This is a genomic window from Dactylosporangium sp. McL0621 (assembly GCF_049995355.1).
Taxonomy (GTDB): Bacteria; Actinomycetota; Actinomycetes; order Mycobacteriales; family Micromonosporaceae; genus Dactylosporangium.
The window spans coordinates 7,294,358-7,350,729 of record NZ_CP188259.1 but is presented as its reverse complement, the minus strand read 5'-3'; the positions used below and the strand labels follow the sequence as shown (position 1 = coordinate 7,350,729).

The 56,372-nt window shown below is 71.2% G+C and carries 53 protein-coding genes (1 of these 53 cut by a window edge); 32 read left to right on the top strand and 21 right to left on the bottom strand.

Features of this window, described 5'->3' with window-relative positions; genetic code table 11:
* Nucleotides 1-72: 72 nt before the first annotated feature.
* The gene (locus ACPPVO_RS34525) at nucleotides 73-1,272 is read right to left on the bottom strand and encodes a PucR family transcriptional regulator (RefSeq protein WP_426502732.1); all 1,200 of its coding nucleotides are present in this window, start codon (nucleotides 1,270-1,272) and stop codon (nucleotides 73-75) included.
* Between the two features lie 154 nt (nucleotides 1,273-1,426).
* Here ACPPVO_RS34525 and ACPPVO_RS34520 point away from each other — a divergent pair, with 154 nt between their 5' ends.
* The gene (locus ACPPVO_RS34520) at nucleotides 1,427-2,926 is read left to right on the top strand and encodes a long-chain-fatty-acid--CoA ligase (RefSeq protein ID WP_426502731.1); all 1,500 of its coding nucleotides are present in this window, start codon (nucleotides 1,427-1,429) and stop codon (nucleotides 2,924-2,926) included.
* On the opposite strand, the gene ACPPVO_RS34515 is transcribed toward ACPPVO_RS34520, so the two are convergent.
* Both ACPPVO_RS34515 and ACPPVO_RS34510 read right to left on the bottom strand, forming a co-directional pair.
* Nucleotides 2,892-5,057, bottom strand: a complete 2,166-nt coding sequence (locus ACPPVO_RS34515; RefSeq protein ID WP_426502730.1) for an alpha-galactosidase — start codon at nucleotides 5,055-5,057, stop codon at nucleotides 2,892-2,894. The genes ACPPVO_RS34520 and ACPPVO_RS34515 overlap by 35 nt on opposite strands.
* Nucleotides 5,054-6,082: a LacI family DNA-binding transcriptional regulator gene (locus ACPPVO_RS34510; RefSeq protein ID WP_426502729.1), complete on the bottom strand. Its 1,029-nt coding sequence runs from the start codon at nucleotides 6,080-6,082 to the stop codon at nucleotides 5,054-5,056. The genes ACPPVO_RS34515 and ACPPVO_RS34510 overlap by 4 nt, the downstream gene beginning before the upstream one ends.
* A gap of 201 nt (nucleotides 6,083-6,283) precedes the next feature.
* Here ACPPVO_RS34510 and ACPPVO_RS34505 point away from each other — a divergent pair, with 201 nt between their 5' ends.
* The 4 genes from ACPPVO_RS34505 (at nucleotide 6,284) to ACPPVO_RS34490 (ending at nucleotide 10,180) form a co-directional block, all read left to right on the top strand.
* Nucleotides 6,284-7,573: an extracellular solute-binding protein gene (locus ACPPVO_RS34505; protein WP_426502728.1), complete on the top strand. Its 1,290-nt coding sequence runs from the start codon at nucleotides 6,284-6,286 to the stop codon at nucleotides 7,571-7,573.
* Nucleotide 7,574: 1 nt separating this feature from the next.
* Complete coding sequence (locus ACPPVO_RS34500) at nucleotides 7,575-8,546, top strand: carbohydrate ABC transporter permease (RefSeq protein ID WP_426502727.1); 972 nt, start codon at nucleotides 7,575-7,577, stop codon at nucleotides 8,544-8,546.
* Nucleotides 8,543-9,370: a carbohydrate ABC transporter permease gene (locus ACPPVO_RS34495; RefSeq protein WP_426502726.1), complete on the top strand. Its 828-nt coding sequence runs from the start codon at nucleotides 8,543-8,545 to the stop codon at nucleotides 9,368-9,370. The genes ACPPVO_RS34500 and ACPPVO_RS34495 overlap by 4 nt, the downstream gene beginning before the upstream one ends.
* Nucleotides 9,371-9,475: 105 nt before the next feature.
* Nucleotides 9,476-10,180: a FadR/GntR family transcriptional regulator gene (locus tag ACPPVO_RS34490; RefSeq protein WP_426502725.1), complete on the top strand. Its 705-nt coding sequence runs from the start codon at nucleotides 9,476-9,478 to the stop codon at nucleotides 10,178-10,180.
* Nucleotides 10,181-10,231: 51 nt separating this feature from the next.
* On the opposite strand, the gene ACPPVO_RS34485 is transcribed toward ACPPVO_RS34490, so the two are convergent.
* Together ACPPVO_RS34485 and ACPPVO_RS34480 are read right to left on the bottom strand one after the other, a co-directional pair.
* Nucleotides 10,232-10,909, bottom strand: a complete 678-nt coding sequence (locus tag ACPPVO_RS34485) for a glycoside hydrolase family 75 protein (RefSeq protein ID WP_426502724.1) — start codon at nucleotides 10,907-10,909, stop codon at nucleotides 10,232-10,234.
* Nucleotides 10,910-11,056: 147 nt separating this feature from the next.
* Nucleotides 11,057-12,610, bottom strand: coding sequence for a glycoside hydrolase family 88 protein (locus ACPPVO_RS34480; RefSeq protein ID WP_426502723.1), 1,554 nt, complete (start codon nucleotides 12,608-12,610; stop codon nucleotides 11,057-11,059).
* 244 nt (nucleotides 12,611-12,854) lie between these two features.
* Between ACPPVO_RS34480 and ACPPVO_RS34475 the strand changes: the two genes are divergently transcribed.
* From ACPPVO_RS34475 to ACPPVO_RS34450, 6 genes are all read left to right on the top strand, one after another.
* The gene (locus tag ACPPVO_RS34475) at nucleotides 12,855-15,392 is read left to right on the top strand and encodes a discoidin domain-containing protein (RefSeq protein WP_426502722.1); all 2,538 of its coding nucleotides are present in this window, start codon (nucleotides 12,855-12,857) and stop codon (nucleotides 15,390-15,392) included.
* Between the two features lie 31 nt (nucleotides 15,393-15,423).
* Nucleotides 15,424-17,292 carry a glycosyl hydrolase family 28 protein gene (locus ACPPVO_RS34470; protein WP_426502721.1) on the top strand — a complete coding sequence of 623 codons (1,869 nt, stop codon included), beginning with the start codon at nucleotides 15,424-15,426 and terminating at the stop codon, nucleotides 17,290-17,292.
* Nucleotides 17,293-17,348: 56 nt separating this feature from the next.
* Nucleotides 17,349-18,521, top strand: coding sequence for a carbohydrate-binding protein (locus ACPPVO_RS34465; protein WP_426502720.1), 1,173 nt, complete (start codon nucleotides 17,349-17,351; stop codon nucleotides 18,519-18,521).
* A 22-nt stretch (nucleotides 18,522-18,543) separates the two neighbouring features.
* Nucleotides 18,544-20,508 carry a CBM35 domain-containing protein gene (locus ACPPVO_RS34460; RefSeq protein ID WP_426502719.1) on the top strand — a complete coding sequence of 655 codons (1,965 nt, stop codon included), beginning with the start codon at nucleotides 18,544-18,546 and terminating at the stop codon, nucleotides 20,506-20,508.
* Nucleotides 20,508-22,943 (top strand): PQQ-dependent sugar dehydrogenase, encoded by a 2,436-nt coding sequence (locus ACPPVO_RS34455; protein WP_426502718.1) that lies wholly within the window; start codon nucleotides 20,508-20,510, stop codon nucleotides 22,941-22,943. Before ACPPVO_RS34460 ends, ACPPVO_RS34455 begins: the two co-directional genes overlap by 1 nt.
* A gap of 81 nt (nucleotides 22,944-23,024) precedes the next feature.
* Entirely contained in the window at nucleotides 23,025-24,002 is a 978-nt protein-coding gene (locus ACPPVO_RS34450) for a LacI family DNA-binding transcriptional regulator (protein WP_426502717.1), read from the top strand.
* A gap of 97 nt (nucleotides 24,003-24,099) precedes the next feature.
* On the opposite strand, the gene ACPPVO_RS34445 is transcribed toward ACPPVO_RS34450, so the two are convergent.
* Nucleotides 24,100-25,848 (bottom strand): Hsp70 family protein, encoded by a 1,749-nt coding sequence (locus tag ACPPVO_RS34445; RefSeq protein ID WP_426502716.1) that lies wholly within the window; start codon nucleotides 25,846-25,848, stop codon nucleotides 24,100-24,102.
* Nucleotides 25,849-26,008: 160 nt separating this feature from the next.
* Here ACPPVO_RS34445 and ACPPVO_RS34440 point away from each other — a divergent pair, with 160 nt between their 5' ends.
* The 4 genes from ACPPVO_RS34440 (at nucleotide 26,009) to ACPPVO_RS34425 (ending at nucleotide 29,400) form a co-directional block, all read left to right on the top strand.
* Nucleotides 26,009-26,578 (top strand): RNA polymerase sigma factor, encoded by a 570-nt coding sequence (locus ACPPVO_RS34440; protein WP_426502715.1) that lies wholly within the window; start codon nucleotides 26,009-26,011, stop codon nucleotides 26,576-26,578.
* Complete coding sequence (locus tag ACPPVO_RS34435) at nucleotides 26,575-27,204, top strand: hypothetical protein (RefSeq protein WP_426514935.1); 630 nt, start codon at nucleotides 26,575-26,577, stop codon at nucleotides 27,202-27,204. Before ACPPVO_RS34440 ends, ACPPVO_RS34435 begins: the two co-directional genes overlap by 4 nt.
* A 197-nt stretch (nucleotides 27,205-27,401) precedes the next feature.
* Nucleotides 27,402-27,959: a hypothetical protein gene (locus ACPPVO_RS34430; protein WP_426502714.1), complete on the top strand. Its 558-nt coding sequence runs from the start codon at nucleotides 27,402-27,404 to the stop codon at nucleotides 27,957-27,959.
* A gap of 1 nt (nucleotide 27,960) precedes the next feature.
* On the top strand, nucleotides 27,961-29,400 hold the full coding sequence (locus ACPPVO_RS34425; RefSeq protein WP_426502713.1) for a dihydrolipoyl dehydrogenase family protein: 1,440 nt from the start codon (nucleotides 27,961-27,963) through the stop codon (nucleotides 29,398-29,400).
* Between the two features lie 85 nt (nucleotides 29,401-29,485).
* On the opposite strand, the gene ACPPVO_RS34420 is transcribed toward ACPPVO_RS34425, so the two are convergent.
* Nucleotides 29,486-30,079: a TetR/AcrR family transcriptional regulator gene (locus ACPPVO_RS34420; RefSeq protein WP_426502712.1), complete on the bottom strand. Its 594-nt coding sequence runs from the start codon at nucleotides 30,077-30,079 to the stop codon at nucleotides 29,486-29,488.
* Nucleotides 30,080-30,415: 336 nt separating this feature from the next.
* Here ACPPVO_RS34420 and ACPPVO_RS34415 point away from each other — a divergent pair, with 336 nt between their 5' ends.
* From ACPPVO_RS34415 to codA, 7 genes are all read left to right on the top strand, one after another.
* Complete coding sequence (locus tag ACPPVO_RS34415) at nucleotides 30,416-30,715, top strand: hypothetical protein (RefSeq protein ID WP_426502711.1); 300 nt, start codon at nucleotides 30,416-30,418, stop codon at nucleotides 30,713-30,715.
* Between the two features lie 249 nt (nucleotides 30,716-30,964).
* Nucleotides 30,965-31,888, top strand: a complete 924-nt coding sequence (locus ACPPVO_RS34410) for an ABC transporter ATP-binding protein (protein ID WP_426502710.1) — start codon at nucleotides 30,965-30,967, stop codon at nucleotides 31,886-31,888.
* Nucleotides 31,885-32,733 carry an ABC transporter permease subunit gene (locus ACPPVO_RS34405; RefSeq protein ID WP_426502709.1) on the top strand — a complete coding sequence of 283 codons (849 nt, stop codon included), beginning with the start codon at nucleotides 31,885-31,887 and terminating at the stop codon, nucleotides 32,731-32,733. Before ACPPVO_RS34410 ends, ACPPVO_RS34405 begins: the two co-directional genes overlap by 4 nt.
* Nucleotides 32,730-33,995, top strand: coding sequence for a sensor histidine kinase (locus tag ACPPVO_RS34400; protein WP_426502708.1), 1,266 nt, complete (start codon nucleotides 32,730-32,732; stop codon nucleotides 33,993-33,995). Before ACPPVO_RS34405 ends, ACPPVO_RS34400 begins: the two co-directional genes overlap by 4 nt.
* A complete protein-coding gene (locus ACPPVO_RS34395) occupies nucleotides 33,992-34,663 on the top strand; it encodes a response regulator (RefSeq protein WP_426502707.1) in 672 nt (223 codons plus the stop codon). The genes ACPPVO_RS34400 and ACPPVO_RS34395 overlap by 4 nt, the downstream gene beginning before the upstream one ends.
* Nucleotides 34,664-34,803: 140 nt before the next feature.
* Nucleotides 34,804-36,003 (top strand): Rieske 2Fe-2S domain-containing protein, encoded by a 1,200-nt coding sequence (locus tag ACPPVO_RS34390; protein WP_426502706.1) that lies wholly within the window; start codon nucleotides 34,804-34,806, stop codon nucleotides 36,001-36,003.
* Entirely contained in the window at nucleotides 36,000-37,268 is a 1,269-nt protein-coding gene (gene codA, locus ACPPVO_RS34385; protein ID WP_426502705.1) for a cytosine deaminase, read from the top strand. The genes ACPPVO_RS34390 and codA overlap by 4 nt, the downstream gene beginning before the upstream one ends.
* Here the strand turns inward: codA and ACPPVO_RS34380 are convergent.
* The 12 genes from ACPPVO_RS34380 to ACPPVO_RS34325 all read right to left on the bottom strand — a co-directional run bounded on the left by ACPPVO_RS34380 (nucleotide 37,243) and on the right by ACPPVO_RS34325 (nucleotide 49,397).
* Entirely contained in the window at nucleotides 37,243-38,682 is a 1,440-nt protein-coding gene (locus ACPPVO_RS34380; RefSeq protein WP_426502704.1) for a purine-cytosine permease family protein, read from the bottom strand. The genes codA and ACPPVO_RS34380 overlap by 26 nt on opposite strands.
* A 96-nt stretch (nucleotides 38,683-38,778) precedes the next feature.
* On the bottom strand, nucleotides 38,779-39,915 hold the full coding sequence (locus ACPPVO_RS34375) for an MSMEG_0565 family glycosyltransferase (protein WP_426502703.1): 1,137 nt from the start codon (nucleotides 39,913-39,915) through the stop codon (nucleotides 38,779-38,781).
* On the bottom strand, nucleotides 39,912-40,742 hold the full coding sequence (locus tag ACPPVO_RS34370) for a carbon-nitrogen hydrolase family protein (RefSeq protein ID WP_426502702.1): 831 nt from the start codon (nucleotides 40,740-40,742) through the stop codon (nucleotides 39,912-39,914). The genes ACPPVO_RS34375 and ACPPVO_RS34370 overlap by 4 nt, the downstream gene beginning before the upstream one ends.
* Before the next feature lie 2 nt (nucleotides 40,743-40,744).
* Nucleotides 40,745-41,584 carry a carbon-nitrogen hydrolase family protein gene (locus ACPPVO_RS34365; protein WP_426502701.1) on the bottom strand — a complete coding sequence of 280 codons (840 nt, stop codon included), beginning with the start codon at nucleotides 41,582-41,584 and terminating at the stop codon, nucleotides 40,745-40,747.
* On the bottom strand, nucleotides 41,581-42,957 hold the full coding sequence (locus ACPPVO_RS34360; RefSeq protein ID WP_426502700.1) for an MSMEG_0567/sll0787 family protein: 1,377 nt from the start codon (nucleotides 42,955-42,957) through the stop codon (nucleotides 41,581-41,583). The genes ACPPVO_RS34365 and ACPPVO_RS34360 overlap by 4 nt, the downstream gene beginning before the upstream one ends.
* Complete coding sequence (locus ACPPVO_RS34355) at nucleotides 42,954-43,961, bottom strand: MSMEG_0568 family radical SAM protein (RefSeq protein ID WP_426514747.1); 1,008 nt, start codon at nucleotides 43,959-43,961, stop codon at nucleotides 42,954-42,956. The genes ACPPVO_RS34360 and ACPPVO_RS34355 overlap by 4 nt, the downstream gene beginning before the upstream one ends.
* Nucleotides 43,962-44,015: 54 nt before the next feature.
* Nucleotides 44,016-44,528 (bottom strand): MSMEG_0572/Sll0783 family nitrogen starvation response protein, encoded by a 513-nt coding sequence (locus tag ACPPVO_RS34350; protein ID WP_426502699.1) that lies wholly within the window; start codon nucleotides 44,526-44,528, stop codon nucleotides 44,016-44,018.
* 10 nt (nucleotides 44,529-44,538) lie between these two features.
* Nucleotides 44,539-45,366: an amidohydrolase family protein gene (locus tag ACPPVO_RS34345; protein ID WP_426502698.1), complete on the bottom strand. Its 828-nt coding sequence runs from the start codon at nucleotides 45,364-45,366 to the stop codon at nucleotides 44,539-44,541.
* Complete coding sequence (locus ACPPVO_RS34340; RefSeq protein WP_426502697.1) at nucleotides 45,359-46,714, bottom strand: MSMEG_0569 family flavin-dependent oxidoreductase; 1,356 nt, start codon at nucleotides 46,712-46,714, stop codon at nucleotides 45,359-45,361. Before ACPPVO_RS34340 ends, ACPPVO_RS34345 begins: the two co-directional genes overlap by 8 nt.
* Entirely contained in the window at nucleotides 46,711-46,998 is a 288-nt protein-coding gene (locus tag ACPPVO_RS34335) for an MSMEG_0570 family nitrogen starvation response protein (protein WP_426502696.1), read from the bottom strand. The genes ACPPVO_RS34340 and ACPPVO_RS34335 overlap by 4 nt, the downstream gene beginning before the upstream one ends.
* 135 nt (nucleotides 46,999-47,133) lie before the next feature.
* A complete protein-coding gene (locus ACPPVO_RS34330; protein ID WP_426502695.1) occupies nucleotides 47,134-48,528 on the bottom strand; it encodes an MFS transporter in 1,395 nt (464 codons plus the stop codon).
* A gap of 212 nt (nucleotides 48,529-48,740) precedes the next feature.
* On the bottom strand, nucleotides 48,741-49,397 hold the full coding sequence (locus ACPPVO_RS34325) for a nuclear transport factor 2 family protein (RefSeq protein WP_426502694.1): 657 nt from the start codon (nucleotides 49,395-49,397) through the stop codon (nucleotides 48,741-48,743).
* A gap of 273 nt (nucleotides 49,398-49,670) precedes the next feature.
* Between ACPPVO_RS34325 and ACPPVO_RS34320 the strand changes: the two genes are divergently transcribed.
* From ACPPVO_RS34320 to ACPPVO_RS34305, 4 genes are all read left to right on the top strand, one after another.
* Nucleotides 49,671-50,105 (top strand): sigma factor, encoded by a 435-nt coding sequence (locus ACPPVO_RS34320; protein ID WP_426502693.1) that lies wholly within the window; start codon nucleotides 49,671-49,673, stop codon nucleotides 50,103-50,105.
* Nucleotides 50,106-50,107: 2 nt separating this feature from the next.
* Entirely contained in the window at nucleotides 50,108-50,572 is a 465-nt protein-coding gene (locus ACPPVO_RS34315) for a sialidase family protein (RefSeq protein WP_426502692.1), read from the top strand.
* A gap of 97 nt (nucleotides 50,573-50,669) precedes the next feature.
* Nucleotides 50,670-51,251, top strand: a complete 582-nt coding sequence (locus ACPPVO_RS34310; protein ID WP_426502691.1) for a GNAT family N-acetyltransferase — start codon at nucleotides 50,670-50,672, stop codon at nucleotides 51,249-51,251.
* Nucleotides 51,248-51,598 (top strand): hypothetical protein, encoded by a 351-nt coding sequence (locus ACPPVO_RS34305; protein WP_426502690.1) that lies wholly within the window; start codon nucleotides 51,248-51,250, stop codon nucleotides 51,596-51,598. The genes ACPPVO_RS34310 and ACPPVO_RS34305 overlap by 4 nt, the downstream gene beginning before the upstream one ends.
* Nucleotides 51,599-51,645: 47 nt before the next feature.
* Here the strand turns inward: ACPPVO_RS34305 and ACPPVO_RS34300 are convergent, their stop codons facing one another.
* Nucleotides 51,646-52,194, bottom strand: a complete 549-nt coding sequence (locus ACPPVO_RS34300) for a TetR/AcrR family transcriptional regulator (protein WP_426502689.1) — start codon at nucleotides 52,192-52,194, stop codon at nucleotides 51,646-51,648.
* A gap of 54 nt (nucleotides 52,195-52,248) precedes the next feature.
* On the opposite strand from ACPPVO_RS34300, the gene ACPPVO_RS34295 reads away from it, so the two are divergent.
* Nucleotides 52,249-52,728 (top strand): DUF1772 domain-containing protein, encoded by a 480-nt coding sequence (locus ACPPVO_RS34295; RefSeq protein WP_426502688.1) that lies wholly within the window; start codon nucleotides 52,249-52,251, stop codon nucleotides 52,726-52,728.
* A 605-nt stretch (nucleotides 52,729-53,333) separates the two neighbouring features.
* The gene (locus ACPPVO_RS34290; protein ID WP_426502687.1) at nucleotides 53,334-53,894 is read left to right on the top strand and encodes a polysaccharide deacetylase family protein; all 561 of its coding nucleotides are present in this window, start codon (nucleotides 53,334-53,336) and stop codon (nucleotides 53,892-53,894) included.
* A 124-nt stretch (nucleotides 53,895-54,018) separates the two neighbouring features.
* Here the strand turns inward: ACPPVO_RS34290 and ACPPVO_RS34285 are convergent, their stop codons facing one another.
* The gene (locus ACPPVO_RS34285) at nucleotides 54,019-54,630 is read right to left on the bottom strand and encodes an AraC family transcriptional regulator (protein WP_426502686.1); all 612 of its coding nucleotides are present in this window, start codon (nucleotides 54,628-54,630) and stop codon (nucleotides 54,019-54,021) included.
* Between ACPPVO_RS34285 and ACPPVO_RS34280 the strand changes: the two genes are divergently transcribed.
* The 4 genes from ACPPVO_RS34280 to ACPPVO_RS34265 all read left to right on the top strand — a co-directional run.
* Nucleotides 54,629-54,940, top strand: a complete 312-nt coding sequence (locus ACPPVO_RS34280; RefSeq protein ID WP_426502685.1) for a putative quinol monooxygenase — start codon at nucleotides 54,629-54,631, stop codon at nucleotides 54,938-54,940. The two genes, ACPPVO_RS34285 and ACPPVO_RS34280, sit on opposite strands and share 2 nt — an antisense overlap.
* On the top strand, nucleotides 54,874-55,563 hold the full coding sequence (locus ACPPVO_RS34275) for an alpha/beta hydrolase (protein ID WP_426502684.1): 690 nt from the start codon (nucleotides 54,874-54,876) through the stop codon (nucleotides 55,561-55,563). Before ACPPVO_RS34280 ends, ACPPVO_RS34275 begins: the two co-directional genes overlap by 67 nt.
* 34 nt (nucleotides 55,564-55,597) lie before the next feature.
* Nucleotides 55,598-55,813: an SDR family oxidoreductase gene (locus ACPPVO_RS34270; protein WP_426502683.1), complete on the top strand. Its 216-nt coding sequence runs from the start codon at nucleotides 55,598-55,600 to the stop codon at nucleotides 55,811-55,813.
* 172 nt (nucleotides 55,814-55,985) lie between these two features.
* Nucleotides 55,986-56,372, top strand: the start of a protein-coding gene (locus tag ACPPVO_RS34265; RefSeq protein ID WP_426502682.1) for a lytic polysaccharide monooxygenase auxiliary activity family 9 protein. Its footprint extends 516 nt past the window's final position; only the first 387 of its 903 coding nucleotides appear in the window; the start codon lies at nucleotides 55,986-55,988; its stop codon lies off the right edge, out of view.

Sequence of the window (56,372 nt, the reverse complement as noted above, 5' to 3'; positions counted from 1 at the left end):
TCCGGCACGGCCGAGGAGGACCGCCCGGGCGATCGTCGCGGCCGCGGGGGAGTGCCGGGACCCTGACCCGCCTCACGCCGGTAACTTGAGGATGCGGGCCGCCTCCAGCGCCAGGTGCAGCTCCGCGATGCCGGTCGGCCGGGTCAGGCTGCGCCCGGTGAGCTCCTCGACCCGCCGCAGCCGGTACCGCACCGTGTTGCGGTGCAGGTACAGCTTCGCGGCCGCCGCCGACGTGGCCCCGTCCGCGGCGAACCAGGCCCGCAGCGTCGCCACCAGCAGCTGGCACTCGTGCGCCGGCAGGGCCAGGACCGGCCCGAGGACCGCCTGGGCGACGCCGGCCGCCGCGTCCGGCGCGCTCGCCAGGAGTACCGCGACCGGCACCTGCTCGTAGCGAATCACTCCGCGCCCGGCCTGCGCGCCGGCGGCGTACGCGAGCCGGGCCTGTCGCAGCGCGGTCGGGGTCTGCTCCAGGCTGTGGTATTGCTCGCTCAGCCCCACCGGCCCGCCGGCCAGTTCGGCGAGGAGGGCGCACAGCCGGTCGATGGTGTTGCGAGCGCTCAGCACCACCACGCCCACGTGCGCGTCGATCTCCACCCGCCAGGCCGACTCGATGTCGCGGGCCCGCAGCGCCTCCTCGGCGCGGGGGATCGACTCCGCGCCGAGCCGCTCCGCGTGCGCGGCCGCGACGACGAACACCCCCTGGCGCGGCAGCCGCAGCCCGGCCGCGCTCTCCCACAGCCGGGACCCGTCGCCGGTGTCGCCGTGCAGCAGTACGTCGAGCATGGCGTTGCGGGTCTGCGCGTGGCTGCGGGTCAGCTCGACCACCGTTTCGCGGTAGGCGTCGGTGACCGAGCTGGACAGCTCATCCATGATCGACCACAGCTCGGACGCGGCCGGCAGCAGCGCCTCTGCGGTGCCGTCCAGGCGCAGCCCCTCCTCGACGATCGCCGACCAGATGTGCGTGCCGGCAACGCGGTACGAGTGCAGGATCGACGGCAGCGGTGCCCCCTGCTCGGCGCGGCGGCGGCCGGTCACTCGCGGCGGCCCGAGGTCGGGCGCGGCGCGGCCGGCCAGCCGGCTCAGGATGTACACCAGGTTGTTGTGGATCGAGCCGCGCAGGTCGGCGATCGGCACGACGTTCCCCGCGTCGTAGAACGGCTCCGCCGCCCGGATCGCCGCCGTCAGCTGATCCGCGAGTTCGTCGATCCGTTCGAGCAGCCGCTCACCGATCGCGGCGACGGTCGGCCCGGGAAAGGCGGGTAGGTGCGCCATCCCCGCAGCGTACGGGCTCGGGCGGACGCCCGGGAGGGCGCGGCGTTGTGCGCGGGCACAACGGACCGCCCCGGGCCGTGTTCCGTGGGACATGGCCCGGCCGGTCGGCCGCTGGTCAGAATCGTGGAACCTCAACCGCCGCCGGAGGTCCGCCATGAATCTCGCCGGAAACCTTGTGCGTAGTGCCCACGCCTTCCCCGATCGCCCCGCGATCCGGCTGCACGAGACCGTCCTCACCTACCGAGAGCTCGACTGGCGCGTCGCCGGTGTCGCCGGACTGCTCGCCGCCCGCGAGGTGCGGCCGGGTGACCGGGTCGCCGTGATGCTGCCCAACGTCCCCGAGTTCGCGGTCGTGTACTACGCGATCCTGCGCGTCGGCGCGGTCGTGGTACCGATGAATCCGCTGTTGAAGGAGCGTGAGGTCGCCTATTACCTGGGCGACTCGCAGGCCCGGATGATCTTCGCCGGCGAGACGTGTGCCGGTGCGGCGAACGCCGGTGCCGCGCGGGCCGGCATCGACTGCACCGTCGTGGAGGCCGGGTTCGGCGCCTCCCTGCCGGTGCTCCCATGGCTGGGTGTCCGCCACCGTGAGTCCTCCGACACCGCCGTCATCCTCTACACCTCGGGCACGACCGGCCAGCCCAAGGGCGCCGAACTGACGCACGCCAACCTGACCACCAACGTCGAGGTCTGCGCCCGGGACCTGTTCCGGCTCGAGCCCGACGACGTGATCTTCGGCGGGCTGCCGCTGTTCCACTCGTTCGGGCAGACCTGCGGCCTCAACGCCGCGATCAGCGCCGGCGCCAGCCTGACGCTGGTGCCGCGGTTCGTCCCCGACGACGTGCTCGACGTGCTCGCCCGGGACCGGGTGACGGTCTTCGAGGGCGTGCCGACCATGTACGTGGCGGTGCTCGGCGCCGCCGGTGCCGGCCGGCCGCGCTACGACGCGCTGCGGGTCTGCGTGTCCGGCGGGGCCGCGCTGCCGGTCGAGGTGCTGCACGGGTTCGAGAAGACGTTCGAGTGCGTCATCCTGGAGGGGTACGGCCTGTCCGAGACCTCCCCGGTCGCCTCGTTCAACCAGCCCGACCGCCCGCGCAAGCCCGGCTCCATCGGTACGGCGATCCGCGGCGTCGAGATCCGCCTGGTCGACGACAGCGGCGCGGACGTGCCGCCCGGCGGCGTCGGTGAGATCGCCATCCGTGGCCACAACGTGATGAAGGGCTACTGGCGCCGGCCGGACGCGACCGTCGAAGCGATCCCGGACGGCTGGTTCCGAAGCGGCGACCTGGCCCGGGCCGACGAGGACGGGTACCTCTTCATCGTCGACCGCAAGAAGGAGCTCATCATCCGCGGCGGGTACAACGTCTACCCCCGCGAGATCGAGGAGATCCTCTACGAGCACCCCGCCGTGCTGGAGGCGGCGGTCGTCGGCGTGCCCGATTCCGCGCTCGGCGAGGAGGTCGGCGCCGCGGTGGTGCTGCGACCGGGCGTCACCGAAACCGTCGAGAGCCTGCAGGCGTACGTCAAGAGCCAGGTCGCGGCGTACAAGTACCCCCGCCGGATCTGGCTTCTCGACGAGTTGCCGAAGGGCCCGACCGGGAAGATCCTCAAGCGCGAGATCAGCCCACCCGCGGCCGTGGAGCAGTCCGGTTGAGGCGGATCACCGCGCTGGCCCAGTCGCCGGCGGGCAGTCGCCCGCCGATCGGCAGGCCGGCAGACATCAGGCTCCGGCCCGAGGCGACGGTTCCGGTGTCCGGGTCGGTGTAGGCGGCGTCCGGGTCGAGGCCGGCGAGGCGCAGGAGGTCCGGGCCGGGCGCGACCTCTGCGCGCGGGCGGTAGACGAAGACGACGGTCTCGGCCCCGAGCACGTACTGGATCGCGGTGAGGCCGGCGCCGGGCGGATCGCCGACGCGGTACTGCGCGCCCCGCTGTACGATCGCGCGGATCTGCTTGTAGAGGGCAATGTTGCGGCGGGCCTGGTCGTGCCGGGCGTCGGTCCAGGCGTTGAGGTTGCCGCCGATGCCCAGGACGCCGGCCATGGCGACGTGGTAGGCGTACTGGTTGCGTTGTTCGTCGTGGCTGTACGGCTTGTCGGTGACCCAGGCCGACATGACGGCGGCCGGGTAGAGCTGGCTCAGCCCGTGCTGGATGGACTGGCGCTGGTAGGCGTCGGTGTTGTCCGACGGCCAGACCTGGTCGGTGCGGGCCAGCATGCCGTAGTCGAGGCGTCCGCCGCCGCCGGCGCAGGATTCGATGCGCAGGGCCGGGTGCCGGGCACGCAACTCGTCGATGACCTGATAGACGCCGCGGGTGTGGTCGATCCACAGCCAGTCCTGGGCGTCGCCGCGTTCGGGCCAGCCGGCCTGGCTGAAGCCGCGGTTCATGTCCCACTTGAGGTGGTCCAGGTCGTTGTCGGCGACGAGCCGGTCGAGCCAGTCGAGGGCCCAGGTCCGCACGTCGGCGCGGGCGAAGTTGAGCACGAGCTGGCGGCGCAGCTCGTCGCGGCGCCGGTGCGGGAAGTGCAGGACCCAGTCGGGGTGGGCGCGGTACAGCTCGCTGTCGGGGTTGACCATCTCCGGTTCGACCCAGACGCCGAACCGCATGCCGAGCCGGTGGACGCGCCCGGCGACGGCGGCCAGCCCGCCGGGGAAGCGGCCGGGGTTGGGCCACCAGTCGCCCAGGCCGGAACGGTCGCTGGTGCGGGTGCTGAACCAGCCGTCGTCGATGACGAACAGCTCCACGCCGAGGTCCGCGGCGCAGCGGGCGAGGTCCAGCTGCGCGGCCTCGTCGAAGTCGAACTCGACGGCTTCCCACGAGTTGTACAGCACGGGCCGGTCCTCGCCGGGGTGGGGCAGCACATGGGCGCGGGCGTGCTGGTGCCAGCCGCGGCTGGCCGCGCCGAAACCGCCGCCGGTGTACAGGCCGAGGACCGGCGGTGTGGTCAGTTCGGCGCCGGGGTCGAGGGGCCAGCTGAGGCCGTCGTGGCCGAACCCGGCGCTGACGGCGGCGCGGCCCTGGAAGTGGCGGTGGGCGGTGAGGCGCCAGGAGCCGCTCCACGCGAGCGCCACGCTCCACACCGAGCCGTGCGCCTCGGTGGCCGTGCCGTCGTCGATCATCATCCAGGGATTGGCGTGGTGCGCGGTGATGCCGGTGCGGCTGGTGAGCCGGTACTCCCCATCGGGCAGCCGTCCGCGCCGCAGCTGGCCCTCGGCCGAGTACCCGCCGCTGACGACGCTGTAGCGGTAGTCGCCGAGCTGGGGGATGAGCCAGTTGCCGGAGTCGGCGCGGATGATCCGCAGCGGTTCGCCGCTGTCCGCGGTGTGCCGGAGGGTGACCCAGCGTTCGATGACGTCGGAGTCGTCGCGCACGCGGTGGTGCAGGACGACCTGGAGCGGGAAACGCGTGTCGGCGAGCACCAGGTCGAGCCGGTGGGCGCCGGGCTCGGCCGCGACGGCGTCGCCGACGAGCTCCAGCTCGACGGAGCGCACGCCGCCGGGAAAGGCGATCTGCAGCGACGGCGGGCCCCAGCGCAGGCCACCGTCGACCGGCAGCGGTTCCTGGCTCTCCAGCGGCAGTTCGTACGGCGGCACGGCGGCGGCCTCGCCGAGGCGGGACGAGTCGACGTCGGTGAGCCGGGCCCCCCAGTGCAACTGCAGGAGGCGTCCGTCGGCGGCGACGGCGAGCACGTAGCTGCTGTTGGGGGTGGACAGGCACCACACACCCGTGGCGAGCTCGCCGGTGATGGGCCGGGACACGCTCGTCGCCGGGTGGGCCGGGGCGGTCATGCGCGCGGCGCCGCGGTCGAGCGGCGGACGACCACCTCGGTGGGCAGCAGGATCGGCGGCGGCGTCTCGCCGTCGATGACGTCGAGCAGCATGGTGACCGCGGTGGCGCCGATGGCGTCGGTGTCCTGCCGGACCGTGGTCAGCGGCGGCAGGGTGAACGCGGCCAGGTCGATGTCGTCGAAGCCGGTGACCGATACGTCGTCGGGCACCCGCAGGCCGTGCTCGTGCATCGCGCGGAGGATGCCGATGGCCATCATGTCGCTCTCGGCGATGACGGCGGTGAAGTCCCGGCGGGTTTCGAGCAGGTCGAGCGCGGCGCGGTAGGCGCCCTCGGTGGACCAGTCCGACCGGCGGGCGAGGCCCGGGTCCTCGGGGATGCCGGCCGCGCCGAGTGCCGCGCGAATACCGGCGAGCCGGTCGCGGCCGGACGGGTCGGTCTCGGTGCCGGTGATCCGGGCGATGCGGCGGTGCCCGAGCGCGAGAAGGTGTTCGGTGATCTGCCGGGCGCCGTCGGTGTTGTCCGAGGCCACGTAGGTGGCGTGCGGCCCGGCCCCGATCGCGTCGACGAAGACGGTCGGCAGCCGCGACTCGACCAGGGCCTGGATCCGCACGTCGTCCGGGGGGCAGGCGACCATGATCGTGCCGGCCACGCGCCGCGACCGCAGCAGCCGCACGTAGCTGTCGCTGGCCGTGCTGGTCGGGCGCGAGGGGACCAGCAGGTCGTAGCCGGCCTTGGCCGCCGCCGCCTCGATGTGGTGCAGCACGTCGAGATGGAAGTGGTACTGCGGCCGGGTCAGCTGCGACAGGGTCCAGACGTCGTTGGCGAAGAAGCCCAGCGCGATCGTCTTCGACGGGGCCCCGGACAGGCTCTGCGCGGCCACGTCGGGCTGGTAGCCCAGGCGGGCCGCGGCCGCCTCGACGCGCAGCCGGGTCGCGTCCCTGACCCTCGCCGTGCCGGACAGAACGCGCGAAACCGTCGCCCGGGACACCCCGGCCAGGCGCGCCACCTCTTCGCTCGTGGCCATCGCCCATCCTTTCGAGGCTGCTGAACGCGTGTACATCGAGCCGCCCGGCCAGTATCGGCTCCCCGGCCGAGGCCCGTCAACCGCCCGATTCTGACCCATTGACGGAGTCGACTGCGCGGCGTAGCGTCCCGCTCGCTGAGAAATGTACGCGCGTTCATCCGAGGTTCCGCCCCTCTTGCGCGTTCGGAAGGGACACCCCACATGCCATCTCTGACACGACGGCAGGCGCTCGGCACCGCGGTTGCCCTCCTCGCCGGTGCCGCGGTAGAAGGTTGCAGCGTCGGCAGCGCCGACAGCGGTTCCGGGACGAAGACCATCAGCTTCCTGACCTTCGAGACGCCGAACCTGACCCCGTCCTACTGGGACGCCGCCATCAAGCGGATCACTGACAAATACCCGGACATCAAGGTCAACAAGCTGGTCGCACCGACCGCCGACGGTCGCACCGACTACGCCAAACAGCTGCTGCAGTCCGGGCAGTTCCCCGACGTGATGATCGCCGTCTCGCCGGCCGGGTTCGCCGAGGCCGGCAACCTCTACGCCTGGTCGCCCGACGAGCTCAAGGACTTCGTCTTCCCGACCGCCAACCCCATCAAGGGCAAGTACTTCCAGCTCCCGGCCAACACCCAGACCATCCCGCCGATCTACTACAACAAGCGGATGTTCGCCGATGCCGGCATCACCGCCACGCCGAAGACCTGGACCGAACTGCTCGACGCGGCCGCGAAGCTCAAGGCCAAGGGCGTGACGCCGTTCGTCGTGGGTGGCGGCAAGGACACCTTCGCCTCGTCGATGATCCTGGCGGGCATCGTCAGCGTCGACGTGTACGGCACGACGCCGGACTGGCTGACCAAACGCCGGGCCGGCCAGGTGAAGTTCGCCGACCAGGACTTCACCGCGGCCCTGGCCAAGTTTGCGAACCTGGCACAGCAGGGCTACATCGCCAAGTCCGACGTGTCGCGGGACTACGCGGCCACTGAGCAGGCGTTCCTGGACGGCAAGGGCGCGATGTACCCGATGGGCAACTGGTTCGCCGCCAGCGGCGACAGCAAGCACCCGTTCGACATCGGCGTGTTCAACTTCCCCACCGCCGACGGCAGGCTGGTCGTGCCCGCCTACACCGGCGGCGGCATGATCGTCAGCGCCAAGGCGGCGAACCTCGACGCGGCCAAGAAGTTTGCGCTGGCGTTCCAGCTCGACAAGACCCAGCTCGACGCCTCGGTCAAGGCCGACGGGCTGTTCCCGGCCATCAAGGGCTACACCCCGCCGGCCGACACCGGCGCCGTGTACAAGGCCGGCTACGACCTCTACCAGCAGGCCGTCACCGCGAACGCGGTGGTGCACACCTTCCGCTGGGAGACCGCCGACGACGGGCTGCTGCCGGGCCTGGCCGCCAAGGTCGACGCCGCCGCCCAGGACCTGATCACGGGGCGGAAGACCGCCGCCGATGCGGCCGCGTACCTCGACGCCGAGTGGGCCAAGGCGAGCTGAGATGCCGCTGCGCACCGCAACACCGTCGGGGCGGGCCGCCGTCCGGGGGCCGGCGGCGCACGAGCCTGGACCGCGCCGCATTCGGCGCCGGCGCGGTCCAGGCCGGGCGGACCTCGCCCACTTCGCGGGCTTCGGAGCGCCCGGGGTGGTGGTGTACGCCTGCTTCGTGCTCGCCCCGATCGCGGTGAGCTTCGGTTACAGCCTGACCAACGCCAACCCGTTCAACCCGCCCACCCGCTACGTCGGCGCGCACAACTACTGGATGCTGCTGCACGACGAGCAGTTCCTCACCGCGCTGCGCGTCACCACGATCCTGACCCTGATCGTCGTCATCGTGCCCAATGCGCTCGGGCTGCTCGTCGCGCTGCTGCTGGACCGTTCCGGCAAGTTCTACAACGCGATGCGCAGCGTGTTCTTCACGCCGATGATCGTCAGCTCGGTGGTCGTCAGCGTCATCTGGACCCGGCTGCTGGACACCGGCGGCCCGCTCAACCAGGCCCTGCGGGCCGTCGGCGTCCACCACCCGCCCGACTGGCTGTCCGACCCCGATCTCGCCTTGTACTCCGTGGCGTCGATCATCTCGTGGCAGATGCTGGGCTTCTGTGTCGTGGTCTACCTGGCCGGCCTGCAGGGCATCCCGGTGGAGCTGCAGGAGGCCTCCGCCATCGACGGCGCCGGCGCGTTCCACCGGTTCCGGGCCGTCACCTGGCCGCTGCTGGCCCCGGCGCTGACCATCAACACGGTCGTGCTGCTGATCTCGGCGTTCAAGACGTACGACTACATCAAGGTGATCACCAATGGTGGCCCCGGCGCCGGCACCACCGCCACCATCGCGTTCAACGTGCTGCAGACCGGCTTCGACGCCAACCATGTCGGCTACGCCTCGGCGATGGCCGTCGCCATGCTCGTGATCGTGTGCGTCGTCACCGCGGTCGCCCTGCGAATCCTGCGACGCCGGGAGATCGACCTGTGAACGACCGCATACCCTGGCTGCGCCCGGTCACCGCGCTCGCCGTCACCGCCGTGTTCTTCGTTCCGCTCTACCTGGTGCTGACCAACGCGTTCAAGCCCAGCGACCAGATCTCCGCCGCCCCGGCGTCGCTGCCCCGGCCGCCGACGCTGGACAACATCGTCGCCGTGCTGACCCGGCCGGACGGCCTGTTCTGGGTCAGCCTCACCAACAGCGTCATCGTCACCACGGTCTCCGTGATCGTGCTCGTCGTGCTCTCGGCGATGCTCGGCCACTACGTCGCCCGCACCCGCAGCCGCTGGGCCAGGGCGCTGACCCTGGTCCTGCTCGCCGGGCTCATGATCCCGCCGCAGGTGATCCTCATCCCGATCACCGACGTGCTGCGCGCCGGGCACCTGATGGCCACCGTCCAGGGCCTGATCCTGTTCAACGTCGGCTACTACCTGCCGTTCGGCATGTTCGTCTTCGCCGGCTTCGTCCGGACCATCCCGGTCGAGCTCGAGGAGGCCGCCACCATCGACGGCGCCGGCCGCGCCCAGGTGTTCTGGCGCGTCGTGTTCCCGCTGCTGCGTCCGGCCAGCGCCAGCGTGATGATCTTCCTCGGCGTGTGGATCTGGAACGACTTCATCGACCCGCTCATCATCCTCGGTCCCGGCCGCGGCACCACCGTCACCACCGGCGTGTACCGCGCGATCGGGCAGTACCAGTCGGACTTCGGCTCCGTGTTCGCGCTGATGTTCCTGGCCACGCTGCCGGTCCTGGGGTTCTACCTCGCCCTGCAACGACATTTCGTCAAGGGGCTCACGGGCGGTGCCACCAAGGGCTGACCCGGCTCTGAACGGAGGAGGACATTGACTGACGCAGTGGCGCCGGGCGCTTCCACGCATCCGGCCGGACAAAGCATAAGATGTCCGGCCGGGGGGAGGTGCGCCATGGCGCTGAGCGACGACACCGTCGGGGCGATCAGGACGATGATCCTCGACGGCCGTCTCCGGGCCGGCGACAAGCTGCCGATCGAGCGGGAGCTGGCCGCCGAGCTCGGCGTGTCCCGCGGTACCCTGCGCGAGGCGGTGCGGTCGCTGACGATGATCGGCGTGCTGGACACCCGGCAGGGCGACGGGACCTACGTCACCAGCCTGGAGCCGCACCTGCTGCTCGGCTCCCTGGCGATCACCATGGACCTGCACCAGGACAGCTCGGAGCTGTTCCTGCTGGAGACCCGGCGGGCCCTGGAGTCGTACGCGACGAGCCAGGCGGCGGTCCGCATCGGCGAGGCGGGGCTGGCCCGGCTCGCCGAGATCCTCGACGACGCCGCGCTGCTGGTCGACGCCGGCCGGGTCGACGCGCTGCTCGAACACGACCGCGCCTTCCACCGGCTCATCGTGGAGGCGTCGGGCAACCCGGTGCTGGCGTCGCTGACCGAGCTGCTGTCCGGGCAGACCATGCGGGCGCGGCGGTGGCGGGAGCTGGCCGAGGACGGCGCGGCGCGGCAGGCGCTCGACGAGCACCGAGCCATCCTGGCCGCGCTGCGGGCGCGGGACCCGGAGCTGGCCCGGCTGCGGGCCGCGGTGCACGTGGCCGGCATGGAGCAGTTCGTGCGGACCCAGATCGACGGCCGCAGCCCACCCGCCGAATGACGGCGGCGTCCCGTGGCCGCGCGGCCACGGGACGCCTCCCGGCCGGTTGCGTCAGCCGTTGACGAACGCGTTCGCCGCGGCGATGCCCTTGCTGTCGATCGCGCTGTTGGACTCGATCGGGCTGGGCACCTTGCCCGGGAACACGATGAACGTCACGCCCGAGTCGACGCCGCCGTTCTCCGGATCCGCGTTGATGCCCAGCGCCTTCGCGGTCGCGTAGGACGCCTCGCCGATGATGTTGTTCGGGCCCTCGTCGGCGAACACGGCGTAGACGACCTTGTTGTTGTAGATGACCGCGGCGACGCTGCCCGGCTTGATGCCGTTGGCCGTGTAGTCGAACCGGGAGCTGGGCAGCGGGATCACGAAGTAGTGCGTGCTGTCGGCCTGGAACGGACGGCCCTTCGAGGTCTCGAACGACGTCTGGTCCTGGTACCACGGGTCGGTGTCCTCGTTGCACTTGGACGTGCGCACGCCGTCGCAGTCGATGTCCATGTCGGACTTCCAGAAGAACGCCGAGCCGGACCGGCAGATGTTCACGGTCGAGGACTCGCCGTCGTCGGTGGCGTACTTGCCGTGCGAGGCGACGGTGCAGTTCTTGACCTTGGCCAGGAGCGCGCTCGCACTCGGGCCGCTCGCGGCGTGCGCCGCCGGTGCCATCAGGAGCGTCACCGCGACCGCGCTCGACGTCGTGACGAGCGCGACGAGGGCGGTCCTGAGCTTTCGTCCCACAGTTCTCCTCCATGAGAGGTAGGGCTTGGCAGATCCGGGGGCCGTGGCGGCGGCGCTCCGCACGAACTGTTAGGAAGTCTGCCTATCAATTGATAGAAGACGGTAGCGACCGGGCGTGTGCCGCGCAAGACATCGGAGGGTATCTCTTCAATGGAACGATTCCTCGGCGAAGAACAGGAAGGCGCCCAGGCCGTGGAAGTCGTTCGTGGCCTGCGTGCGGTCGACGTAGAAGGCGTAGTCGCCGACGTTGGTGCCGATCGAGATGGTCGTCAGGTAGGTCAGGCCGTCACTGTGCAGGGAGATCCGGTTGAGTTCGCCGGTCCGCCCGGCGTCCACTGTGGACTGGTACGACGCCGGGACGTAGCCACGCTTGACGGCGGCGTCGACGGTGTAGGTGTACATCGCCGAGCACGACGTCTCCGTCCAGTTGTCGCTGCGGCCGCCTTTGTCGACCACCTGGAACCAACGGCCGCTGGCCGGGTCCTGGTAGGTGGCCATGCCGCGCACCAGGTTCTGCAGGATCGAGATGAGGCGGGCGCGCCGCGGGTGGTCGGGCGGGATGAGGTCGAGCACCTGGATGGAGGCGACGCCGAACCAGCCGACGGCGCGGCACCAGTACTCGGGGGCCAGTCCGGTCGACGTGTCCGCCCAGGACGCCGCCTTGGACTCGTCGTAGGCGTGCCTGAGCAGGCCGTTGGGCTGCTGCAGGTGACTGGCGTAGACGACCAGCTGGTTCGCGGCGACGTCGTAGGACTGGGCGCTGTCGCCGACGTAGTGGCCGTACTGCGCCATGAACGGATCGGCCATGAACGTGCCGTCGGCCCACAGCTGGTGGGCCCGGCTGGAGCTGGTGGCGTGCCAGAACCCGCCGTCGCTCGTGGTCGGGTACCCGCCGCCGGGCGTGAGCCGGTCGTGGATCTGCTTGGCGGCCAGGCGGTACTTGGCGAGTCCGGTCTCGCGGTACATCGCGATCATGACCTGGCCCGGCATCATGCTGTCGAGGCTGGTGAAGCTGTTGGAGATGTGACCGGAGCTGTCGACGAAGCGGTCCGCCCACGCGCGGATGTAGGCGATGAGCGCCGCCCGGCGGGCCGGGTCGGTCGTGCGCAGCGCCACCTGGTACTGCCCCATCAGGTACAGCGCGACGGGGTAGCTCCAGCCGCCGATGCTCGACGGGGTGAACCGCCGCATGGTCGAGTCGACGAGGGCGTCGGACCAGTCCGTGCCGCCGCCGGTCGTGCCGTCGGAGACCGTGAGCGAGTCCAGGTTGGGCAGGCCCCCGGCGGTGGTGCTGGTCACCCGCACGAGGTTCGTGCCGGCGGCCAGGGTCACGGGCACCGTCGTGGCGGCCCACGTGTCCCAGTTCGCCGTTCTGGTGAACGCGGGCGTCGCGGCGACCGCCCCGTTGAGGCCGACCGTGCCGGGACGGTCGGCGGTGGTGCCGTTGGCGTAGCGGAGGATCAGGCCGGCGCTGCCGGCGGCGGTGGCGTGCACCGCGAACTCCACGTAGGCGCCGGTCTCGTTCGTGCTGTTGACGAAGCCGGTGCCGGTGTAGCCGGTGTGGTCGGCGTCCACCGTGCCGTGGAACACGGTGGCCTGCTCGGCCTCGTAGACCGTCGACGCCGCGGACGCCGGGCCGGCGACGGCGACGCCGCCCCCGGTCAGCGCCGCAACGAGTGCGGCCGCAAGGTACTTACGCACGCGGGAACTCCTCTCCCGACCCCGTGGACGGGTGATACGTCTGTGCACGCCTGTCGCCTCCTTGGCCGGCGCGCCGGCCAACATACCGATCGGGATCGATGGAGGTCAAGGGTCGACCTCAGGATTCATCGGATTAATTCAGCTGGGCGTCAGGACTTCCGTCACGGTATGCCCGGTGGCTAGACTCCGCGAAACAGCAAGGAAACCTAATTGATCCGACCTATTGCCCGTGGAGGGGGTAGAGGTGAGACGAAGGATCAGCGCCTGGCTCGGTGTGCTCGTCGTCGCCGCGTCCGTGTTCGTCCTGAACGCGCACGCAGCGCAGGCCGACCTGCAGAACCCGCGCCAGCAGTTCCTGCGCGACTCGGTCGGCGGGCTCTTCCTGCACTGGGGCGAGCGCACGTCGCCGCAGCACACCAGCTGCAGCCAGTGGGAGGCCGACGTCACCAACGGCGGCTGGAGCGCCGACTACTGGGTCAACGAGGCCAAGAAGCTGCACCTGCAGTACCTGGTTCTCGCGACGTTCCACAGCCGGCTCGGCTACGCCCGGCCCTGGCCGTCGGCGATCCCGGGCAGCTGCAGGACCAACCGCGACTTCCTCGGCGAGACCATCGCCGCGGCAAAGGCCGCCAACATGCGAACCATCCTCTACATGACCGACGATCCACAGTGGTGGAACGAGGGCCTGTCGTCCGGGCAGAGCTGGCTCGACTCCCGCGCGTTCTCGTCGTACGCCGGCCACGACGTGGACCTGACCAGCCGCGACGGCTTCGGGGAGTACAGCTACGACCTGTTCTTCGAGGTGATGAACCGCTACCCCGACCTCGGCGGGTTCTGGATCGACAACGACAACCAGTACTGGCTGGACCACAACCTCTACCAGCAGATCTACCAGCAGCGTCCCAACTACACGATCAGCAACAACAACGAAGACACGCCCGTCATGGACATGATCAGCAACGAGCAGAAGACCGGCATGACGCCGTCCTACGACTACCCGCAGGCGGTGTACACGGCGGCGCCGCGGTTGATCGAGGCGGACTACAAGCTGCCGTCCAGCGGCGCCTGGTGGTACGACGGCAGCAACTCGGCGGTGGACAACAAGTTGACGCTGGGTCGCATGATCACCAACGCCGGCTCGTCGGTGAAGTCGCTGATGGCCGAGACCGCGATGGTCAACGGGAAGTTCCCGTCCAACCAGACGACCTTCAACAACTTCGCCAACGGCTACCTCGATCCGATCTGGCCGTCGCTGCACGGCACCGAGGGCGGCGGCTACATGTACGGCGGCCTGAAGCCGGGGGCATGGAACAACGGCGCCTACGGCGTCACCACGATCAGCAAGACCGACCCCAACCTGCAGTACATCCACGTCACCGACCGCCCGACCGGCAGCACGCTGTCCGTGCGCGACAACGGTTACCGGGTTTCGTCGGTGACCAACCTGCGCACAGGGACCGCGGTCGCCTTCGGCCAGAGCGGCGGCACCCTGACGCTGACCGGCGTCTCGAGCTGGGACACCTACGACACCGTCTTCAAGGTCGTCACCAATGGCCGCGAGGGCATCATCCCGCCGTCGACCTACACGATGAGTGCGAGCGCCTCCGCCGGCGGGCACGCCGCCTCCGCGGCCGCCGACGGCAACTACCTGACCTACTGGGACGCCGGTACGACCCAGCCCGTCTCGCTGCAGTTCGATCTCGGTTCCGCCAAGCCGATCCAGTACCTGGCCGTCAACCAACGCGAGGACTCGACGGTGTACCCCGCGACCGGCTCGGCCCGCATCCGCGACTACCGGGTCTACACCTCCAACGACGGCAGCACCTGGACGCAGGTCAAGTCCGGCACGCTGCCCAACGCGCGCGGCGTGCAGATCATCGACCTGCCCCGCACCACCGCCCGGCACGTCCGCCTGGAGAAGGTGAACAGCCAGGGCAACAACCGGCTGCGCATCGACGAGGCGTGGGTCGGTTCGGACTACGCGGGAGCCGCGGTACCGCCGCCGCCCGGCCGGCTCGAGGCCGAGAACGCCACGATCTCGCAGGGCGTGCTGGAGGCCACGCACACCGGCTACTCCGGCACCGGCTACGTCAACGGCGACAACGTCGCCGGCTCGTACCTGGAGTTCAACCTCAACACCGCCGCCGCCGGTACCGCGAACCTGAGCATCGGCTACGCCAACGGCACCGCCGCCGACCGGCCGGCCGACATCAGCGTCAACGGCACCGTGCTCGCGGCCGGCGCCGCGTTCCCGCCGACCGCGAACTGGGACACCTGGGCGGTCAAGACGCTCAGCGCACCGGTACACGCCGGCGCCAACACGGTCCGCATCACCGCCGCCACCGCCGGCGGCAACCCGAACATCGACTACCTCGACAGCACCGTGACCGGCGGCCCGTCCACCGTGGACTATCAGGCCGAGGACGCCACGATCTCGCAGGGCACGGTCGGCACCAACCACACCGGCTACACCGGGTCCGGGTTCGTCGACTACACCAACGTCACCGGGTCCTATGTGGAGTTCGCGGTCAACGCGGCATCGGCGCGCACCGCGCCGGTCACCATCCGGTTCGCCAACGGCACCACGACGAACCGGCCGATGGACCTCGCCGTCAACGGCACCACCGTCGTGGCCGGGCAGGCGTTCAACGCCACCGCCGACTGGAACACGTGGAGCACGGTCACGTTCCAGGCGCCGCTGACCGCCGGCGCGAACACCATCCGCCTGACCGCCACCACGGCCAACGGCGGACCGAACCTGGACAAGATCACCGTCGGCTGAGCCGGCGTCCAACTGGGAGGCGAGGAACGACATGCGCAGACTCGCTCGGGTCGCGGCGGTGCTCGCCGTCGTCGCGGCCATGCTCGCAGTGCCGGCCGCGGCGTACGCGGCGACGTACAACGTCCGCAGCTACGGCGCGACCGGTGACGGCTCCACGGATGACACTCCGGCGATCAACGCCGCGATCACCGCGGCCAACAGCGCCGGCGGTGGCACCGTGCAGTTCCCGTCGGGCAACTACAAGTCGAAGCACACCATTCACCTCAAGAGCAACGTCACGCTCCAGCTCGACGCCGGATCGACCATCCAAGGCTCCAGCGCCGACACCTACGACGCGGCCGAGTCCAACCCGAACGACAGCTACCAGGACTACGGCCACAGCCACTTCCACGATGCGATGATCTACGGTGACCGCCTCACCAACATCGGCATCACCGGCGCCGGCACGATCGACGGGGCCGGCAATCTCATCACCGGCAACCCCGGCTCCGGCGAGGCCGACAAGATCCTGTCGCTGACCCGCTGCGACGGGCTGCGGCTGGATGGTGTGACGTTCCGCCGTGGCGGGCACTTCGCCATCCTCACCAACAACTGCAACAACATCACCTCCGACCACCTGCACGTCGACACCGCCAGCGACCGTGACGGCTGGAACGTCATCAGCGCCTCCAACGTCACCGTCACCAACGCGGACATCGCCGCCAACGACGACGCGCTCGTGTTCAAGAGCGACTTCGCCCTCGGCGCGAAGCTGCCCAACGGGCACGTCACCGTCACCGACTCGCACCTGTCCGCGCAGTGCTGCAACGCGCTGATGTTCGGCTCCGAGACGTGCGGCGACTTCACCGACTACAACTTCCAGCGGATCAACATCACCGGCGCGGACAAGTCCGGCCTCGGCATGGTGTCCATGGACGGCGCGAACATCAGCGACGTGCACTACCGCGACATCACGATGACGGGCGTGCGGTCGCCGATCATGCAGAAGATCGGTACCCGGAAACGCTGCGGCAACAGTCCGGGCGTCGGCCACATCAGCAACATCACCTACGACAACATCACCGCCACCGGCGCCAGCCCGTCGTTCAGCCCCACGATCTGGGGCGAGTCCGGCGGTAACCGGATCTCCGACGTGCACTTCACCAACGTGCACATCACCGTGCCCGGCGGCAACGGCACCATGGGCACCGGCGTGCCCAGCAACGACCCGAACAACTACAACCCGAACAGCATCGGCACCCGCCCGGCCTACGGCTGGTACGTCCACAACGCACACGACATCACCTGGACGAACAGCTCGGTCGACTTCGCCTCCGGCGACGGCCGGCCGGCGGTCATCGCCAACGGCGCCGCGAACCTCACCTTCGACGGTTTCACCGCCGAACGGACCGCCAGCGGCCCGTATGACATGGGCTTCCAGTCCGTCTCCGGCTACTGCGTGAAGAACAGCCAGAACACCGCGGGCGCCGCCCTGCGCGTCAACGCGGACTCCGCGTCCAGCCAGAACTGCTCGACCTCCACGGGCGTGGACTACCAGGCCGAGAGCTGCAGCATCTTCCACGGCACGGTCGACGCCGACCACAGCGGCTTCACCGGCACCGGCTTCGTCAACGGCACCAACGAGGTCGGTTCGTATGTGGAGTGTGCGGTGACGGCGGCGGCCGCCGGCCCCGTGCCGGTCACGGTCCGCTACGCCAACGGTACGACCACGGCCCGGCCGATGAGCATCACCGTCAACGGCACGGCGGCCGCCTCGCCGACGTTCGCCGGCACCGGCAACTGGGACACCTGGGCGACGACCACGTTCACCGCCAACCTCAACGCCGGCACCAACCTGATCCGGCTCACCGCCACCACCGCGGGCGGCGGCCCGAACCTCGATCGGATCACCGTCGGCTGAACCGCGTGGATGCGGTGCCCGAGCGCCGCGGGCGCCGCATCCGGAAGGGGCATCCCATGCAACGCAGAACACTGATCGCCGTCACGGGCGCGGCGCTCGCCGGCTCCATGTTCGGCCGGATCACGGCGGCGTCGGCCGCCACCGGCTGGCAGCAGCGCTGGGCGCCCGAGGCGAGCGTGGACGGCCTGGGCGCCTTCGAGGGGGTCGAGGACGACCGCGCCAACTCCCACCCGGCCGGGCAGCCGCACATTTTCGTCCAGGACGACAACTTCCGGTTCAACATGCACATGGTCGACCGCGACTCGATGACCGACCGGCAACGCCAGGAGGTCAAGGGCATGCACGCCAAGGGCGCCGACCTCGTCGTCGCCAACGGCGAGACCTGGCGCTGGACCTACGCGATGTACATCCCGGGCAGCCTCAAGGCGACCACCACCTTCACCCACATCATGCAGATGAAGATGCCCGGCGACGGCTCCCTGCCGATCGTCACCACGTCGCTGCAGCGCGTCGACAACATGCCGAAGATCCAGCTGCACGCCTTCAACAACGACGTCATCGTCGGCCGGGCCGACCTCGCGCCGCTGCAGAACAAATGGATCGACGTCGAGTTCGAGATGACCGTCGGCGACGGCGCCAAGGGCGCGGTGCGCTGGGCGCTGCACGACGGCGCGACGGCGGTGATCGACGTCAGCCGGTCGGGCCTGGACACCTTCCTCGGCGACCGGGTACGGCCCAAGTGGGGGATCTACCGCTCGCTCGGCGACACGTCCGGCTCCCTGCAGGACACCTACATGCTGCTGACCCGCATGCGCGCGTACAAGGCCACGACCGTCGCGCCGGTGCGCTACGAGGCGGAGAGCGCGGCCCGCTCCGGCGGCACCGTCGACAGCAACCACGCCGGCTTCACCGGCACCGGCTTCGTCAACACCGAGAACGCCGCCGGCGCCTGGGTGCAGTGGACGGTCAACGCCCCCGCCGGGCCGGCGACGCTGACCTTCCGCCACGCCAACGGTACGACCGCCAATCGCCCCATGTCGCTGACGGTCAACGGCACCGTGGTGGCCTCCGCCCTGGCCTTCGATCCGACCGGCGACTGGACCGCCTGGGCCGACGTGCCGTACACCACAAATCTCAACGCCGGCAGCAACACCGTTCGGCTCACGGCCACGACCGCCAACGGCGGCCCGAACCTGGACCGCCTCGACGTCGTCGCCACCGCCGCCTGACGCCCGGAATCGAGGAGACAGCATGCGAAAACTGCTGACGGCGCTGCCCGTGCTGGCGGTGCTGGCCGCCGTCGTGCTGGCCCGCCCGCAGCCCGCCGCCGCGCTGGAGAACGGGCTCGCCCGCACGCCGCCGATGGGCTTCAACAACTGGAACACCACCGGCTGCACGGCCACGTTCAACGAGGCGTTCGTCCTGGGCATCGCCGACAAGTTCGTGTCCGCCGGCCTCAAGGACGCCGGCTACACCTACGTCAACCTCGACGACTGCTGGGCGCTGCCGTCCCGCGACGGCAACGGCAACCTGGTGCCCGACCCGGCCCGGTTCCCGCACGGCATCAAGTACCTGGCTGACTACGTCCACGGCAAGGGCCTGAAGTTCGGCATCTACTCCAGCGCCGGCACGAAGACATGCAACACCAACGGATTCCCGGGTGGCCTCGGACACGAGCAGCAGGACGCCAACCTGTGGGCGTCGTGGGGCGTGGACTACCTGAAGTACGACAACTGCAACAACCAGAACGTCGACGCCCGGACCCGCTACTCGGCGATGCGCGACGCGCTGGCCAAGACCGGGCGGCCGATCGTGTACAGCATCTGCGAGTGGGGCCGCACCGGTCCGCCGAAGGTCTGGGAGTGGGGCGCCGACGTCGGCAATCTCTGGCGCACCACCGGCGACATCAGCGACAACTGGTCCAGCATGATCTCGCGCGTGCACACCAACGACGACCTGGCGCAGTTCGCCGGCCCCGGGCACTGGAACGACCCCGACATGCTCGAGGTCGGCAACGGGGGCATGACCGACGCCGAGTACCGCGCCCACTTCAGCCTCTGGGCGGAGATGGCGGCGCCGCTGCTGATCGGCAGCGACATCCGCTCGGCGTCCAGCACCACGCTGGCCATGCTGAAGAACACCGACGTGATCGCCGTGGACCAGGACGCGCTCGGCCGGCAGGGCACGATCGTCTCCGCCAGTGGTGGCCTCGTGGTGTACAACAAGGTGCTCGCGAACGGCGACCGCGCCGTGGTGCTGCTCAACGAGAACACCACCACGGCGACGGTGAGCACCACCGTCGCCGCGATCGGCCTGGCCGGGTCGCCGAGCTACCGCCTGAAGGACCTGTGGTCGAAGGCAACGCGCACCACCACCGGCCCGATCGGCGCCTCGGTGCCGGGCCACGGCGTGGTCATGTACCGCGTGTCGCGCGGCGACGCCGACCCGAATCGCCACGAGGCCGAGGCCGCCGCGATCGGCCAGGGCGTGGTCGAGTCCAACCACACCGGCTTCTCCGGCACCGGGTTCGTCAACGGCGACAACGTCGCCGGGTCCTATGTGGAGTTCACGTTCGACGCGACCGCCGCCGGTACCGCGAACCTGAGCATCGGCTACGCCAACGGCACCGCGGCCGACCGGCCGGCCGACATCAGCGTCAACGGCACCGTGCTCGCGGCCGGCGCCGCGTTCCCGCCGACCGCGAACTGGGACACCTGGGCGGTCAAGGCGCTCAGCGCACCGGTACACGCCGGCGCCAACACCGTGCGCATCACCGCCGCCACCGCCGGCGGCAACCCCAACCTGGACTACCTCGACGCGGTGGCGGGCTCGGCGCCGGTCGACTACCAGGCCGAGGACTGCACCGTGTCGCAGGGCGCAGTGGAGTCCAACCACGCGGGCTACACCGGGACCGGATTCGTCAACGGCGACAACGTCGCCGGCGCCTACGTCGAGTGCACGGCGACGGTGGCTGTAGCGGGCCAGCGGACCGTGATCGTCCGCTACGCCAACGGCACCACCTCCGCCCGCCCGATGGCGGTATCCGTCAACGGTGCGGCGCCGGTCACCGTGTCGTTCCCGCCGACCGCGAACTGGGACACGTGGGCCCCTGCCGAGCTCACCGCGCCGTTCGCCGCCGGTGCCAACACCGTCCGCCTGACCGCTACGACCGCCAACGGCGGTCCCAACCTCGACCGCCTGTCAGTGGAGGACTGATGAGAAAGCCCATTCTGGCCGCCGCGACCGGGCTGCTGCTGATACTGCCGATGGTGATCGCGACGGCCGCCGGCGCCGAGTCGGCCCGGTACGAGGCCGAGAACTGCACCATGCCGGCCGGCACCGTGGACACCAACCACGCCAACTACAGCGGCACCGGCTTCGTCAACGGCGACAACGCCGTCGGCAACTACCTCGAATGCACCGTCACCGCCGCCAACGCCGGCCCGGGCACGTTCGTCATCCGCTACTCCAACGGCGCCACCGCGAACCGGCCCGCCGACATCAGCGTCAACGGCACCGTCGTGGCCGCGGCCGCCGCGTTCGACCCGACCACCAACTGGGACACCTGGGCCGACAAAACCATCACCGCCAACGTCAACGCCGGAACCAACAAGATCCGGATCACCGCCACCACCGCGCTGGGCAACCCGAACCTCGACTACGTCGACTTCAACGTCGCCGCAGCATTCACCGACTACCAGGCCGAGACCGCCACCGTCTCGCAAGGCACCGTGGCCACGAACCACACCGGCTACACCGGCACCGGCTTCGTGGACTACACCAACGTGGCCGGGTCCTACGTGGAGTTCCAGGTCAGCGCGGCGGCGACCGGTACCGCGCAACTGACGTTCCGGTACGCCAACGGCACCACGGTCAACCGGCCGCTGGACATCACCGTCAACGGCAACTCCGCCGTCCTGGACCTGGCCTTCGGCGCCACCACCAACTGGGACACCTGGGACGAGAAGACCATCACGGTGTCGCTCAAGGCCGGCACCAACAGTGTCCGTGCGACCGCCACGACGGCCAACGGCGGCCCGAACCTGGACCGGCTGCGGGTCACCGGGCAGAGCGACTCGACCGCGCCCAGCACGCCGGGGCAGCCCAGCTGCGCGAACATCACCGAGAACAGCATCGACCTGTCCTGGGGCGCCTCCACCGACAATGTCGGCGTCGCCGGCTACGACATCTACCAGGACGGCAACCTCCTCGCGCAGTCGGCCGGCACCGGCACCGCCAAGACCCTGACCGGGCTCGCCCCGAACACCGAATACCGGCTGTCGGTCTTCGCCCGCGACGCCGCCGGCAACGTGTCGCTGTCCAGCGCCCAGGCCGTCTGCACCACGCGGCAGAGCAGCGACACCCAGGCGCCGACCGCGCCCACCAACCTCACGTTCTCGAACGTGACCGCCGGCAGCGTCGCGCTGTCGTGGGGCCCCTCGAGCGACAACGTGGGCGTCGTCGCCTACGACGTCCGGGTCGGCACCACCGTGGTGACGTCGGTCGAGGGCCACCCGCCGGCGACGTCGACCACGGTCACGACCCTGGCCTGCAACACGCCGTACACGCTCGACGTGGTGGCCCGCGACCTCGCCGGTCACGTGTCGCCGCCGAGCAACACGGTCAGCTTCACCACCAGCTCGTGCAGCGGCGGCGTGCCGTCGGCCATCTCGACCTACTCGACGGGCTGGACCATCCCCTGGGGGACCTACTTCGCGCCGGACGGGCAGTCGGCGCTGGTCACCGAGCGCGACGACAAGGTCGCCGCCGGTCAGTTCCGGGTGTACAAACTCAACACCACCGGCGGCGCGAAGACCCTCGTCGGCACGGTCCCCAACGTCGTGACCACCAACGGTGAGGGCGGACTGCTCGGCGTCGCATTCGACCCCAACTGGGCCACCAACCATTTCGTGTACTTCATGCACACCGCCGCGGAGGGCAACCGGATCGTCCGGATGACCTACAACGGCACGTCGCTGACCGGCTACACCACCCTGGTGACCGGCATCGCGAAGAACCGCTACCACAACGGCGGCCGGCTCGCGTTCGGCCCGGACGGCTACCTCTACGCCACCACCGGTGACGCGCAGACGGGTAGCAACGCGCAGAACAAGAACTCCCTCAACGGCAAGATCCTGCGGATGAAGACCGACGGCACGCCGGCCCCCGGCAACCCGTTCGGCACCCTGGTGTACAGCTACGGCCACCGCAACCCCCAAGGCATCGCCTGGGACTCCCAGGGCCGCCTGTGGGAGGCCGAGTTCGGCAACTCCATGTTCGACGAGCTCAACCTCATCAAGCCCGGCCTCAACTACGGCTGGCCCACCTGCGAAGGCACCTGCAGCGTCGCCGGCATGGAAAACCCCAAACGCCAATGGTCCGTCGACCAGGCATCCCCCAGCGGCATTGCCATCGTGCGTGACGTCGTGTACATGGGCGCCCTGCGCGGCGAACGCCTCTGGCGCATCCCCATCCTCGGTGGCGAGAGCACCGGCTCGCCCAGCGCCTACTATGTCGGCACCTACGGCCGGCTGCGCACCGTCACGAAGGTCCCCGGCGCCGACGCCTTCTGGCTCAGCACCACCAACTGCGACAACAACGGCGGCGCCGGCAACGGCTCCGACCGGATCCTCAGGGTCACCGTCGCCTGATCGTCCGGGCGGGCGGCCGCAGGTCGGCGCCCCGCGGCCGCCCGCCCGGACCCCTCTTCGGACACCTCCAGGAGTACGGCCATGGCGGTAACGATCAAGGACATCGCCCAGGCGGCCGGCGTCTCGACGTCGACGGTGAGCCGGGCGTTGGCGGGCTCCGGCCTGCTGCCGCCCAGCACCCGCCGGCGCATCGAGCGGGCGGCCGACGAGCTCGGGTACCGCCCCAACCGGGTGGCCCGTGCGCTGAGCACCGGGCGCACCGGCAACGTCGGGCTGCTCGTGCCCGACCTGCTCAACCCGTACTTCGCCGCCGTCGTCAAGGGGGTGCAGGCCCGTGCCCGGGAATCCGGCCACTGGGTCTTCCTCACCGACACCGATGAGGACCCGGCCGTCGAGGCGGACCGCGTCCGCGCTCTCGTCAAGCAGGTCGACGGCGTCGTGCTGTGCTCCCCGCGCACGAGCGAGCCGCAGCTGCGGCTCCTGGCCCTCGAGACGCCGATGGTGATGCTCAACCGGCGGGTCGCCGGGCTCCCGTCGGTGACGACCGACAACGGCGAGGGCATCAAACAGCTGGTCGCGCACCTCGTCGCGCTCGGGCATGAGCGGGTGGCGTACGTCGCCGGCCCCCGTGCGTCCTGGTCCAACCGCAGCCGGCTGCGCCTGCTGCGCACCGCCACGGCCGCCGCGGGCGTCGGCCTCGTCGAGACCGGCAACGTCGAGCCGCGCTTTGCCGGCGGCATCGCCGCGGCCGACCAAGTCCTCGGGGCCGGCGTGACGGCGGTCGTCGCCTACAACGACCTGATGGCGCTGGGCCTGCTCAACGCCTTCGGCGCCCGCGGGGTCGAGGTGCCCGGCCGGATGAGCGTCGCGGGCTTCGACGACATCTTGCCGGCGGCACTGGCCAGCCCGGCGCTGACCACCGTCGGCCAGCCCAGCGAGGGGGCCGGCCGGGCCGGCATGGACCTGCTGCTGCGGCTGATGGCGGACCGGCAGTCGCGCCCGGCGCCCGAGCCGGTCGCCCGGCTGGTGGTGCGCAACTCCACCGGTCCTGCGCATTGACGGGGCAGGGCCGCCGCGGCGGCCGCATCGCGCCCGCCGCCGAAACGGGACCGTTCGGAGCGCGGCGAGGATCGGCAACGCGACCGGTTCTACCGGGTCAGTGAGCGCCCTGGGAATGCGCGGCGAGCGCGGCGCGGAGCTCCCCGGCGGTGACGCCGACGTCCGTCAGGCTGCACAGCGCGAATCCGGAGACGTCCTGGCGGTACCGCCGTCCGGTCAGCGCGGCGCCGTCGCGCGGACCGACCCGGGTCCGCACGACGAGGCTCGGCGCCAGGCTGACGTCCGCCACGAACGCCTCGCTGATCTGCGCCCAGGGCAGCGAAAGGCGCTGCAACCCGCGCCCGAACCGGACCCGCTGCAGATAGATGCCGTTGCGGTTGACGACCAGCTGATCCGGATTTGTGATCTTGACGATGTCCCCCATCAGGATCGCGAACATGGCGAAGAGCAGCGCCACGCCGATGGCCGCCTCGACGGTCGAAAGCCGTCCGAGCAGGGCGGTGTGCGCCGTGGCCCACCAGATCGCGCCCGCCAGTGCCGCGGCCCAGACCCCGGCACCGAGCGCCGCTCGGCGCCGCGAGCCGTGCGAGCGCAGCATCGCCGACGGACCCGGGCCACCGTTCGGGTCGCCCGTTGCGGCCGCCGGGGCCGGGATCTGTGGTTCGGGCGCGGTCACCGTCGGCGGTGACGCGGCCGGTGGCGGCACCGTCCCGGAAGGCGGCGCGGCGGGCGGCGCCGATGCCGTGGCCGGCGGGACCGTCGATGCCGCCGCCGCCGGCACGGCCGCGACGCGGAGCGCGCCCTCCGCCACGACCAGCTCGGGCTGGTCCAGCACGGTCGGCGCCACGCCGGTGGCGCGGTGCAGCAGCGTGCCGACCAGCGGTGTACGGGTCGCGCCGCCGACCAGGAAGATTCCGTCCAGCGTGCCGGCGTGCAGGGCGCCCCGGCGCAGTACCCCGGCGGTCTGATCGATCGTGAGGCCCAGCGTCGGTGCCGCCGCCCGCTCGAACTGCTCGCGGGTGACGTGCGCCTCGCGGTCGAGCAGCGGCACCGCCACGGTCGCGCTCGGGTACCGTGACAGTCTCTCCTTGGCCATCCGGGCGGCGTCCCACAGGGCGCGGAAGTGCCGGCGCTCGACCACCGTGGACGGCGCCCGCAGCCGCGCCCAGGCCGCGGGATCGGCGGCCTCGACCGCCTCGCCGATCAGCCCGACGACGATCGCGTCGAGGTCGACGCCGCCCACGTCGGCCAGGCCGTCACTGGCGAGGACCTCGAACTCTGCGGCGGTACGGCGGACCACCGAGATGTCGAACGTCCCGCCGCCCAGGTCGTAGATGGCCACGGTCGTGCCCGCCGACGGCGCCGGGCCGGCCATGTCGAGGAAGTACCGGGCCGCCGCGACGGGCTCGGCCACCATGGTCACCGCGGCGAATCCGGCGGCCTGGGCGGCGGTCCGCAGCGTCGCCCGGCGGGTCGGCCCCCAGCCGGCGGGGTGGGTGAGCACCACGTCGACGTCCGCGCCGCCGGTCGCCCGGGCCGCCTCGTCGGCGACCCGGCGCAGGGTCGCCGCGATGAGGTCGGTGACCGGCACCTGCCGGTCACCGAGCAGGACCTCGCCCGCGTCGATCTGGCGCTTCGGGTTGGGCTCGAACCGCGCCGGGTCGAGCCGCGCGGCCGCGATGGCATCCGGACCGGTCAGCAGCACCCCGCCCGGCTCGGCGTAGACCGCCGAGGACAGCAGCGGCGACGCGTCGAAGGTCAGCGTCCGGACGCTGCCGTCCGGCCGGGCCAGGGCCGTCACCGTGTGTGACGAGCCGTAGTCGATGCCGAGCCGCCATCCATCCACAAGATGCCATGGTAGAGATCGACGGTGCCGCACACCGACCGCGGCCCCCGGCCCGGCACATGTGCACGCCGCACGGCGTGGACGACCGGGGCTTCCCCGACAAGCGTGGGCTTACAGTTCACACCGGTAACCAGATGGCTTCAGGCGGACATTCCCAGGTATGGAACCAGACGACGCGGCCGCCCGAAGGCGCTTCGAGGAGCTGTTCGAGGCCCACTATGCGGAGTTGACGCGTTTCGCGACACGTCGGGTAGGCGCCGACGCGGCGGGCGACATCGTCGCCGGCACGTTCCTCACCGCCTGGCGCCGGTTCGGCGAACTGCCGGCCGACCATGCCCGAGCCTGGCTCTACGCCACGGCCCGGCAGGTCATTGCCAACGAACTGCGAGGGCGTACGCGGCTGGAACGACTGACCGCCAAGGCGGCTGCCGGCGGCGACATCCACGTGGCGGACCATTCCGCGCGGGTCGACGATCAGATCCGCGTACGTGCCGTGCTCGCCGAGCTCTCCCCGGCCGACCAGGAGGTCCTGCGGCTGATCGAATGGGAAGGGCTGGACGTGGCGGAGGCGGCACTCGTCCTGCGCTGTACTCGCACCGCCCTCAAGGTGCGCCTGCACCGGGCCCGGCGGCGATTCGCCCAGCGGTTGCTGGCTACGGACGAACAGTACAACTCGGCGGCCCGGCGCACCCGGCCATCCGTCATTCCCGAAGGGAGCCCCAGCCCGTGAATCACACCCTGGACCGCCTCCGCGCGGCCGACCCCGCCCTCATGACGACCGACGCCGATCCGCGCGACCGGCAAGCGCGGGCCCTGCTCGAACGGGTCCTCGCCGCGTCGCCGGCGCCACCCGGGCGGCATGGACGTCGCCGGCTCGTCGTCGCCGTGGCCGGTGCAACCGTGGCCGCCGCCGCCACCGCGTTCTTCGCCGCCGAACCGGCCGAGGCGTACACGGTGGACAGACATGCCGACGGGTCGATCGCCGTGTCGTTCCGCGCCGACCGCCTGAAGGACACGGACAAGCTCAACGCCGAGCTCGCCCGGGCCGGTGCGCGTACCGTCGTCATACGGATGATCCCGGCCGATCGGTGCACGACGCCGCTCGACATGGATCCGCTGTTCCCATTCCTCGCCACGGCAACGCCCGAGGAACTGGACCGCTATCCGGTGTCCTACCAAGCCGAGGACACAGGCGTGCTCATCACCATCCGGCCCGGCAAGATCCCGGCGGCCGACACCCTGGCCTTCGGGTACGTCAGGCGCAAGGACCGCGACGGCTACACCACGATCGCAGTCGCCGCGGTCGTACGCACCCTGCCATCCTGCATGGCGATTCCGAACCGGGCCCAACGGTGACATGAGCGAGGCGGGCACCGTTCGCGGTGCCCGCCCTCGCCTGCGGTCATCATGACGGATAGAACGTTCGGTCTTGACAGTTCGAGCTGGCAGTGCCATCGTTCGTAGGGACAGAACGTTCGTTCTGCGGCAGTGGTGTTTCCCGAACGCGGCACCCGCAGGTCGCAGTTTCCGTCAGTACGACCGAAAGGACCACCATGACCACCGTTGCCGCACCCGGCTTCTCGACGACGGCATCTGCCTTGCGGCGGCTGTACTTCGTCCGGTTCGCGTTCGCGATCGTCTGGGCCCTCGTCATGATCCCGCTCGCCAAACACCTCAATCCGGTCACCGGCACGCTGCTCGTGGTCTACCCGCTGGTCGACGTGGCCGCCGCCATCATCGACGCCCGCGCGTCACGGGCCATCGGCACGCCCTCCCTGCTGTACGTGAACGTCGCGATCAGCCTGCTCGCCGCGGTCGGCCTGGCCGTCGCCAGCACGTCGGGCATCCCGGCGGTCCTGCGCGTGTGGGGTCTCTGGGCGATCGTGGCCGGGCTGCTGCAGCTGATCGTGGGTGTCACTCGCCGCAAGATGGGCGGTCAGTGGCCGATGATCATCAGCGGTGGCATCTCCGTACTCGCCGGTGGGTCGTTCATCGCCGGCGCCTCCGCGGACAACCCGGTGCTGACCAACGCGATCGGCTACGCCATCCCCGGCGCCATCTTCTTCCTCATCGCGGCCATCCGTCTCGGCCGCGCGGCGAAGGGAAACTGACATGGCGAACACTACCTACGACGTCGTCATCATCGGCGCGGGGCCGGTCGGGGAGAACATCGCCGATCGGGTCGTGCAGGGCGGCCTGACCGCCGCCATCGTGGAGCGGGAACTGGTCGGTGGTGAGTGCTCGTACTGGGCCTGCATGCCGACCAAGGCGCTGCTGCGCAGCGCGACCGCGCTCCGAGCGGCCCGCCGGCTACCAGGCGCTCGCGAGGCGGTGGCCGGCGACCTGGACGCGGCAGCCGTGCTGCGCCGTCGCGACTCCTTCGCCTCGCACTGGACGGACGAGGGGCAGGTGTCCTGGCTCGACTCGGCCGGGATCGCTCTGTATCGGGGCCAGGGACGGATCGGCCCCGACCGGGTCGTCGAGGTGACCGGCGAGGACGGCGGCCCGACGTCGCTCACCGCCCGGCATGCGGTCGTCGTCGCGACCGGAAGCAGCGCCCTGCTCCCGGACGTCACCGGCCTGCGCGAGGCGGCCCCGTGGACCAGCCGGGAGGCGGCTGCGGCGAGCAAGGTTCCCGGTCGGATCGCCGTTATCGGTGGTGGCGTCGTGGCCTCGGAGATGGCGACCGCGTACGCGAGTCTCGGCTCCGTGGTGACGGTGCTCGCTCGTGACGGTGTGCTGCCGCTGACGGAGCCGTTCGTCGGCGAGCGGGTTACGAACTCGTTGCGGGAGGCGGGCGTGTCGGTGCGCATCGGTGCCGAGGCCGCTTCGGTGAACCGGGACGGCGACGGCACGGTGCACGTCACGCTCACCGACGGCGAGCAGATCGAAGCCGACGAACTTCTGGTCGCGATCGGCCGTACGCCGAACACGCAGGACATCGGCCTCGACAAGATCGGCCTGAAGCCTGGTGCCTGGCTCACGGTCGACGACACGTTGCGGGTCATCGGCGAGGACGGGACGCCGGTCGGCGGCGGTTGGCTGTACGCCGCCGGTGACGTCAACCGGCGCGCGCTGCTGACCCACCAGGGCAAGTACCAGGCTCGCGCCGTGGGTGATGTCATCGTGGCCCGCGCCAAGGGCGAGGCGGTCGAGGACCGCCGGTGGGGCCGGCACGTCGCCACTGCCGACGGGCGTGCCGTGCCGCAGGTGGTCTTCACCGACCCGGAGGTCGCGTCGGTGGGGCTGACCGCGGCCGCCGCCGAGGCTACCGGGCTGCGGATCCGGGTCGTCGACTACGACCTGGCCGCCGTCGCGGGATCTGCCCTGCACGCCGAGGGATACCAGGGACACGCCCGGATGGTCGTCGATGAGGACCGGCTGGTGATCGTCGGCTTCACGCTCGTTGGCCCGGACGTCGCGGAACTGCTGCACGCGGCGACGATCGCGGTCGTCGGCGAGGTTCCGCTGGATCGGTTGTGGCACGCCGTTCCCGCCTTCCCGACCGTCAGCGAGGTTTGGCTGCGCCTGCTGGAGGCGTACGGCCGCTGACGGCGCGCCGAGCACCACCTCGTCCCGTCACGATCCGTGGCGGGACGAGATGCGTTGCGGGCGCCCATCACCGCTCGGCTTACAATCAGGATGGCTGGCGTGTGGCATGGATCTGGACGAGTCCGTCGACGCCGCGGAGGAACGTCTCACAGATCATTGCCGGGTCGAAGAGGCAGCCGGCCGCCATGGCGCCGTCGCGGAGCATGACGAAGTGCTGCGCGGCCGGCTCGGCCTTGTTTTCCTCGATGCGCGTCATCAGGGTGGTGACCGTCTCCAGGAACCATTGCCGATGGGCGAGGACGGCTTGGCGTACCGGTTGGCCGGGATCGGGGTACTCGGCTGCGGCGTTCAGGAAGGCGCATCCGCGAAAGCCGGGGGACTGGATGCCCTGGGCGATCGACGCTGCAACCGCCCGGACGGCGTCACTCGCCGGTAGGTCGGCGATGGCCGTGTCCACCTGGCTGCGGATGGCTTGGTCGGTCCCCTGCAGATAGGCAAGGATGAGATCTTCCTTGCCGGGGAAGTGCCGGTAGAAGGTGGCCCGGGTCACTTTCGCCTCGGCGATGATCCGATCGACGCCGACCGAGTGGATGCCCTCCGCGTAGAAGATCCTTGTCGCCGTGGTCAGTAGCCGGAGTCGTGCCTCCGAAGGCCGGGTGTCGGTTTCGCTACGCACCATGGACTTATCATAGCGACAGAACGTTCGGTCTTGATGCCCCGGCCCGGGATGGATGGCGGCTCGCCGAACATTCTGGCCATGCCGGCGGCACCCGGCCGGCCGATCGCGCCGTCCTGCACGTGGCGGAAGAGAGGTAGAACGTTCGGTCTTGACGGCAAGGATTCAAGCCGATACCGTTATCGAGACAGAACGTTCGTTACGCTATGAGGGTTTGGCCGCCGTCCCGACTGCGGAGAAGCTGGAACGGGTGTCCGCTTCCCCCGTGCCGGGCGAACGACCGGACGCAGCGCGGTTCCCGTTCGCGTCATCACCCTGAAATCATGCAAGGAGAGCACCGTGTCTACCAAGATCACATTGATCATCGGCAATCCCGCGAACCCCGACGAGTTCGAGAAGGCCTACACCGAAGCGCGGCGGGCCGCGGAAACACTCCCGAAGCTGCGGCGGCTCGAATCGGCCAAGGTGTGGCCGAAGGAGGACGGCACCGCCACCCCCGCGTACCGGACGCTCGACCTGTACTTCGACAGCTACGAGGACGCCTCCGCCGCAGTCGCGACGCCCGTTGCCGGTGCCGTCTTCGGCGGGCTCGCGGCGACGCAGGTGACGATCACGGGGCTGTTCTCGGACATCGAGTAGCCTTTGCTGCCGCGCGCCGGCACCACCCCCGGCCGTTGCGGCCGCCACTCGCGTAGGTGCGGGCCCTGCCGTTGCCTCGGAGGCACGGGCCCGCGCCGAGAAGCTCGCCGCGTCCGATAGGCGGGGTGGTACCGCGGTACTACGCGCCGGTCAGTAGATCATCCCGCGGTACCGCTGCCGAGGGCTCTTCGTTCTTTAGCGTTGCGGTCAGGGCGCCGGGATGCGGCGACTGACGGCGAGGAGTGCTCGATGATCGAGGCACGGCAGTTGACGAAGCGCTACGGGGAGAAGACCGCGGTCGACCGCCTCGATTTTCTGGTCAAACCTGGTGCGGTGACGGGCTTCCTGGGGCCGAACGGGGCGGGCAAGTCGACCACGATGCGGCTGATCATCGGGCTCGATGCGCCGACGAGCGGGGATGTGAGCGTCAACGGCAAGCAGTACGCGCGGCATGCGGCGCCGCTGCAGGAGGTCGGGGCGCTGCTGGAGGCGCGGTCGATTCATCCGGGGCGCAGCGCGTCCGACCATCTGATGGCCCTCGCCTACACGCACGGGATTCCGCGGCGGCGGGTCGACGAGCTCATCGAGCTGACCGGACTGACGTCCGTGGCCCGCAAGCGCGCCGGGTCGTTCTCGCTGGGCATGGGGCAGCGGCTCGGCATCGCCGCGGCGCTGCTCGGTGACCCCGCCACCGTGATGCTCGACGAACCGGTCAACGGCCTGGATCCCGAGGGTGTGCTGTGGATTCGCAATCTGCTCTCCGGCCTGGCGGCGGAGGGCCGGACGGTGTTCGTGTCGTCGCACCTGATGAGCGAGGTGGCCCTCGTGGCCGACCATCTCATCGTGGTCGGCCGGGGTCGGCTGCTGGCCGACACCAGCGTGCGGGAACTGGTCCGGCAGGCCGGCGGCGACGCCGTTGACGTAGCCACCGCCGATCCGGTACGCCTGCGCAGTGTGTTGGCGGGGCCGGGCGTCGGGATCACCGGGGCCGGCGCGGAGGAACTGCGGGTCACCGGCCTGACCGCCCGTCAGATCGGGTTGACCGCCGCCGAGCACGGCATCGCGCTGTTCGAGCTGACCCCGAGGCAGGTATCGCTGGAGGAGGCGTTCATGGACCTGACCAAGGACGCCGTGGAGTACCACGGCGGCGTCACGAGCGGAGTGGCCGCATGAGCACCATCACGCAGGAGCGCAACCCGGGCGGCGCGGCCGTAACGGCGCCGCGGCCGCAGTACCGGGTCACCGGGCGGCGGGTGCTGCGCTCGGAGTGGTCGAAGCTGTGGACGCTGCGCTCGTCCTGGATCACGCTTGGCCTCGGCCTGCTCGCGCTGCTGGCGTTCGGCACCATCGCGGCGTTGCGCTACAAATCGTTGACGAGCGCCGGCGGACGCATGGACCCGGACTTCGCCGACGCGACCTCGGTCAGCCTGACGCTGTTCGGCGTCCGGTTCGGCCAGCTGGCGCTCGGCGTGCTCGGCGTGCTGTTCGCGGCCGGTGAGTACTCCACCGGCATGATCCGCTCGACCCTCGCCGCGGTGCCACGCCGGCTGCCGGTGCTGTGGTCCAAGGCCGCCGTGTACGGCGTGGTCGCAGTCATCGTCGGCCTCGCCGGCGCGTTCGGCGGGTTCCTGATCGCCGACGCGGTCGTGTCCGGCACCCCGGCCCACCTGGGCCTGTCCGGCGACGACGTCCTGCGGGCCCTGTTCGGCGCCGGGCTCTACCTGGCCCTCGTCGGGGTGATCGGGATCGCGCTCGGCATGCTGCTGAGGTCGGTCGCCGGAGGCATCTCCGTCCTCGTCGCCACGCTGCTGCTCGTCCCCGGCCTCGTGTCGCTGCTGCCGAACTCCTGGCGGGCCGACGTCGCCCAGTACCTGCCGAGCAACGCCGGCGAGTCGCTGTACTCGCTGCACCCGCAGACCGGCATGCTGTCAGCGGGCGCCGGTGCCCTGGTCCTGATCGGCTGGACGGTTCTGGCGCTCGCCGGCGCCGCCTACCGACTGCTGCGTAAGGACGCATGAGCACCGACCACCTCGCCGCCCATCCGCTGGTCGACCGGCTCGCCGGCCTCGGCCAGTGGATGCGCCGGCTGGACGCCCGCCGGCCGTGGCGCTTCGATGCGGCGGTGGTGGTGGCGGTACTGCTGGTGTTCGGCGTCCCCGACCTCGCCCACCACGACCGCGACGCCGAGCGGCCCGACCTGCAGCTGCTGCTGGCCCATCCGCCGGTGGCGGCCACGATCGCCCTGCAGCTCGGCCTCGTCCTGCCGCTGTTCTGGCGCCGCCGGGCCCCGACCGCCACGTTCTACGCGGTCGCCGCCGTGTTCGTCGCGCAGTGGTCCGTCGGCGTGCTGCTGCGCGCCGACGTCGCGCTGCTCATCGCCGTCTACAGCATCGTGCTGCGCGTCCACCCGGCCCGGCTGCCCTGGGCCGGGCTGACGGTCGCCGCGGCGCTGGGCCTGGTCGCCTGGCGCGTCTCCGGCGCGGTGTCGCCGTGGGACGCGCTGTTCTTCCTGTACGCCGCCGCAACGGCCGCCGCGGCGCTCGGCGTCGCCATCCGCATCCGGCGGGCCCAGCTCGCCGCGCTGCGCGACCGGGCGCTGCGCCTGGAGGTCGAGCGCGACCAGCGCAGCCGTCTCGCCACGGCCACCGAGCGGACCCGCGTCGCCCGCGAGATGCACGACATCGTCGGCCACAGCCTGTCGGTGATCATCTCCCTGGCCGACGGCGGCGCGTACGCGGTCGAGGGCAACCCGCCTCGCGGGCGCGAGGCCCTCGAGCGCATCGGTGAAACCGGCCGGCTGGCGCTCGCCGAGCTCCGCCGGGTCCTTGGCGTGCTGCGCGAGGAGCGCGAGGGCGTCGAGCTGCACCCGCAGCCCGGCATCGCCGAGATCGGCGCCCTGTGCGAGCGCATCCGGGCGGCCGGGCCGCACGTCGTCTACCGCACCGTCGGCGACGTGGACGCCCTGGACCGCGGGGTGCAGCTCGCGGCGTACCGCATCGTGCAAGAGGCGCTGACCAACGCCCTGCGCTACGCCGGGCCGGGCACCCGGCTCGACGTCGCCGTCGCCCGGGACGGCCCGCGGGTGGACATCACCGTCCACGACACCGGCCCGCAGCCGCCCGGCGGGGCGCCGTCGCGGCCAGGGCCGACCGGACACGGGCTCGCCGGCATGCGCGAGCGTGCGGCCCTCTACGGCGGCACCGTCGAGGCCGGTCCCCGCCCGGGCGGAGGATGGACCGTGCGGGCCACCCTGTTCCCGAGCGTCGAGGGCAAGCCATGATCACCGTACTCATCGTCGACGACCAGCCCCTGCAGCGGCTCGGCTTCCGCATGCTCCTGGAGAGCAACGAGGACACCGACGTGCTCGGAGAAGCCGGCAACGGTACCGAGGCCGTGCGCCGCGCGGCGCAGCTGCACCCGGACGTCATCCTGATGGACGTGCGCATGCCGGGTATGGACGGGATCGAGGCCACCCGCCGCATCGTGGCCGCCGGCGACCGGTCCCGGGTGCTCGTGCTGACGACGTTCGATCTGGACGAGTACGCCCACGCGGCGCTGCGCGCCGGGGCCAGCGGCTTCCTGCTCAAGGACGCCCGCCCCGAGGAGCTGCTGGCCGGCATCCGCGCCGTCGCCGACGGCGACGCCGTGATCGCGCCCGCACTGACCCGGCGCCTGCTGGATCGGTTCGCCGGCCACCTGGCGCCCGCCGCCGACCCGGCCGGCAGCGACCCGCGCCTGGCCGGCCTCACCGAGCGCGAGCGCGAGATCCTGGTCGCGATCGGCACCGGCTGGACGAACCGCGAGATCGCCGAGCGCCTGGTCCTGTCCGAGTCCACCGTGAAGACCCACGTCGGCAAGGTGCTCGCCAAGATCGGCGCCCGGGACCGAGTCCAGGCCGTCATCTTCGCCTACGACCAACGCCTGACCCGTCCCAGCACCGGCGGCTGACGGTCGTCCGGCCGAGCTGTGCTCAGGCCGACGCGGCGCCCGGCCCGTGGTGCGAGCCGCCGGCGGCCCTTGAGAGCGGCGCCGACGATGCTCGCGGGAGTCGGCACCCGATCGAAACATCCGGGATGCAGACTGGGCCGGTGAGCCAGTGGACGCCCGTCGCGCGGAGCACCGACGTCACGACGCGACCCCTCGCGGTCGACGTCGACGACGTGCCGTTCGTGCTGGTCCGCTTCGCCGACGGCGGGCCCGTCCGGGTCTTCGCCGACCGGTGCCCGCACCGCCTCGTGCCGTTGTCGGCGGCCACCCCGACCGGCGGGACGCTGCGCTGTGCCTACCACGGCTGGGAGTTCGGGCCCGATGGACGCTGCGTCAGCATCCCGTCGGCGCCCGGCCGGGCCATCCCGCCGCGCGCCGACCTTCCGCCGGGCCCGGCGGTGCAGGAGCGCGACGGCCGCGTCTGGCTCGACCGGGCGACGATCGCTCCGGCCGAGCCGCCGCCGCTGTGCACCAACGAGGACCCGGTCCTGCGGCGGGCGTGGCACCCGGTCGGGCTGGTCGCCGAGCTGCCCTTCACCGCGGAGCTGCTCGGCGAGGCCTGGAGCGTGGATGAGGACCTGCACGCCGAGCCGGCCCCGTACGCGGTGACGACGCGCTGGGGCCTCGTCTGGCTGGCCCCGGAGGAGCCGCTGACGGAGCTGTTCGACGACCCCGACGACGAGGACCGGCAGTTCGTGGGGGCGTGGCTGCCGCCGGCCCGCACCAACGTGTCGGCCGGCGTGGTCGCGGACAACTTCCTCGACGTCGCACACTTCCCCTTCGTGCACACCGCGACGTTCGGCGCGGGGGAGGAGCGGGCCGTCCCGGCGTACACCGTGCAGGACGAGCCGGACGGGTGCCGCAGCGTGCAGGAGCAGTGGTTCGACAACCCCGAGGATCCGGGAGTGCTCGACGGGACGCGGCCGATCCGGCAGCGGCGTCGCGCGACCTACGTCTACCGCGCGCCGTTCCAGCTGATGCTGCGCCTCGAGGAGCTGGACGCGGGCGCGGTGAAGACGATCTTGTTCTTCGCCCAGCCCGAGTCGACCGCCCGGACGCGCATCTATACGAAGATGCTGTTGCGCGGCATCGGCGGGGTCGAGCGGCCCGGACCCGAGGTCGTCGCGGGCGAGTGCGCGTTCGAGGAGGCCGTCCTGGCCGAGGACCTGGCGCTGCAGCGCACGATGACGCTGCCCGGGCTGCCGCTGCGGTTGCGCGACGAACTGCACGTGCGCGCCGACCGGCTCGGGGTGGCCCTGCGCCGCGAGCTCACGCGGTTCCGTGAAAGGGCGGCCCGATGATCGACCTCAGGCTGCTCAACGCGCTCGTGGCCGGTGAGACCGAGCCGCGTGCCATCGGTATCCACGCCGGCCGGATCGTGCCGGCGCAGGAGCCCGCCGCTCGCACGATCGACCTCGGTGGCCGGCTTGTCACGCCGCCCCTGGTCGAGCCGCACATCCACCTCGACGCCGTGCTCACCGTCGGGCAGCCGCGGCCCAACGTGTCCGGATCGCTCTTCGAGGGCATCGCCGTGTGGGCCGAGCGGGTCAAGGAACTGACCGTCGACGATGTCAAGGCCAGGGCGGCTCAGGCGCTGCGATGGCAGCTGGCCAACGGCGTCCAGGCCGTGCGCAGCCACGTCGACGTGTGCGACCCCGAGCTGCGGGCGCTGCGCGGGCTGGCCGAGCTGCGCCAGGAGCTGCGCGGCACGATCGACCTGCAGCTGGTTGCGTTCCCCCAGCAGGGCATCCTGTCCTACGAAGGCGGCCGCGGGCTGATGCGCAAGGCGGTCGACCTGGGCGCCGACGTGATCGGCGCGATTCCCCACTACGAGCTGACCCGCGAGGACGGCGTCGAGTCGGTGCGCTTCGCGTTCGCGCTCGCCGACGAGCACGGGCTGCGCGTCGACATTCACTGCGACGAGACCGACGACGAGCACTCGCGGTTCATCGAGGTGATGGTGGCGGAGACGATCCGGCGGGGCCTGGCCGGCCGGGTCACGGCCAGCCACACCACGGCGATGCACTCGTACAACGCCGCCTACGCGTACCGCCTGGTCGCCAACATCGCCCGGGCGGGCCTGCACATGGTGACCAATCCGCTGGACAATGCCGTGCTGCAGGGCCGCTTCGACACCGGCCCGGTGCGCCGCGGACACACCCGGGTCAAGCAGCTGCAGGAGGCCGGCGTCAACGTGTGCGTCGGCCACGACTCGATCATGGACCCGTGGTATCCGCTGGGCTACGGCGACCCGTTGCAGGCGGCGTTCGTGCTCGCGCACCTCGGCCACATGACCGGCGACGCCGAACTGCCCCGGCTGATCGACATGATCACCGTTAACCCCGCGGCCGCGCTGGGCCTCGAGGACTACGGGTTGCACGTGGGTGGCCCGGCCGACCTGGTCGTCTTCGACGCACCGTCCGCGATGGACGCCGTGCGGCTGGTCGCGCCGCGATACCTGGTGCTGCGGGCCGGCCGCGAGGTGGCGCGCACGCGGCCGGCCGAGACGACGGTGCTGTGGAACGGTGTCGAGGAGCCGGTCAGCTTCCTGCGGGAGCAAACGTGAGCGTTTCCTCGCGGTCCTTGCCGCCCTGCAGCTGGAAACCGATCCAGTACAGTGCGGCCGACACCACGAACCCGACCTCGAAGGTCGAGTCGCCGAACTGCTTGATGTGCGACGGCACCGGCCCGGTGTAGTCCACCTGCTTCGAGAACAGCAGGATCGACACCGCCATGCCGATCGCCATCGCCAGCCAGCCGGCCCAGGGGTTGTGCCGCCGGTCGAAGAGGAACCCGTCGACCTGCTTGCCTCGCCGCAGGTACCAGTCGGTGAGGTAGACGCCCAGCCACGGCCCGATCCAGTAGGAGATGACGAGCAGGAAGCCCTCGTACTTCGCGCCCGCGTCCTTGAGCCCGGTCCAGGCGAGGATGAACCCGGCCACGCCGAACACCAGCGCGACGATGGCCCGCCGCTGGTTCAACGGGAGCCGGATGCCCAGCGCCAGGAACGACATCGCGCCCGAGTAGATGTTGATGACGTTCGCCGAGACGGCCCCGATGGCGATGGCCAGCAGGGTGACGTCGGCCAGCCAGGTCGGCAGGTGCTGGGTGAAGTTCCCGGTCAGGTTGTCACCGATGGGCCCGGCGATCGTCACGGACGCGGCCCCGGCCAGTTCCAGGACCGTGCAGGAGACGAAGACGCCGAGGCCGGCCCACAGCCCCACGGCCCGCTGGTTCGTGTCCGGCTTGAGGTAGCGCGTGTAGTCAGTGGCGTACGGGTTCCACCCGGCCGCATAACCGAACGCGGCGCCGACCGTCAGCAGGAAACCCCCGATGCCGCCGCCGCCCGCCGCGACCGCTGCCCCGGGGTCGGTCTTGGCGAACGTCCAGGCGACGGCGAGGAGGAATGCGGCGGCGAGCACCGGGAAGGCGTACCGCTCGAAGACCTGGACCAGGTTGTGCCCGAAGAATGCGATGACGACCTGGGCCACCACCACGATGAGCAGGCACGGCAGCTTGTCCAGGTGGGTCAGGGTGGCCAGCGCGAACGCGCCGGAGACGCTGTTGACGGCAAACCAGCCGACGCCCGCCACGACGGCGTTGAGCCCGGCCGGGAGGATGTTGCCGAGGAACCCGAAGCCGACCCGGCTCAGGATCATCTGCGGCACGCCGGCCCGCGGCCCTCGCGACGACAGGATGCCGTGCGTGAGCGAGCCGAGCCCGGTGCCCACCACGATCGCCGCGACGGCCGCCCAGAACGACTGCTGGAAGTACAGGATCGAGATGACCCCGACGAAGATCGTCGCGAACTCCAGGTTCGGCGACATCCACGTCCAGAAAAGGTCCAGCGGCCGCCCGTGCCGCTCGGACAGGGGAATGAACTCGGCGCCGCCCGGCTCCACGGCGGCGATCTTGCGACCGTAGGTCCCCTCGCGAACCTCGGCGGCGATGACGTGGGTGTCGGTATCAGATGCGGCCATGACGGCTCCATTCGCTACCCTGATCTTCGGCGTTGGTTCAATGTCCGTTCGAGTTGTGACGACCACGTTCCACCGAAGTTTCCGGTCGCTGCGTTGTCAACCCGCTGCCGTGACGGCGTCAGGTCCCTCGCCGGGCCGGTCTTCCTCCTCAGGATCGTGGCGTCGCATCGGAGCCGGGCCACCGAGGGCCCGATAGAGCTCCAGGTGCCGCTGTGCCGCCGATTTCCAGGTGTGTGCGGCCGCGAGGGAACGGCCGGCCGCACGCCGGCCGGGTTCAGCGGCCCGGATCGCGGCCAGCATCGCCGAGGCGAGGGACGCCGGGCCGGACCCGTAGCGGACGGTGGATCCGAACACCTCGCGGAGTACCGGCAGATCCCGGGCCACGACGGGCACGCCGGCGGCGAGCGCCTCCATGGCGGCCAGCCCGAAACCCTCCTTTGTGGACGGAAATGCGAACACGGCGGCCGCCGCCACGAGCCCGGGCAGCTCGTCGTGGGCGACGGCGCCGAGCACGACCGGCGCGATGCCCAACCGCTCGGCCGCGCGTTCCCATTCGGCCCGGTAGTCGCGGTAGTCGAAGAGGGTCTCCCCGCCCGCGATCACCAGCCGCAGGTCCGGGACGTCCCGGCGCAGCAGCGCGAAGGCCTCGAGCAGGTCGAGCGAGCCCTTGCGGGGTTCGATGCCGCCGACCGCCAGGACGAAGTGCCCGAGCCCTTGGCGGGGGGCGGCCGCGGCGAAACGGTCGTAGTCGACGCCGTTGGGGATCACCGTCGCGGTCAGCCCCCAGCCGGTGCGAAGCTCGGCCGCCACGGCGGCCGACACGCAGACGTGCGCGTAGGGGTGCACGATGGCGCGCTCGTGACAGGCCGCCAGCTCCGGGGTCGTGAAGTGGTCGAGGTGGTGCACCGTTCGGATGCAGCGCGGGACGGCGTTGGCGCTGATGCAGTCCTGCGCGTGGACGATGTCGAAGCGGCCCGGCTCGAAGGCGGCGCGCAGGGCCTCGATCGAGCGCAGGATCCGCGGCCCCACCGCCTCGCCGGGGCGGTCCGGGAACGGCACGATTTCGACCCGCACCGCCGGCGACACCGGCCGGAAGAGCTCGGTGTCGCCGCCCCGCCCGAGCGTCCAGACCGTGACGTCCGCTCCCTCCCCGGCCAGTGCCTCGGCGAGCGCGAGCGTGTGCACCACCCCGCCTCGGGGTCGGGTCGAGTAGCTCAGCAGCGCGATCTTCACATGCCCTCGTAGGTGTCCGGCCGGCGCTCGTCGAGGTGGTGCAGCACCCGCCGGGCCGCGGCGATCTCGGCGGCGACGTCGAGCTCGGCGACGGCCAGCCCGGCCTTCGCCCAGGTGCGGGCGAGGATGTTGCCGGCCGGCCCGACCACCTTCGCCTGGCCGAGGAAGCGCATGCCGCCCATTGCGCCGGTCTGGTTGGACGAGACCACCACGATCTGGTTCTCGGCGGCCCGGGCGCAGTCGTAGAGGTCGAACAGCCGCGACTGGCGGTCCTGGTTGAGCTTCGGCGCCTGGTTGGTGATGCTCGCGGGCCAGGCCGACAGGCACGCCACGATCTGCGCACCGCCGATCGCCAGGGTGCGGGCCGACTCGGGGAACGTCTTGTCGTAGTCGATGAGCATCCCGATCCGCCCGACCGGCGTGTCGAACGCGGCGAACGTGTCGCCGGCCCGGTATGCGGTCACCTCGGCGGCCGGCAGGTGCACCTTGCGGTGCCGGCCGAGGACGCCGTCGCCGGTGACGCAGACGGCTGCGTTGTACCGGTCGTCGCCGTCGGCCTCGCAGTAGCCGACGCAGACCACCATGTCCCGCGCCAGCGCGGCGATGTGCTCGATGAGCGGGTCGTCGGGCTTCAGCGCGGGTGGCAGTGCCGCCGGGTCCGGATGGCGCAGGTCGGCGAGGTAGCCGCCCAGCGCCGCGTCGGGCAGCACCAGCAGGTCCGCCGCGGACGCGCGGGCGTCGGCGATCAGCTTGCCGATCCGGCCGAGGTCGAAGTCCAGATCGCGACCGAAGTGCGCGGCCGCCGCCGCGATGCGGATGACTCCCATGACTAGCTGATGGCTCCGGCCGGCGTCGGATACGCATCGGGGCGGCGGTCGCGCAGGTGCGCCATGGATCGGCGGGCCGTGGTGAGGGCCTGCGCGACGTCGAGCTCGGCGACCGCGATGCCGGGCGCGGTGCCGGTGGTGGCGAGCACCTCGCCGCCCGGGTCGACCACCTTCGCGCTGGCAACGAACCGCAGCGACCCGAACGTGCCGGCCTGGTTGGCCGACAGCCAGACCACCTGGTTCTCCAGGGCGCGGGCCCGGTCGAACAGGTCGAACCGGCGGGTCCACCGGTCCTCGGCAAGATCGGCGCTGGGTGCCGTGCGGCTGCCGGGCCACGCCGACACGCACACCACGATCTCCGCGCCGTCCAAGGCGAGGGACCGCGCCGACTCGGGGAACGCCTTGTCGTAACAGATCATCATGCCGAGCCGGCCGACGGGCGTGTCGAACGCCTCGAACACGTCGCCGGAAGCGTAGCTCGCGCTCTCCTGCAGCGGCTGATGCACCTTGCGGTGCCGGCCGAGGATACCGTCGCCGTTGACACAGACGACGCTGTTGTACCGCAGGTCGCCGTCCGCCTCGCAGTACCCGGCGCAGACGACCATGCCACCGGCCAGCTTCGCGAGCCGCGCGATCTCCGGGCCGTCGGCGTGCAGGGCCGGCGGACCGTCGGCGCCACCGTCGAGGTGCGCCAGGTAACCGCCGAGGCACGCCTCGGGCAGGGCGAGCAGCCGCACCCCGTCCCGCCGGGCCGTCCCGATCAGCCGTTCGGCGCGCGCGAAGTCCTCCTCCAGGTCCCGGTCGAACGCCGCGGCGACCGCCGCCATCCGTATCGAGGTCATGCCCGTCCCAATCCCGTGACACCAGCCGGTATCGCGTCGGTGAGTTCCCCGTCCGGCCAGCGCAGCCGGACGCCTTGGCCCGCGACCAGCTCGCCGCACGCGCCGCCGACGGCGGGTCCCGCGGCGGGGACCGCCGACGCGGCGTGATCGGTCGTGAGCATCGCGAAGCCGGGAAAGCAGGTGAGCCAGTCGCCCATCGTCGCGCCGGCGGGCCGGGGCACGCGCGCCACGTCGAGCACCGCCCCGCATCCGCTCGCTTCTGCGAGCATGCCGAGGGTACCGCCGATGCCGGCCATCGACACGTCCTTGGCCGCGCTGGGACGGGCCTGCGCCACGACCCCGAGCATCGCCCGCAGCTGCGAACTGTCGCGGGTGGACGTCGAGTCCCACTGACGGCCGTGGTACCCGGGCCGCCACTGCCCGCCGAGGTCGGCGGTCAGCCGGACCTGCTGGCCGGGGCGCCCGCCGCCACCGGGCACCGGATGGCCGGTGCGCCCCAGCGCCGTCGCGGACAGGGCGGCCGGCACGCCGAGCTGGGTGTGCCCGCCCAGGATCGGGATGCCGTACCGCGCGCTCGCCTCGCGCAGCCCGCCGAGGATCCGTCCGGCGAGTGCGGCATCGCGCGCCCCGATGGCGTTCAGCAGCCCGACCGGGGCCGCACCCATCGCGGCGAGGTCGTTGACGTTGACAAGGACCGCGCACCAGCCGGCCCAGTGCGGGTCGCGCTCCACCATCGACGGGATGATCGCGTCACACGCGGCGATCAGGTCCGTGCCGGGCACCGGCGCGCCGTCGTCGCCGACGAACCCGCTCCCGCCCGGCCGGAGTCCCTGCAGCAGCTCGCCGAGCGGCTGCTTGGTGGCCCCCGCGAGCACCGCGAGCCGCCCGATCGGCCAGCGCATCAGCGTGTGCCGGACGCCGGCCACGACGGCGGGACGCACGCGGCGCCAGCCGAGCCGGTGGAACAGCGGTTCATTGCGCGCCTGCACGGTGGCCTCGAAGCGCAGCACCCCGGCATTCTCGGCCCACGCGCAGGCCGCGTTGACAAGCAAAGGACCGATGCCGTTGGTACCGCGAGCGCGCGAATCGACAACGAGCCGCCCGCCGAGCCACCATCCGATGTCGGACCCCGGCCGGGCGGGACCGAGCCGGACCCCGCCCAGGACGGTGCCCCGCTGATCCCGGGCTACGAGCACCACGGTGCGCGGGTCGTCATCCAGCTCGTCCCGGTCGTGCCGCTCGAAGAGCCCCTGCTCCTCGACGAACACCGCCTGCCGCAGCGCCCGATAGGCGTCGAGCGCGGCGCCCGAGGCCGGTTCGATCTGGACCGTCGGCCGCAGCCCGGACAGGACGGGAACGAGATCGACGCTCATCCGCCGGCCGCCTGCAGGACCCCGCACGCACCGCATGCCGCGCAGCCGGCCTCCTGGTCGGCGCCCGTCATCCCGGCGTCCTTGAGCAGCACCGCGACCCGTTCGGTGACATCCCGGACGAGCGCCGCCGCCGGGCCGGCGATCCCGTCGCGGCGGGCCAGGGTGCCGACCGTGGATCGGAACGGCACAACGAACGGATACACCCCGCGGGCGATCAGCCGGCTCGCGCCCGCGACCAGTTCGTCGGGGTCCTCGCCGAGGCCGATCAGCAGGTAGGTCGACACCTTGTTGCGGCCGAACACCCGCACCGCCTCATCCCACGCCGTCTCGTACGCCGCGAGCGGCACGGTCGCCTTGCCGGGCATCCAGCGGCGGCGCACCTCGTCGTCGAGCGACTCGACATGGATGCCGATCGCGGTCGCGCCGGCTTCGCGCAGTTCGGCCAGCACTTCCAGGTCGCCTGGCGGTTCGATCTGCACCTGGATCGGCAGCCCCGGCACCGCCGCGAGGACGGCCCGGACGCTGCGCACCAGGTTGCGTGCGCCGCGGTCGGGGCCGGCCGTGGTGCCGGTGGTCATCACCATCTGCCGTACCCCGTCGAGCCGCACCGCGGCCTCGGCCACCTCGGCCAGTTGCGCTGGGGTCTTCGCCGCGATCGTCGCGCCGGAGCGCAGCGACTCCTCGATGGTGCAGAAGCGGCAGCGCCGCGCCTCCTCGTAGCGGATGCAGGTCTGCACGACGGTCGTAGCGAGCACATCGGCGCCGTGCAGCCGGGCGATCTGCTCGTAGCGGACGCCATCGGCGGTGACCAGGTCGTAGAACCTCGGCCGCCGCACCACCTGCACGGACAACCCGAGGTCCCGCCCGTCCAGCCACAGCCGGTCGTCCCGCACCACGTAAGGGCTGTCGGGGTTCACCGGCAGGGCGGCGTTGGCACCGTCCACCACCAGATGACCATCGTCACTGGGGCCGGCGCCTGCCGGCCGCCGGACCGGTGCGTCCACCCGCACGCCGCGAACGGCGATCTCGGCTCTGGTGCCAACGCTCACCGCGGTCTCCTAGAACATGTAGGTCGAGTTGATGATGGCGCCCTTGCGTGCGTAGTGGATCAGTGCGTCCTGCACGTCGAGCGGGTGCGTCGGGATGACGCCCTCGATGAGGTCCTCCTCGCGGGCACCGTGCAGCGAGAGCCCGAAGCGGCAGCAGTAGACCTTGCCGCCCTCCGCGATGAACGTCTTCAGCGAGTTGTTGATGTTGTGCTCACCCGGGAACGCCGAGTTGCCCGTCGTCGGGAAGCCGCGGGTGGCGAGGCAGTTGAGCGAGCCCGGCCCGTAGAAGTAGATGGCCGACTCGAAGCCCTTCCGCAGCGCGCGGGTCGCCTGCAGGATCGCCACGAAGCTCACCGAGGACTCGTGGGCGATGCCGTGCACGAGGGTGAAGTAGACCTCCCCCTCCTCGGCCTGATAGTCGGGGAACACCTTGGTCCCGCCGTAGATGCTCGACCCCTCGGCGAGCGCCGGGTGGGGGATCTCGGTGAGGCTCTTCTGCTCGAGGTCGGTCAGTTCGGGCACGGTGGCTCCTTCATCCGTAGAGTTTTTCGAACGTTCCCCGGAACACGGCGTCGGCGAGCTCGCCGTCGCCGACCGCGGTGCGCAGCCGGGCCGACTCGCCGGCGTGGTCCCCCCACGGCTCGTCGCTGGCGAACAGCACGCGGTCGTGGCCGATGCCGCGCCGCTCGATCTGCTGTGCCAGCCAGCGCGGCGCGAAGCCGATCGCCCAGGACAGGTCGGTGTAGACCTGCTTCCCGGCGGCGATCCAGTCGAAGAACCGGCCGCCGATGAGCTTGATGTGGCCGCTCATCCCGCCGCCGAAGTGCACAAGATGGATCGGTACCGCATCGGCGTATCGGTCGACGAGCGTCCCCACCTCGTCGATGTCCGATGCGGCGCCCGGCGACGTGTGCACATGCACCACCAGGCCGTGCCGGCGCGCGGTGGCGAAGATCGTATCCAGTTGCACCAGGCACGCCGGGTCGGTGGCCCGTCCGCCGAGCAGGAAGCTGAGCTTCAGGGCGCGCACCCCGGGCTCGCCGGCCAGCGCGAGGGCACCGGCCGTGCGGGCGGCGTCTTGCGGTCGCGGGGAGACCCACAGCCCGCAGCGGATCCGGTCGTCGCGCTGCGCCGCCTCGACGACCAGGTCGTTGAAGGAGAACGCGATCGCCGGGTCGGGCACGCCGTAGTTGGGCAGGACGAGCGCCCGCTCGGTCCCCTCGGCGTCGAGGTCCCTGATGAGCTCCTCGAGCGTCGCCCGGGCCGTGACGTCGGGGTGGACGGGCGGACCGCCGTAGAACGGATAGGCCGGCAGGACACCGAGGTGCCGGTGCGCGTCGCGGATCCAGCGTTCAGCCACGCCCGGCTCCCGCGGGCTCCCGAGGCATGAACCAGTCCAGGTCCGGGTAGGTCTCGGCGGGTGTGCCGGCGATCCAGCGCACCTCCTCCGTGGCGCGCTGCCTTGCGGCCAGCCCGATCCGGCCGTCCAGGTAGGCCGCGTCCCGGGCCACGCCGGCGAACCGGCCCGAACCCCAGGTGAACTGCCAGGGCAGGCCGAGGAAGTACAGGCCGGGGCAGCTGGTGACGCCGCGCACATGGGTCGGGTAGCCGCGCCCGTCGAACACCGGCACCTCGACCCACCGGTGATCGCGGTGGAACCCGGTGCTCCACACCACCGACCGGATCCCCTCCGCCACCAGGTCGATGCCGGCCTGCGCACCCGCCGGCCGCCACACCGGCGTGTAGCGCGGCTCGTCCGGCGCGGCGTGCCCGTGCGCCTCGATGTACCGGTCGATCGCGTCCTTGATGCCGTCGGCGACCGCGTCGGCCCGGTCCAGGTTCGCCGCCAGGTCGTCGGCGAAGGACACCCACCGGCCGGCGATGTCGGTCAACCGGCCGTGTAGCCGCATCCCTTGCCGGGCGAACGCCCGCAGGTCGATGTCGTGGCCGCGGTCCCGGCCGGTCATGTAGTGGTTGGCGCGCAGCCGCACCTCGTCGGCGTCGGCGAACTCGTCGATGCCCTTGGCGTAGTAGCCCATCTCATCGAGCCAGGCGATGACGTCCCGTCCGCGGTAGCGCCGCGCCGACCGTGGCGCGCTGCCCACCGCCAGGTGCACGGCCCGCCCCGCCAGATGCAGGTCCTCGGCGATCTGGCAGCCGGACTGCCCGGTGCCGACAATGAGCACCGCGCCGTCCGGCAGCTGCGCCGGGCTGCGGTACTGCGAGGAATGCACCTGCATGAGATCGACCGGCAGGCGCTCGGCGAGCCGCGGTACCGCCGGATTGTGATACGGCCCGGTGGCGATCACCACCTGGTCGGCGGTGCACGTGCCGGCCGACGTGCGGACCTCGAACACCCCGCCCGCCGTGCGCCGCAGGCGTTGCACCGTCACGCCTTGCATCAGCGGCGGGCCGAACGACGCCGCGTACCGCTCCAGGTACGACACGATGTCCGGGCCGGGCATGAACCCGTCCGGATCGTCGCCCTGATAAGGGAATCCGGGCAGCTGGCACTGCCAGTTGGGCGTCACGAGGCAGAACGAGTCCCATCGCCGTTCCCGCCATTCGTGGCCGACCGAGTGCCGTTCCAGCACTACGTGATCGACGCCGCGCTGGCACAGGTACCAGCTCATCGACAGCCCGGCCTGGCCGCCACCGACCACGACGACGGGGTGATGACTCCCGTCGAGCGGCACGGGGGCGCTCACGTGTCGATCCTCTCCACCGTGACCCGACCGGCGGGCGCGGGCCCGAGCGCGGCGGCCCACCGCTCGATCTCGACGATCTGCCGCGCCGCCTTGCCGCACGGAAATCCGTACGCCGCGCGAACGCGCTCGCCGGCGGCGGAAAGCGCCTCGCGGCTTCGCTCGACGAAGTCCGCTACCGTGTAGGTGTCGCCGACACGGAAATAGTCCTCGACCACGGTCGACGGTGAATAGCACCGCTGCGTCCGAGCGTCCGGCCAACGCACCACCACAAACCGCTCAGGCATCGCGGCACCCGTGACTGGTCATGGTCGACAGTCAAGGCACGAGCAATTTCCCGGTGGTTTCATCCGGAACAACCACTGATGAGAAAGTCCTCACAAGAAATTCGGACGCCCGCGGCACGTCGGCCGGCGAAAGACCTAGGTGTGAGCCGGCTGGGTGGTGGTGTTCGGCTGCCGGGTTGGAGGCATCTGTTGCCGTCCCGGCCCGACGCGTTTGGGTGTGGCCAGCCCGCTGAGGGCTCCGGCCAGTGACAGTGCGGCGCAGGCGCCGATCGCGGCGGTGAAGCCGCTGCTGAAGGTTCGGGTGGACAGGTAGCTGCCGTTGGCGGCGAAGGCGGCCACGACAACGGCGACACCGAACACCCCGCCGAGTTGGCGCATGGTGCTGTAGGCCCCTGATGCCTTGCCGACATACTGCGGCGCGACCGAGCTGAGCGCGGCGCTTTGCGTGGCCGGCAACGACATGGCCACCCCGATGCCGGACACGATGAGCGGCGCGATCAACTGCCGGTAGGCCAAGCCGGGTTCGGCGATCAGCGCGATCCAGGTCATCGCGGCCGCGTGCAGGCCCAGGCCGGCAACGATGAACGGCCGCTCGCCGACCCGGCTGATGAGCACGCCGGCGATCTGCGGGACGATGAAGGTCATCGCGCCCCAAGGCATGAGCGCGAGCCCGGCGCGTAGCGGGCTGAAGCTCAGCCCGGTCTGCAGGAACTGAGCCATGAAGAACAGGGCGCCCAAGGCCGACCCCCATTCGAAGAAGATCGCGATGTTGCCGGCGGAGAATGCACGCGAGCCGAACAGGTGCATGGGCAGCATCGGCTCGGCCGCGCGCCGTTGCCACCAGACGAATCCGATGGCGAGCAGCACGCCACCCGTCAGGGTGGACAGGATCTCGGCGCTGCCCCAGCCGGCGGTGTTCCCGCGCACCAGTGCCCAGACGATGCCGAGCGCGGCCGCGGTGGCCAGCAACAGAGCGCCCAGGTCGAGCTTGGCCTTCGAGCCGGACGACTCCTCGATCCTGGTCAACGCGAGTGGGATCAGTACCGCAGCGACCGGAATGTTGATCCAGAAGATCCACGGCCAGGAGACTCCGGTGACGACCGCACCGCCCAGCAGCGGCCCCACCGGTACCGCCAACCCGGCCACGCTGGTGAAGACACCGAGCGCCTTGGAGCGCCGGTCGGCCGGGATGGCCGTACCGAGCAGTGTCAGCGCCAGCGGCATCACCAGCGCGGCGCCGGCGCCCTGGACCGCGCGCGCTACGATCAGCGTGCCCACATTGGGTGCGAGCGCGCAGCCGGCCGACGCCGCCGCGAACACGGCCAGTCCGGCGACGAACATGCGTCGCCGGCCGAACCGCTCGCCCAGCGCGGCGGCCGTCATCAGCAGCACCGCGAAGGCCAGCACGTAGGCTGTGACCGTCCACTCCAGCTGCTCGATCGAGGCGTGCAGCGCGATGCGGATCGCGCCCAGCGCGGTCGTGACGACCAACGAATCCAACGTCACCAACATCCCCGCGAGCGCGGTCACCGCAACCGCCCACCGTTGAGCTGTCGTAAACGTGGGTGATGTGCTGTTCTTCGGCATGCTTCCTCCGATTTGTCTTCGGTGCAGCGACGGCTCGCTGTGGTACTGCGAAGGTGGTTTGTCGGTTTGTCGGTTGGGCGGTTGGGCCCATGCCGGTGGGGGACGGGGCCGATGCCCACGTCCGCGGCGCCCCGGGTCCCGCGCTGATCGGCGGGTCAGGCCCCGGCGCCGCCGGTCACCGGCGGCCCGGACACCGGTGCGGGCCGGCGGGAAAGCGGCCGCAGGATGCCGTCCGGAAATCCGACCAGGCCGTGCGCGAACATTCGGCGGCGGGCGATGCGCCAGCCGGTCGAGACGCGTTTGAAGCTGTCGGCGTAGCGGGCCAGAACGACCGGATCGGCTGTGGCACCCGTTGCCCCGTGCCAGGCGTAGACATAGGACGTGGTCGCGGCGTGATCCGCGTCGGAAAAGCTGATCTGCACGTTCGAGATGTGGTGACTGGTCGCCGTACCGTCACGGAGCTGTTCCGTGAGCCAGGCGACCACCGCCGCTGACGAATGCAGGGTGTCGGTCTCGCGAAGGCCGTACTCGGCCAGGCAATCGTCGGTGAAGACCCCGGCGACGGCGGCGAAGTCCCGCTCGTCGACGAGCCGGGCGTAGGTATGCAGAACCTCGGTGATGGCGGCTCGGTCGGTGAGCTCGCGGACGGCGACGGCCATGTCGATGGACACTGTTCCTCCTACCTCTTCACCACGCCGCCGTTCAGCAGCGTCGGGTTGTTCCAGACCGGATGCTCCGGCGTCGAGGGCACGACGTACTTCGGCGTGCTGTTCAACCTGTCCGCCCACACCCCTGATCACGATCTTTCCCATGCGGGTTCGCGCCCTTCGTTGTAGGTCTCGCTGAGGTAGACACCGCGGCGTCGGAAAAGGGGCGCCGGCGGACCGCCCGGTTCGCCCCTGGGCCGGTGTCCATACCTGAACTGCACCGAGCGACGCCGAGGACGCCCTCCAGGACACGCTGCTGGCCGCCTGGCAGGGCCTCGGTGGGTTCGGGCGGGGACGCCGCGGACTCCCGGTGAAAAACTCCGCGGCGGCGGGCAACGCGTCGGGCCGATCCAGGCACATAAACGCTGAGGAGGCGGGATGCGACTGGATGACGACGCCCGGCGGCGGTTCGGGGAGTACTTCGCGGCGCGGCACATCGTGGTCCGCCGCACGGCGTACCTGCTGTGCGGTGACTGGCACTGGGCCGACGACCTGACGCAGTCGACGTTCGTCAAGGTCGCGGCCGGCTGGCATCGGATCCGCGACGCGCAGGTGCTCGACGCGTACGCGCGCACCTGCCTGGTCACCTCGGCGTGGTCGGTGCGCCGGACGGTCACGGCGATGCGGCCGCCGGGCGGGAGGTGGGCCAGGGCGTTGGCGAGCAGCTCGCTCAGGACCCGGCGCAGGGCCGACTCGATGCCGGCGACGAGCACCGGGCCGCCGGGGGTGGCGACGGTGATGGTCCGGCCGCGCTCGGCGGCGAGGTCCGACAGACCCGCCGGATCTCGCCGCTCGCGCACCAACCGGACCTGATCATGCCGTCGGCGTACAATGTCGTCGATCCCTTCGGCCAGATCCAGCCGGGCGGCGACCGCATCGTGGTCGCCGGCGAGGCGCAGAACACCGGGCGACCGGCGGTTGCGTTCTCCGACGACCGGGGCCGGACCTGGAAGACCCATGCGTTCACGGATCTGCCGTGCACCAAGGACTGCAACGAAAACATCTCGGTCCAGTCCTCGGCGGACGGCACGACGCTCTACGCGATGGTCGAGGACCCCGAAAGGCGGCAGGTGTACGTCTACTCGAAGCACCTCGGCGGGAGCTGGACACGCACCGGCGACGTCATCGCGTACACCGGCACCGAAAGCTTCTACAGGTCGTTCGTGGCCGCGGACGGCACGCGGACGGCCGGCACTGGACCGGTTTTCCGCTCATGCGCTAGCCGGCCGTTCCTACTATTGGCTCCGGGATTGGCAATGACGACCTGCCCGCCGCCGTAGCCTCCTCGGCGACGGTGGTGGCGGCGCTGTACGAGGTGCTGGCTGGGCGCGGGCCGGCCATGGCGTCCGCTCCAGAGTCGTCGGGAAGGATGGTGCCGTGATCTCAGTGGTCCCCGCCAACGAGGCGTCGTGGGACGACCTGCGCGCGATCTTCGGCGATCGCGGCGAGCCGTTCCGCTGCCGGTGCCAGTACTTCAAGATCCCCGGTGCCGACTGGGACGCCACGAGCGTCGAGGAGCGGGCCGAACGGCTGCGCGAGCAGGCCGCCGCGCCCGCGACCACGGGCCTGGTCGCATATCTGGACGGCGACCCGGCGGGTTGGTGCGCCGTCGAGCCCCGTGTGCACTACCCGCGGCTGCGCGCGGCGAAGGTCCCGTGGTCGGGCCGCGACGAGGACCCGGATGACCCCGGCGTCTGGGCGGTCACGTGCTTCGTGACCCGGGCGGGCTTCCGCCGCCGGGGCGTCAGCCGCGCCCTGGCCGTCGCCGCGGCCGGCTTCGCGCGGGAGCGAGGGGCAAGGGCCATCGAGGGGTACCCCATCGTCAAGGAGCCCGGCGCGCCGTTCCCGTGGATCGGCGAGCTGTACGTCGGCAGCCGCAGCATGTTCGTGGACGCCGGCTTCGCCGAGGTGAGCCGCCCGACCGCCCGCCGCGTCGTCATGCGCGTCGAGCTGCGATGAGGTGGGCGCCCGCCACCGTCGTGGCGGCCCTGGCCCTGGCCACCCTGGCGGCCGGCGAGCCGGCGTGGGGCGGCGGCCCCGTGGGCACCGTCACCGGCCAGATCGACCTGTCGGGCGGCCCGGGGCCGGGGCGGGTGCCCGCCGTGTCCGGCACCGTGACCCTGTCGCGCGGGGGCCGGGTCTACGCGCGGGCGGCGGTGGGCGAAGGGGAGCGCTTCCGGTTCGCGCTGCCCGCGGGCACCTACCGCGCGCACGCCCACGACGGCGACGCCCGGTGCCCCGGCATCACGGCGACGGTCGGCCCGGGCCGGGCCTCAGACCTGCGGATCGTGTGCCAGGTCAAGTGAGCGATGAGGCGGCCGCGGCGGCGCCGGTGGTCGCCGGTGACCTGGGTTCAGAGATGTCCGGGGGCGGCTCGCCGTAACAGGCGGATCAGCGTTTCGACACGGGCCGCCTCGTGGCCGGGCCGCAGCCGGCCGTGCCGGGACAGGTCAGCCAGGCCGTGCAGCGCGCACCACAAGATCTCCGCCCGGGTTTCGTCGCCCATGGTGGACAGCAGGGGGCCGAATCCGGCGCGCAGCGGCTCGGGCGTGACGGGCCGGGCGAACTCCAGGTCGGTCGGCATCGAGAACATCGCCTCGTACGTCGCCGGCTGCGAGCGGGCGAAGTCGAGGTACGCCGCGCAGATCCCGCCCAGGTCGCCCGCCGCGATCAGGAGCTCGGCGAGCCGGGCGAAGCCGGCCAGTGCCACCGCCCGGATGATGCCGTCCCGGCCGTCGGGGAAGTGCCCGTAGAGAACCGGCTGGCTGAAGCCGATGGTGTCGGCGAGCCGTCGCACGGTCACCGCCGGCCACCCGTGCGACTCGGCGATCTCCCGCGCCACGTCGACGATCCGATCCCGCCGGCCGGCACGGGCCAGCTGCGCTCTCGTTGGGGTCTTCACATCTTCATCCTAGCAGTGCTAGATTTCTAGCACCGCTAGATTCCGGGAGGGATCATGACCGTACTCCTCGACGTTCTCGCCACCGCCGCAGCGCTGGCCACAGCCGTCATTTTCGGCACCGACACACTCGGCGCGCTGGTCATGCGCCCGACGTACGCCGCGCTCGACGAGGCCACCATGACCCGCGTCGTCGGGCTGTCCCACCGGTACGGCAACGCCCGCATGCCCCTGCCCGGCATCCTCAGCGTGGTCGCCGGCGCTGCAGCCACGCTCACCGCGTTTCTCACCGGCCGCCCAGCCGCCGGCGTTGCCGCGGGGATCGCCCTACTCCTGCTGCTGGTCTGGCTGGTCCTGTTCAACCGGATCTCGCTACCGATCAACAAGGTCTTCATCGAAGCAGCCGAGGCCGGCCGTGTACCGCCCGACGCTCGCCGGCTCCAGGAACGGTGGGACTCGATCATCAACCTACGCGCGGCCCTGCAGGGAACCGCGCTGCTCGGTTTCTGCCTCACCCTCGCCCTCGCAGCAGCCTGACACACCGAGGCGTCCGGCCCCGCCAGGCCGAACGCCCGAATTCCTGATCGGCCGGGTGGCGTGCCAGCGCTGCTTGCCATCGGCGGCGTCAGCGCGGTCGCGTCCTTCGTCGTCGGCACCAGCAGGGTGTCGCCGGAGCCGGCGGCGGCGGCCGGCTGGGTGGTGCAGCCGGTCGCCGGCCCCGCTGCACCGGCAAAGCCGGTGCAGCGTACCCACACCAGCCCGCCTGACAAACGCCCTCCGCCGGCGCCCGGGCCGGGCTCGCCAGGTTGACACCACCACACGCTCCCGGCCATGCTCACCGCGTAGTCAGGTGGTCCCTCAGCCGTGGCAACACCCCCAACTGGAGTTCATCCGTGCCCTGGCGCCGCACAGCCGTACTCGGGTTGACCGTCCTGGTACTGACGCTTGGTGGCAGTGACAGGCCGCCCTCGCATTCGGCCGCGCCGGTCCGTTCGGTGCCGCTGGCGGTATCGCATCAGGCGCCGACAACACCTCCGACGGCGCCGAGCCCCGTACCCTCGGCTTCCGCCCCTGCACCTGCCGTCACTGCCGGCACCGGCCCGGCCGGATCGCTGCGTACCACTGGGTCGGCCACGGTCGCGTTGACGTTCGACGACGGCCCGTGGGATGACACCCCCGCGGTGCTGGACCTGCTGGCCCAGTACCACATCAAGGCGACGTTCTGCATGATCGGCAGGCAGGTCGCGGCGCACGCCGCGCTGGTACAGCGGATGGTGGCCGAGGGACACACGCTGTGCAACCACACGTGGAGCCACGACGAGATGCTGCGCACCCGCCCCACCGATCGGATCAGGGCTGAGCTGCAACGCACCAACGACGCGATCCACGCGGTCGCACCCGGCGCGCCGATCAGCTATTTCCGTGCCCCCGGGGGAAACTTCTCACCGCAGATCGTGAGCATCGCGGCCGACATGGGGATGACCTCGATCTACTGGAGCGTCGATCCCCAGGACTGGCGCGGCCCCGGGGTCCAGTCGATCATCACCAACGTCCTGACAAACACCCGCCCGGGCTCGATCGTGCTCCTGCATGACGGCGCCGGGCCACAGACTGTCACCGCGTTGCGAACGATCCTGCCCGACCTGGCCGGTCGGTACACACTGAACGCCCTCCCGAACGCCAATTCCCATGGCGACGCCTGACGGTGCGCCGTTCGGCGGGCAGCGCGACGGCGATGGGCGGTGCGGCCGCGATGGTTCCGGCGCTCGCGGTCGTCGGCGCCCTGCGGCAGGGTGGAGATCGCCGCCTGATCGCCTCGCCAGGCTCTTACACCAGGGCTGCTGCGGTGCCGGGCGGCAGGCCGCGCAGACGGGCGGCGTCCTGGCTCGGCGGTGCGCCGAATTGGCGGCGGTACTCGCGGCTGAACTGTGAGGGGCTGTCGTAGCCGACGCGGTGGCTGATGCCGGCGACGTCGTTGGGGTGTGTGGCGAGCAGCAGCCGGGCCTGTTGGAGCCGGATCTGTTTCTGGAACTGGATCGGGCTCATCGCGGTGACGGCTTGGAAGTTGCGGTAGAACGCGGACACGCTCATGCCGGACAGCTGCGCCACGTCCTGCACGCGGAAGGCTTGTGTGTAGTGGTCGCGGATCCAGCCGACCGCGCGGGCGATGTGGGTGAGGCTGCTGTCGGCGAGGCCGAGCTGGCGGACGACAGTACCCTGCTCGCCGGTGATGAGCCGCCAGAGGATCTCCCGTTTGATCATCGGTGCGAGCACGGCACGGTCGCGTGGCTGTTCGAGCAGGCGCAGGAGCCGGATCACCGCGTCGAGCAGCTCGCCGGACGCGGTGCTGACGGCCAGGGCGGGTGGTGCGCCGCCACCGGCGGGTGGGAGGTCACCGGTAGCGCACAACAGCTCCGCGAATGAGGAGAGTCCTCCCATGAGCGCCACCCACGGTTTCCACGCCACCATGACCGCGCAGCCCGGAAAGGGTGACGAGCTGGTCGAGCTCCTGCTCAACGCGCCGTCCATGCCGAACGAGGACTGCGTCGTCTTCCTGGTCGGCCGCTCGGCCGGCGACCCGGACACCGTCTTCGTCACTGAAGGATGGACCAGCCAGGAGGCCCACAGCCGGTTCTTTGCGACTGAGGAGGCGCAGGCGCTATGCACGGCGGCGGGATGGTCATGGGAGATCGCTTCTCACAGATCGACATCCCCCTCGAATGGCTCGACCTGTTCGGGGCCGTGGTGATCTCCGTGGACTATCGGCTCGCGCCGGAGGCCACCGGCACGACCCTGGTCGACGACTGCTACCAGGGTCTGCTGTGGGCCGCCGCACACGCCGACGAGCTCGGTATCGACCCGTCCCGCATCGTCGTCGCGGGTGCCAGTGCCGGTGGTGGCCTCACCGCCGGGGTCACCCTGATGGCACGCGACCGCGGCACCCCGGCGATCGCCGCTCAGGTGCTGATCTACCCGATGCTCGACCACCGCAACAACACCACCTCGAGCCGGCAGTACTCCGGCGGGCCCGGCGTCTGGACCCACGGGATGAACGAGTTCGGATGGCGATCCGTGCTCGGCGACCGCACCGACGGGAACGTGCCCGGCTACGTCTCACCAGCCGTGGCCGACGACCTCTCGGGCCTGCCGACCACGTACATCGACGCCGGCACGGCCGAGGTCTTCCGCGACGAGGACGTCGACTACGCCACCCGGATCTGGGCCGCCGGCGGCCAGGCCGAGCTGCACATCTGGGCAGGTGGCTTCCACGGATTCGACGCGCTGTACCCGCACGCGCGGGTCTCCGCCGCCGCGCGCCGGACGCGCAACGACTGGCTCACTCGGGTGCTGAGCCCGGCCTCCGAAGCATAGGCGCACACAACTCACGACGAACGGAGAGTCAGTCATGCAGGTCGCCATCGTCACCGGGGCCCGCACCCGCATCGCCGACAACGCGTTCGACCGCCACCCCGAAGTGATCCCCGCGCTCGTGGCCAAGACCGCCCTCGGACGGCTCGGCGAACCCGACGACGTCAGCCTGGCGATCGCTGCGCTGCTCGCCGAGGATGGCCGCTGGATCACCGCGCAAGACATCGAAGTGTCCGGCGGCTACAACCTCTGACCCACCAACGCCACACGACCAGGCGGCGTGCCAACCTCGGCAGAGCGGCACGCCGCCCAACGGTACGAGGCCGGCGCCGGAATGGGACGCGATCGTAGGTCGGACATGTGAACCCTGGCGCTCCCGTCTCCGTACCACCCGGGTGGATGACTCGAGGTTTGGGGCTGCCGCCATGACCGTACGCCGTACGTCGGCCGCGATCGCCGTGTTGGCGGTCGGTGCGCTGGCGCCCCTGGCCCTGCTCCCAGCCCCGGCGCAGGCGCACGGCGCGCCGTCGACCCCGGTGAGCCGGGCGTACGCGTGTGGCGCGGGCACGTCCCAGCAGAAGAGCTCGGCCGCGTGCAAGGCCGCGATCGCTGCCGGGGCCGACGTCGCCGAATGGGACAACATCCGGGTGGCCAACGTGAACGGCCGTGATCGGCAGGTCATCCCCGACGGCAGGCTGTGCAGCGGCGGGATCGACGCGTACAAGGGCCTCGATCTCGCCCGCGCGGACTGGCCCTCGACCAAGCTCACCGCCGGGGCGGCATTTGCGTTCCAGTACGCCGAAACCATCCCG

Excerpts from the sequence above, each read along its gene's own strand:
- ACPPVO_RS34525 (WP_426502732.1), bottom strand. The coding sequence starts at position 1,272 with ATGGCGCACCTACCCGCCTTTCCCGGGCCGACCGTCGCCGCGATCGGT.
- ACPPVO_RS34520 (WP_426502731.1), top strand. The coding sequence starts at position 1,427 with ATGAATCTCGCCGGAAACCTTGTGCGTAGTGCCCACGCCTTCCCCGAT.
- ACPPVO_RS34515 (WP_426502730.1), bottom strand. The coding sequence starts at position 5,057 with ATGACCGCCCCGGCCCACCCGGCGACGAGCGTGTCCCGGCCCATCACC.
- ACPPVO_RS34510 (WP_426502729.1), bottom strand. The coding sequence starts at position 6,082 with ATGGCCACGAGCGAAGAGGTGGCGCGCCTGGCCGGGGTGTCCCGGGCG.
- ACPPVO_RS34505 (WP_426502728.1), top strand. The coding sequence starts at position 6,284 with ATGCCATCTCTGACACGACGGCAGGCGCTCGGCACCGCGGTTGCCCTC.
- ACPPVO_RS34500 (WP_426502727.1), top strand. The coding sequence starts at position 7,575 with ATGCCGCTGCGCACCGCAACACCGTCGGGGCGGGCCGCCGTCCGGGGG.
- ACPPVO_RS34490 (WP_426502725.1), top strand. The coding sequence starts at position 9,476 with ATGGCGCTGAGCGACGACACCGTCGGGGCGATCAGGACGATGATCCTC.
- ACPPVO_RS34470 (WP_426502721.1), top strand. The coding sequence starts at position 15,424 with ATGCGCAGACTCGCTCGGGTCGCGGCGGTGCTCGCCGTCGTCGCGGCC.
- ACPPVO_RS34465 (WP_426502720.1), top strand. The coding sequence starts at position 17,349 with ATGCAACGCAGAACACTGATCGCCGTCACGGGCGCGGCGCTCGCCGGC.
- ACPPVO_RS34460 (WP_426502719.1), top strand. The coding sequence starts at position 18,544 with ATGCGAAAACTGCTGACGGCGCTGCCCGTGCTGGCGGTGCTGGCCGCC.
- ACPPVO_RS34455 (WP_426502718.1), top strand. The coding sequence starts at position 20,508 with ATGAGAAAGCCCATTCTGGCCGCCGCGACCGGGCTGCTGCTGATACTG.
- ACPPVO_RS34450 (WP_426502717.1), top strand. The coding sequence starts at position 23,025 with ATGGCGGTAACGATCAAGGACATCGCCCAGGCGGCCGGCGTCTCGACG.
- ACPPVO_RS34440 (WP_426502715.1), top strand. The coding sequence starts at position 26,009 with ATGGAACCAGACGACGCGGCCGCCCGAAGGCGCTTCGAGGAGCTGTTC.
- ACPPVO_RS34430 (WP_426502714.1), top strand. The coding sequence starts at position 27,402 with ATGACCACCGTTGCCGCACCCGGCTTCTCGACGACGGCATCTGCCTTG.
- ACPPVO_RS34425 (WP_426502713.1), top strand. The coding sequence starts at position 27,961 with ATGGCGAACACTACCTACGACGTCGTCATCATCGGCGCGGGGCCGGTC.
- ACPPVO_RS34420 (WP_426502712.1), bottom strand. The coding sequence starts at position 30,079 with ATGGTGCGTAGCGAAACCGACACCCGGCCTTCGGAGGCACGACTCCGG.
- ACPPVO_RS34410 (WP_426502710.1), top strand. The coding sequence starts at position 30,965 with ATGATCGAGGCACGGCAGTTGACGAAGCGCTACGGGGAGAAGACCGCG.
- ACPPVO_RS34405 (WP_426502709.1), top strand. The coding sequence starts at position 31,885 with ATGAGCACCATCACGCAGGAGCGCAACCCGGGCGGCGCGGCCGTAACG.
- ACPPVO_RS34400 (WP_426502708.1), top strand. The coding sequence starts at position 32,730 with ATGAGCACCGACCACCTCGCCGCCCATCCGCTGGTCGACCGGCTCGCC.
- ACPPVO_RS34395 (WP_426502707.1), top strand. The coding sequence starts at position 33,992 with ATGATCACCGTACTCATCGTCGACGACCAGCCCCTGCAGCGGCTCGGC.
- codA (WP_426502705.1), top strand. The coding sequence starts at position 36,000 with ATGATCGACCTCAGGCTGCTCAACGCGCTCGTGGCCGGTGAGACCGAG.
- ACPPVO_RS34380 (WP_426502704.1), bottom strand. The coding sequence starts at position 38,682 with ATGGCCGCATCTGATACCGACACCCACGTCATCGCCGCCGAGGTTCGC.
- ACPPVO_RS34370 (WP_426502702.1), bottom strand. The coding sequence starts at position 40,742 with ATGGGAGTCATCCGCATCGCGGCGGCGGCCGCGCACTTCGGTCGCGAT.
- ACPPVO_RS34365 (WP_426502701.1), bottom strand. The coding sequence starts at position 41,584 with ATGACCTCGATACGGATGGCGGCGGTCGCCGCGGCGTTCGACCGGGAC.
- ACPPVO_RS34360 (WP_426502700.1), bottom strand. The coding sequence starts at position 42,957 with ATGAGCGTCGATCTCGTTCCCGTCCTGTCCGGGCTGCGGCCGACGGTC.
- ACPPVO_RS34335 (WP_426502696.1), bottom strand. The coding sequence starts at position 46,998 with ATGCCTGAGCGGTTTGTGGTGGTGCGTTGGCCGGACGCTCGGACGCAG.
- ACPPVO_RS34325 (WP_426502694.1), bottom strand. The coding sequence starts at position 49,397 with ATGGGAAAGATCGTGATCAGGGGTGTGGGCGGACAGGTTGAACAGCAC.
- ACPPVO_RS34320 (WP_426502693.1), top strand. The coding sequence starts at position 49,671 with ATGCGACTGGATGACGACGCCCGGCGGCGGTTCGGGGAGTACTTCGCG.
- ACPPVO_RS34315 (WP_426502692.1), top strand. The coding sequence starts at position 50,108 with ATGCCGTCGGCGTACAATGTCGTCGATCCCTTCGGCCAGATCCAGCCG.
- ACPPVO_RS34305 (WP_426502690.1), top strand. The coding sequence starts at position 51,248 with ATGAGGTGGGCGCCCGCCACCGTCGTGGCGGCCCTGGCCCTGGCCACC.
- ACPPVO_RS34295 (WP_426502688.1), top strand. The coding sequence starts at position 52,249 with ATGACCGTACTCCTCGACGTTCTCGCCACCGCCGCAGCGCTGGCCACA.
- ACPPVO_RS34280 (WP_426502685.1), top strand. The coding sequence starts at position 54,629 with ATGAGCGCCACCCACGGTTTCCACGCCACCATGACCGCGCAGCCCGGA.
- ACPPVO_RS34285 (WP_426502686.1), bottom strand. The coding sequence starts at position 54,630 with ATGGGAGGACTCTCCTCATTCGCGGAGCTGTTGTGCGCTACCGGTGAC.
- ACPPVO_RS34275 (WP_426502684.1), top strand. The coding sequence starts at position 54,874 with ATGGGAGATCGCTTCTCACAGATCGACATCCCCCTCGAATGGCTCGAC.
- ACPPVO_RS34270 (WP_426502683.1), top strand. The coding sequence starts at position 55,598 with ATGCAGGTCGCCATCGTCACCGGGGCCCGCACCCGCATCGCCGACAAC.